The 57,671-nt window shown below is 38.0% G+C and carries 52 protein-coding genes (1 of these 52 cut by a window edge); 4 read left to right on the forward strand and 48 right to left on the reverse strand.

What is annotated here, in order from left to right; all coding sequences use genetic code 11:
* From JNUCC52_RS08055 to JNUCC52_RS08170, 24 genes are all read right to left on the reverse strand, one after another.
* Positions 1-221: the beginning of a CpsD/CapB family tyrosine-protein kinase gene (locus JNUCC52_RS08055; RefSeq protein ID WP_337982204.1), read on the reverse strand. Its footprint begins 442 nt before the window's first position; 221 of the gene's 663 nt are visible here — the first part of the coding sequence; it begins with the start codon at positions 219-221; its stop codon lies beyond the left edge, outside the window.
* A 73-nt stretch (positions 222-294) separates the two neighbouring features.
* On the reverse strand, positions 295-990 hold the full coding sequence (locus JNUCC52_RS08060) for a YveK family protein (RefSeq protein WP_173477688.1): 696 nt from the start codon (positions 988-990) through the stop codon (positions 295-297).
* Positions 991-1,367: 377 nt separating this feature from the next.
* Complete coding sequence (gene rny / locus JNUCC52_RS08065) at positions 1,368-2,927, reverse strand: ribonuclease Y (protein ID WP_173477689.1); 1,560 nt, start codon at positions 2,925-2,927, stop codon at positions 1,368-1,370.
* A 672-nt stretch (positions 2,928-3,599) separates the two neighbouring features.
* Positions 3,600-4,664: a recombinase RecA gene (recA, locus tag JNUCC52_RS08070; protein ID WP_173477690.1), complete on the reverse strand. Its 1,065-nt coding sequence runs from the start codon at positions 4,662-4,664 to the stop codon at positions 3,600-3,602.
* Between the two features lie 277 nt (positions 4,665-4,941).
* On the reverse strand, positions 4,942-6,201 hold the full coding sequence (locus JNUCC52_RS08075; RefSeq protein WP_173477691.1) for a competence/damage-inducible protein A: 1,260 nt from the start codon (positions 6,199-6,201) through the stop codon (positions 4,942-4,944).
* A gap of 17 nt (positions 6,202-6,218) precedes the next feature.
* Positions 6,219-6,797 (reverse strand): CDP-diacylglycerol--glycerol-3-phosphate 3-phosphatidyltransferase, encoded by a 579-nt coding sequence (gene pgsA, locus JNUCC52_RS08080; protein WP_173477692.1) that lies wholly within the window; start codon positions 6,795-6,797, stop codon positions 6,219-6,221.
* 48 nt (positions 6,798-6,845) lie between these two features.
* Positions 6,846-7,757: a helix-turn-helix domain-containing protein gene (locus JNUCC52_RS08085; RefSeq protein ID WP_173477693.1), complete on the reverse strand. Its 912-nt coding sequence runs from the start codon at positions 7,755-7,757 to the stop codon at positions 6,846-6,848.
* Positions 7,758-7,782: 25 nt separating this feature from the next.
* Positions 7,783-8,571, reverse strand: coding sequence for a DUF3388 domain-containing protein (locus tag JNUCC52_RS08090; RefSeq protein WP_173477694.1), 789 nt, complete (start codon positions 8,569-8,571; stop codon positions 7,783-7,785).
* 226 nt (positions 8,572-8,797) lie between these two features.
* Positions 8,798-9,055 carry a DUF3243 domain-containing protein gene (locus JNUCC52_RS08095; protein ID WP_173477695.1) on the reverse strand — a complete coding sequence of 86 codons (258 nt, stop codon included), beginning with the start codon at positions 9,053-9,055 and terminating at the stop codon, positions 8,798-8,800.
* A gap of 45 nt (positions 9,056-9,100) precedes the next feature.
* Positions 9,101-9,829 (reverse strand): elongation factor P 5-aminopentanone reductase, encoded by a 729-nt coding sequence (ymfI, locus tag JNUCC52_RS08100; protein ID WP_337981895.1) that lies wholly within the window; start codon positions 9,827-9,829, stop codon positions 9,101-9,103.
* Entirely contained in the window at positions 9,829-11,127 is a 1,299-nt protein-coding gene (yfmH, locus tag JNUCC52_RS08105; RefSeq protein WP_337981896.1) for an EF-P 5-aminopentanol modification-associated protein YfmH, read from the reverse strand. Before yfmH ends, ymfI begins: the two co-directional genes overlap by 1 nt.
* The gene (yfmF, locus tag JNUCC52_RS08110) at positions 11,124-12,395 is read right to left on the reverse strand and encodes an EF-P 5-aminopentanol modification-associated protein YfmF (protein WP_173477698.1); all 1,272 of its coding nucleotides are present in this window, start codon (positions 12,393-12,395) and stop codon (positions 11,124-11,126) included. The genes yfmH and yfmF overlap by 4 nt, the downstream gene beginning before the upstream one ends.
* 233 nt (positions 12,396-12,628) lie before the next feature.
* Positions 12,629-13,588 carry an ABC transporter permease gene (locus JNUCC52_RS08115; protein WP_173477699.1) on the reverse strand — a complete coding sequence of 320 codons (960 nt, stop codon included), beginning with the start codon at positions 13,586-13,588 and terminating at the stop codon, positions 12,629-12,631.
* A gap of 1 nt (position 13,589) precedes the next feature.
* Complete coding sequence (locus JNUCC52_RS08120) at positions 13,590-14,636, reverse strand: ABC transporter permease (protein WP_173477700.1); 1,047 nt, start codon at positions 14,634-14,636, stop codon at positions 13,590-13,592.
* Positions 14,636-16,183: an ABC transporter ATP-binding protein gene (locus JNUCC52_RS08125; protein ID WP_337981897.1), complete on the reverse strand. Its 1,548-nt coding sequence runs from the start codon at positions 16,181-16,183 to the stop codon at positions 14,636-14,638. Before JNUCC52_RS08125 ends, JNUCC52_RS08120 begins: the two co-directional genes overlap by 1 nt.
* 396 nt (positions 16,184-16,579) lie before the next feature.
* Positions 16,580-17,659, reverse strand: a complete 1,080-nt coding sequence (locus JNUCC52_RS08130; RefSeq protein ID WP_173477702.1) for a BMP family lipoprotein — start codon at positions 17,657-17,659, stop codon at positions 16,580-16,582.
* A gap of 53 nt (positions 17,660-17,712) precedes the next feature.
* Positions 17,713-18,441: a GntR family transcriptional regulator gene (locus JNUCC52_RS08135; protein WP_139860220.1), complete on the reverse strand. Its 729-nt coding sequence runs from the start codon at positions 18,439-18,441 to the stop codon at positions 17,713-17,715.
* Positions 18,442-18,639: 198 nt separating this feature from the next.
* Positions 18,640-20,934 (reverse strand): FtsK/SpoIIIE family DNA translocase, encoded by a 2,295-nt coding sequence (locus JNUCC52_RS08140; protein WP_173477703.1) that lies wholly within the window; start codon positions 20,932-20,934, stop codon positions 18,640-18,642.
* Positions 20,935-21,243: 309 nt separating this feature from the next.
* Positions 21,244-22,911 (reverse strand): ribonuclease J, encoded by a 1,668-nt coding sequence (locus tag JNUCC52_RS08145; protein WP_173477704.1) that lies wholly within the window; start codon positions 22,909-22,911, stop codon positions 21,244-21,246.
* A 292-nt stretch (positions 22,912-23,203) separates the two neighbouring features.
* Positions 23,204-24,103: a 4-hydroxy-tetrahydrodipicolinate synthase gene (gene dapA / locus JNUCC52_RS08150; RefSeq protein ID WP_173477705.1), complete on the reverse strand. Its 900-nt coding sequence runs from the start codon at positions 24,101-24,103 to the stop codon at positions 23,204-23,206.
* A 13-nt stretch (positions 24,104-24,116) separates the two neighbouring features.
* The gene (locus JNUCC52_RS08155; RefSeq protein WP_173477706.1) at positions 24,117-25,154 is read right to left on the reverse strand and encodes an aspartate-semialdehyde dehydrogenase; all 1,038 of its coding nucleotides are present in this window, start codon (positions 25,152-25,154) and stop codon (positions 24,117-24,119) included.
* 82 nt (positions 25,155-25,236) lie between these two features.
* A complete protein-coding gene (locus tag JNUCC52_RS08160) occupies positions 25,237-25,827 on the reverse strand; it encodes a dipicolinate synthase subunit B (RefSeq protein ID WP_173477707.1) in 591 nt (196 codons plus the stop codon).
* Positions 25,821-26,600, reverse strand: coding sequence for a dipicolinate synthase (locus JNUCC52_RS08165; protein WP_173477708.1), 780 nt, complete (start codon positions 26,598-26,600; stop codon positions 25,821-25,823). Before JNUCC52_RS08165 ends, JNUCC52_RS08160 begins: the two co-directional genes overlap by 7 nt.
* Before the next feature lie 9 nt (positions 26,601-26,609).
* Positions 26,610-26,873 carry a YlmC/YmxH family sporulation protein gene (locus JNUCC52_RS08170; protein WP_173477709.1) on the reverse strand — a complete coding sequence of 88 codons (264 nt, stop codon included), beginning with the start codon at positions 26,871-26,873 and terminating at the stop codon, positions 26,610-26,612.
* A 150-nt stretch (positions 26,874-27,023) separates the two neighbouring features.
* Here JNUCC52_RS08170 and JNUCC52_RS08175 point away from each other — a divergent pair, with 150 nt between their 5' ends.
* The 4 genes from JNUCC52_RS08175 to JNUCC52_RS08190 are packed head-to-tail and all read left to right on the forward strand — an operon-like array spanning position 27,024 to position 29,507.
* On the forward strand, positions 27,024-27,401 hold the full coding sequence (locus tag JNUCC52_RS08175; protein WP_173477710.1) for a GntR family transcriptional regulator: 378 nt from the start codon (positions 27,024-27,026) through the stop codon (positions 27,399-27,401).
* The gene (locus tag JNUCC52_RS08180) at positions 27,402-28,250 is read left to right on the forward strand and encodes an ABC transporter ATP-binding protein (RefSeq protein WP_173477711.1); all 849 of its coding nucleotides are present in this window, start codon (positions 27,402-27,404) and stop codon (positions 28,248-28,250) included.
* Entirely contained in the window at positions 28,247-28,873 is a 627-nt protein-coding gene (locus JNUCC52_RS08185) for an ABC-2 transporter permease (protein ID WP_173477712.1), read from the forward strand. Before JNUCC52_RS08180 ends, JNUCC52_RS08185 begins: the two co-directional genes overlap by 4 nt.
* Positions 28,874-28,892: 19 nt before the next feature.
* A complete protein-coding gene (locus JNUCC52_RS08190; protein WP_337981898.1) occupies positions 28,893-29,507 on the forward strand; it encodes an ABC-2 transporter permease in 615 nt (204 codons plus the stop codon).
* A 153-nt stretch (positions 29,508-29,660) separates the two neighbouring features.
* Here the strand turns inward: JNUCC52_RS08190 and JNUCC52_RS08195 are convergent, their stop codons facing one another.
* The 24 genes from JNUCC52_RS08195 to pyrH form a co-directional block, all read right to left on the reverse strand.
* Positions 29,661-30,155, reverse strand: coding sequence for a HugZ family pyridoxamine 5'-phosphate oxidase (locus JNUCC52_RS08195; protein WP_173477714.1), 495 nt, complete (start codon positions 30,153-30,155; stop codon positions 29,661-29,663).
* A gap of 11 nt (positions 30,156-30,166) precedes the next feature.
* Positions 30,167-30,949 carry an ABC transporter ATP-binding protein gene (locus JNUCC52_RS08200; RefSeq protein WP_337981899.1) on the reverse strand — a complete coding sequence of 261 codons (783 nt, stop codon included), beginning with the start codon at positions 30,947-30,949 and terminating at the stop codon, positions 30,167-30,169.
* A complete protein-coding gene (locus JNUCC52_RS08205; RefSeq protein ID WP_173477716.1) occupies positions 30,950-31,942 on the reverse strand; it encodes a FecCD family ABC transporter permease in 993 nt (330 codons plus the stop codon).
* Positions 31,943-31,957: 15 nt separating this feature from the next.
* Positions 31,958-32,947 carry an ABC transporter substrate-binding protein gene (locus JNUCC52_RS08210; protein WP_337981900.1) on the reverse strand — a complete coding sequence of 330 codons (990 nt, stop codon included), beginning with the start codon at positions 32,945-32,947 and terminating at the stop codon, positions 31,958-31,960.
* Between the two features lie 438 nt (positions 32,948-33,385).
* Positions 33,386-34,609, reverse strand: a complete 1,224-nt coding sequence (locus tag JNUCC52_RS08215) for a M16 family metallopeptidase (RefSeq protein ID WP_173477718.1) — start codon at positions 34,607-34,609, stop codon at positions 33,386-33,388.
* A gap of 71 nt (positions 34,610-34,680) precedes the next feature.
* A complete protein-coding gene (gene pnp, locus JNUCC52_RS08220) occupies positions 34,681-36,795 on the reverse strand; it encodes a polyribonucleotide nucleotidyltransferase (RefSeq protein WP_173477719.1) in 2,115 nt (704 codons plus the stop codon).
* A 385-nt stretch (positions 36,796-37,180) separates the two neighbouring features.
* Entirely contained in the window at positions 37,181-37,450 is a 270-nt protein-coding gene (rpsO, locus tag JNUCC52_RS08225; protein WP_008178982.1) for a 30S ribosomal protein S15, read from the reverse strand.
* 163 nt (positions 37,451-37,613) lie between these two features.
* Entirely contained in the window at positions 37,614-38,564 is a 951-nt protein-coding gene (gene ribF / locus JNUCC52_RS08230; RefSeq protein ID WP_173477720.1) for a riboflavin biosynthesis protein RibF, read from the reverse strand.
* A gap of 13 nt (positions 38,565-38,577) precedes the next feature.
* Positions 38,578-39,489 carry a tRNA pseudouridine(55) synthase TruB gene (gene truB / locus JNUCC52_RS08235; protein WP_337981901.1) on the reverse strand — a complete coding sequence of 304 codons (912 nt, stop codon included), beginning with the start codon at positions 39,487-39,489 and terminating at the stop codon, positions 38,578-38,580.
* Between the two features lie 79 nt (positions 39,490-39,568).
* Positions 39,569-39,910: a 30S ribosome-binding factor RbfA gene (gene rbfA / locus JNUCC52_RS08240; RefSeq protein WP_024361990.1), complete on the reverse strand. Its 342-nt coding sequence runs from the start codon at positions 39,908-39,910 to the stop codon at positions 39,569-39,571.
* A gap of 105 nt (positions 39,911-40,015) precedes the next feature.
* Positions 40,016-40,294: a DUF503 domain-containing protein gene (locus JNUCC52_RS08245; RefSeq protein WP_173477722.1), complete on the reverse strand. Its 279-nt coding sequence runs from the start codon at positions 40,292-40,294 to the stop codon at positions 40,016-40,018.
* On the reverse strand, positions 40,294-42,585 hold the full coding sequence (gene infB / locus JNUCC52_RS08250; protein WP_173477723.1) for a translation initiation factor IF-2: 2,292 nt from the start codon (positions 42,583-42,585) through the stop codon (positions 40,294-40,296). The genes JNUCC52_RS08245 and infB overlap by 1 nt, the downstream gene beginning before the upstream one ends.
* Positions 42,586-42,599: 14 nt before the next feature.
* Complete coding sequence (locus JNUCC52_RS08255) at positions 42,600-42,908, reverse strand: YlxQ family RNA-binding protein (protein ID WP_173477724.1); 309 nt, start codon at positions 42,906-42,908, stop codon at positions 42,600-42,602.
* Complete coding sequence (gene rnpM / locus JNUCC52_RS08260) at positions 42,905-43,183, reverse strand: RNase P modulator RnpM (RefSeq protein ID WP_173477725.1); 279 nt, start codon at positions 43,181-43,183, stop codon at positions 42,905-42,907. Before rnpM ends, JNUCC52_RS08255 begins: the two co-directional genes overlap by 4 nt.
* 207 nt (positions 43,184-43,390) lie before the next feature.
* On the reverse strand, positions 43,391-44,524 hold the full coding sequence (gene nusA / locus JNUCC52_RS08265) for a transcription termination factor NusA (RefSeq protein ID WP_173477726.1): 1,134 nt from the start codon (positions 44,522-44,524) through the stop codon (positions 43,391-43,393).
* A gap of 24 nt (positions 44,525-44,548) precedes the next feature.
* Positions 44,549-45,025 (reverse strand): ribosome maturation factor RimP, encoded by a 477-nt coding sequence (gene rimP, locus JNUCC52_RS08270; protein ID WP_173477727.1) that lies wholly within the window; start codon positions 45,023-45,025, stop codon positions 44,549-44,551.
* A 243-nt stretch (positions 45,026-45,268) separates the two neighbouring features.
* Entirely contained in the window at positions 45,269-49,600 is a 4,332-nt protein-coding gene (locus JNUCC52_RS08275) for a PolC-type DNA polymerase III (protein WP_173478116.1), read from the reverse strand.
* 274 nt (positions 49,601-49,874) lie between these two features.
* Positions 49,875-51,581, reverse strand: a complete 1,707-nt coding sequence (locus tag JNUCC52_RS08280) for a proline--tRNA ligase (RefSeq protein WP_337981902.1) — start codon at positions 51,579-51,581, stop codon at positions 49,875-49,877.
* Positions 51,582-51,780: 199 nt separating this feature from the next.
* Complete coding sequence (rseP, locus tag JNUCC52_RS08285; RefSeq protein WP_173477729.1) at positions 51,781-53,043, reverse strand: RIP metalloprotease RseP; 1,263 nt, start codon at positions 53,041-53,043, stop codon at positions 51,781-51,783.
* Positions 53,044-53,094: 51 nt separating this feature from the next.
* Positions 53,095-54,240: a 1-deoxy-D-xylulose-5-phosphate reductoisomerase gene (dxr, locus tag JNUCC52_RS08290; protein ID WP_337981903.1), complete on the reverse strand. Its 1,146-nt coding sequence runs from the start codon at positions 54,238-54,240 to the stop codon at positions 53,095-53,097.
* Between the two features lie 109 nt (positions 54,241-54,349).
* The gene (locus JNUCC52_RS08295) at positions 54,350-55,150 is read right to left on the reverse strand and encodes a phosphatidate cytidylyltransferase (RefSeq protein WP_173477731.1); all 801 of its coding nucleotides are present in this window, start codon (positions 55,148-55,150) and stop codon (positions 54,350-54,352) included.
* Positions 55,147-55,941, reverse strand: a complete 795-nt coding sequence (gene uppS, locus JNUCC52_RS08300; RefSeq protein ID WP_173477732.1) for an undecaprenyl pyrophosphate synthase — start codon at positions 55,939-55,941, stop codon at positions 55,147-55,149. Before uppS ends, JNUCC52_RS08295 begins: the two co-directional genes overlap by 4 nt.
* 358 nt (positions 55,942-56,299) lie before the next feature.
* Positions 56,300-56,857, reverse strand: a complete 558-nt coding sequence (frr, locus tag JNUCC52_RS08305) for a ribosome recycling factor (RefSeq protein WP_173477733.1) — start codon at positions 56,855-56,857, stop codon at positions 56,300-56,302.
* Positions 56,857-57,582 carry a UMP kinase gene (gene pyrH / locus JNUCC52_RS08310; RefSeq protein ID WP_173477734.1) on the reverse strand — a complete coding sequence of 242 codons (726 nt, stop codon included), beginning with the start codon at positions 57,580-57,582 and terminating at the stop codon, positions 56,857-56,859. The genes frr and pyrH overlap by 1 nt, the downstream gene beginning before the upstream one ends.
* Positions 57,583-57,671 lie beyond the last annotated feature (89 nt).

The raw sequence follows: 57,671 nt of genomic DNA on the forward strand, positions 1-57,671 counted from the left end.
AAATCGGCATCGACAATTAAAATTTTTTTCCCTTCTTGTGCAAATACCACGCCTAAATTGGCGACATTTGTAGACTTCCCTTCACCTGGCGTCGCCGAAGTGACTAAAATGGTTTTTATATCTTGGTCTGGCATCGCGAAAGTAATGTTTGTTCGTATTGTACGAAATTGCTCAGAAACAATTGAATTACTATTGCCAATGGTCACAAGCTTTCTACCCATTTTTACTAGTTTTTTTTTATTAGTTCTTTTATGTTGAAACACGGTGACTCCCTCCTTCTGTTACGGGATTTCATTATATGTTTTTATAGTTCGTACTATTAATTTTGCTGATTATGCCTATAATAGGTAATCCGATGATTTCTTCAATATCCTGCTCTGTCTTAACCGTTGTATCTAAGCACTCTAACAATAAAGCAACACCAGCGCTTAGTATGAACCCAATCATTGCAGCCGCTACTATATATAAATTTTTATTTGGAGCTACTGGCTCAGGCTTGTCATCTAATTTCGCGACGGACAAAATATTAATATTGTCAATTGTCATTAACACTTGTATTTCCTCTTGAAATACGCCTGCTACTGTATTGGCAATTTCGACTGCTGTTTCTGGCTTTTTATCGCGGACAGCAATATTGACAACTTGAGAATTACTGGCGTTCGATACAGTAATCTGTTCTTTAAGTTTTTCAGGCGTACTATCTAAATGAAGTTGGCTAATCACTTTAGATAATATAGCAGGGCTTTGAATAATAACATTATACGTATTAATTAAGCGTAAGTTTGTTTCTACTTGCTGTACCCCTAATAGCGCTTGATCGGTATTTTTTTGATTGACTAAAAGCTGTGTCTGCGCCTCATAGGTTGGCTTTATAATAAAGTAACTGAGAAACGCCGTGACTAATGCTAAGAAAAGTGCAAAACTGATAATATAGAGCAGTTGCTTTCGCACTATTTTTAATACATCCTGTAATGTGATAGTTTCTTGCAACGACTTTCACCCCTCGACATAACATAGGCTAGCTAATCTATATTCCCTAGTTACAGTAAAAATTTATTCAAAAAGTTTTATGGCCTATTATATTATCGATATCGCTCTTTTATTCATGGTTGATAAAGAGACATAGTTGTTATTTAAGCTTATAACTTCTGTGCGTAATAGGCGGTTTTCAAAAACAAAAAGCGTATCCATTTTTTAGGGGATTCGCTTCATAAATGAACTATTAATTTTACTTAAATGACTATTAGTATAAGACCACAATTGGAATGACATATTTTTTATGTACATACGTCCCAAGTATAATCTTGCATGACGACAAATATAAAAAGACTCCCCTTGATAAAAATCAAGAGGAGCCTCTTATTTTATTATTTTGCATACTCCACTGCACGTGTTTCGCGGATAACAGTTACTTTAATATGACCTGGATAATCTAGTTCTTCTTCAATACGCTTACGAATATCACGTGCAAGACGATGAGATGCTAAATCGTCAATTTTTTCTGGTTGTACAATAATACGAATTTCACGTCCCGCTTGGATGGCATAAGATTTTTCAACACCATCATAGCTTTCAGAAATCTCTTCTAATTTTTCTAGTCTGCGAATATAGTTTTCCAGTGTTTCACTACGAGCACCTGGACGCGCTGCTGATAATGCGTCTGCTGCAGCTACTAATACTGCAATAACAGATGTCGCTTCTGTATCACCATGGTGAGAAGCAATACTATTAATAACAACAGGATGTTCTTTATATTTCGTAGCTAATTCCACGCCGATTTCAACATGGCTTCCTTCAACTTCATGGTCGATTGCTTTTCCTATATCATGCAATAAGCCTGCACGACGAGCTAATGCTACATCTTCACCAAGCTCAGCAGCTAGTAAGCCTGCCAAATGTGCAACCTCCACAGAATGTTTTAGGACGTTTTGCCCGTAGCTAGTACGGTATTTCATGCGGCCCAAAATCTTCATTAAGTCTGGATGTAGATTGTGAATGCCGATTTCAAATGTCGTTTGTTCCCCTGTTTCACGAATTTGTTCATCCACCTCACGACGAGATTTTTCAACCATTTCTTCGATGCGAGCAGGGTGAATACGACCATCCTGTACTAGCTTTTCAAGTGCAAGTCGAGCCGTTTCTCGACGAATTGGATCAAAACCAGATAAAATTACTGCTTCTGGCGTATCATCGATAATTAAATCAATACCTGTTAACGTTTCGAGTGTACGGATATTACGACCCTCTCTACCAATAATACGACCTTTCATTTCATCATTTGGCAAGTTCACAACAGAGACTGTTGTTTCTGCAACGTGGTCTGCAGCAAAGCGTTGCAGTGCCAATGATAGAATTTCACGTGCCTTTTTATCAGATTCCTCTTTCACACGCATTTCAGATTCCTTCGTCATTACAGCAATATCAGTCGCTAGCTCTTTCTCTACTTCACTTAAGATAATAGTTTTAGCTTCATCTCTTGTTAATGCAGAAATGCGCTCTAGTTCTGTTTTTTGCGCTGCAACGAGCTCGTCCACTTTGCTTTCCATCTGTTCAATATGCTGTTGTCTTTCAGCTAGAGCTTGTTCCTTACGCTCTAAGCCGGCTTCTCTCTTATTCAGAGCATCATCCTTGCGATCAAGATTCTCTTCTCTTTGCAATAAACGGTTCTCTTGTTTTTGAAGTTCTAAACGACGATCACGAATGTCATTTTCTGCTTCAGTGCGAAATTTGTGAGTTTCATCTTTGGCTTCAAGTAGTGCTTCTTTCTTTAATGCCTCCGCTTCTCGTTTTCCTTCTTCAACGATTGTTTCAGCGACATGCTTAGCACCAGTGATTTTTGAGTCATTCACTTTTTTCATGTAGATATAGCTAACAGCGGCACCAACGATGAGTCCAAGCAAAGCGGAGATGATAGTAATTCCATCCATATGAACACCTCCTCTTGCTATTTGGGTAATACAGGTTCAGTCGGCGCATACAAAAATTGTACTGCCTATTTTAAAGTCATAATTCAGAAATTATACATATTTAATTGTATAGCTAGCCTCAAGCTCTGTCAAGGATAGACGGGCATCTGTTCGCCTATCCACAAGAAAAAAAGTAAGTCATATCCATTAGATGTATATATTAACTATTACTTTTGAGCTAGAAAAAATACCTTCTTAGATGAAAATTCTTTTTATCAGGACGAAGGTTATAATACAATTATTACCACAATCACTGTCATCTTAATACAATTATTTTAACTTTCTTTACAAATAAACATATAGTTTATTTCTAAGCTAGTAATCAGTCACTTTTTTACAAAATTCTACATATAAAATTCTATAATGACGTTCACTAACTAATTAATTAAACGCTCACTTCATTCTATTTATCTAGTAATGAAGACAAAAAAATCGTTCTCACTCTAAAAGAGTGAGAACGATTTAGCTTATAGAGAACGTCCATCATTCATTTTTACTGCGTACGGACGCTTTCCGCGTAAGCCACAACCTTCTCTTATCGGTAGTAAATTACGTCTTACGTGCGTGCGTTCCCTGAGAAGTTGCCGCCCTCAGAATCATTCTAACGTTTGTTAGAAGAAAGAACGATGTCTATTATTTTTCATCTTCAAGAAGAAGCATTAACTCTTCATCCATTTCTTCATCATCATGTGCTGCAATTGTATACGATTGTGCTGCAATGCCATAAGAAGAGCGAATTTTATTTGCAATTTCTTCTAAAACTGCAGGGTTTTCTTTTAAATATTGTTTTGCATTTTCTCGACCTTGGCCAAGACGTTCATCACCGTAAGCGTACCAAGAGCCACTTTTTTGAACGATGTCTAATTCAACACCTAAGTCGACAGTTTCGCCTTCTTTTGAGATACCTTCACCGTACATAATATCTACTTCTGCTGTACGGAATGGTGGGGCTACTTTGTTTTTTACAATTTTAATTTTTGTACGGTTACCCATAATGTCATTACCTTGTTTTATCGCTTCTGCACGACGAACTTCTAAACGGACAGAGCTGTAGAATTTCAGCGCACGACCACCAGGTGTTGTTTCTGGATTACCGAACATAACACCAATTTTTTCACGAATTTGGTTAATGAAAATAGCGATTGTTTTTGATTTATTGATAGCACCTGAAAGCTTACGTAATGCTTGAGACATTAAACGAGCTTGTAAACCAACGTGAGAGTCACCCATGTCACCTTCAATTTCAGCTTTTGGTACTAATGCTGCAACAGAGTCAATAACGATAATATCAATAGCACCACTACGTACTAAAGCTTCTGCAATTTCAAGCGCTTGCTCACCAGTATCTGGTTGTGATAATAAAAGCTCATCAATATTAACGCCTAATTTTTGAGCATAAATCGGATCTAATGCATGCTCAGCATCTATAAATGCTGCTTGTCCACCTTTAGCTTGTACTTCCGCAATAGCATGTAGCGCAACTGTTGTTTTACCTGATGATTCTGGACCATATACTTCAATAATACGTCCACGTGGATATCCACCAACACCCAATGCTGCATCAAGCGCTAGCGAACCACTAGAAGAAGTAGCAATTTCTAAATCTGTTTTTTCGCCTAGCTTCATGATAGAGCCTTTACCGAAATTCTTCTCAATTTGTTTTAACGCCTGTTCTAAGGCTGCTTTACGATCACTCATTTATTTTCCTCCTTCGAAAAACTGTTCACTGTTATTGTCTATCTCTACTATACTTGTTTTTTTGAGAACACGCAAGAAAAAAGCGAACATTTATTCGATTTTAATCAAAAATAAAAATTTGGATAAGTTTTTCCTACCCAAATTCCCATTTTCAACTATAAACAATTATGCTAATCATAATTGCGCTACATGTTTTCAATCATACATACTGCTCAGTAATAGTTGCATCTTAGTCCTGAACTACATGCATTTTTTATATCATTCTTGCTGCGGCTAATTAAAAGCGTTTTATATAACCTCGTTCTTCTAATTGCTGCATTAAATAATGGAATGTAAATTTAACTGCACGTAAACGATTTGTATTGCGCATACCTGATAAATGCAGTAAATATGTTATTGGCTCTTCATCACCTATAGCAATCCCAATCCAGACAGTTCCAACTGGCTGATGGTCATGTGCTGTAGGACCAGCCGCTCCTGTTAACCCAATACCAATATTCGTGCCGAATCTTTCCCGCACGGCGCTAGCCATTGCCGCAGCACATTCACTGCTTACAATACCATAAGTATCTAATAGTTGTTGGTCGATACCTAGCTGCTTTACTTTAGCATCTTCTGTATAGGTAACTACGCCTCCGATAAGTGAATTTCCAACACCTGGAATCTCAGCTAGCTCTGATTGAAATAAGCCTGCTGTTAAGCTTTCGGCTGCAGAAATCGTTAAATTATTATCTTGCAACATTTCTACCGTTTTTGAGGCAAGTGAATCATCATTAATGCCATATTGGAAGTCTCCTACAATAGCACGAATCTCCGACACTTTACCAGCAATCAGCTGTTGAGCTTCCTGTTCTGATTGCGCCTTAGCTGTGACACGTAAAGTTACTTCTCCATCAGCAGCCAGTGGAGCAACTGTCGGATTTGTTTGTGAATCTAATATATCCTGCACACGCACTTCTAGCTCGGCTTCTCCAATGCCATAAAAGCGCATTACATGAGACACGATGACTCCGCCATCATTTAACATTGTGCCAAGCTTTGGCTTTGCTTCGAATTGGAACATTGGCTCCAGTTCTTTTGGCGGCCCAGGAAGTAAAATGTAGGTACGTTTATCCTTTGTCAATATCATCCCTGGAGCCATACCATGATGATTAGCTAGCACCTCACTACCTGCTAATACTAGCGCCTGCTTACGATTATTTTCTGTCATTGCGATGCCTCGTTTAGCAAAAAATTGCTCAATGTATGACAATGCAACTTGATCGATAACAAGATCTAGCCCAAGATGACGAGCAATGGTCTCCTTCGTTAAATCATCCTTTGTAGGACCTAAACCACCTGAAAAAATGATAAGATCAGCGCGCGATTCCGCTATAGTAATTGCTTCCTCTAAACGTTTTGAATTATCCCCAACAACCGTATGATAATAGACATTGATGCCTAATTCAGAAAGCTGATTAGAAATAAATTTCGCATTTGTATTTGAAATTTGTCCAAGTAATAACTCTGAGCCAACTGCAAGGATTTCAGCATTCATGATTCACAAGACCTTTCTTATTTAGACTCAAGTAATACACGTCGATTTAGATAGAAATAATCCCATCCAGACCAAAGTGTAAAGAACAATGCAATATATAGCATTATTGTATCAAATGGGATACCGAAAATCACAAAAATTGTATTGTGTAAAAGAGCAGCTGCAATAGCTACAATTTGTGCCCATGTTTTAATCTTACCAAGTTGATTCGCCGCTACGACTTCTCCGCCACCTGCAAGAATTAAACGTAAACCAGTTACCGCAAATTCACGGCTAATAATAACAATAATCACCCAAGCTGGTGCCATACCAAGCTCTACCATTAAAATAAACGCTGCAGAGACAAGTAATTTATCCGCTAAAGGATCTAAAAATTTACCAAATGTCGTTACAAGATTATACTTTCTCGCATAGTAACCATCTACCCAATCCGTCGTTGATGCAATGATAAAAATAAGAGCTCCTACAAAATGATGGACTGGCATTTCTGCACTAAATAAGTTCATTGTTCCCCAGCCGAAATCAAACATCATAACAATTACAAAGAACGGAATAAGTAAGATACGTGAAATGGTAATTTTATTTGGAATGTTCATTTTTCTAACACCTTTCATGATGAAAGAAAGTAGTCATCGATAGGATGACTACTGTTCTTTATTGAAATTGACGACAATATTTTGCGTTACGATTTGCTGTGCGTACGTTAAAAGTTCGTCATTAATATAAACCTTAGCTTGAGTTGAATTGCCTAAACGAATACGCGCATAGTTTTGTGCTGTTGCATCAAACTCAACAACTTCACCTGCGTTATAAACACGCGTATCTGCTAGTAATTCTTGTTGTTGTTGGTCGCGAATACCAATAAAAGTAGGACCTGATACTTCAATGCGAATTTTAAATGTATCAGCACCTGTTAACGTATAAGATGTTGTAGCACCATCTGATTCGATTGTTCCTGCTGAAACCGTTTGCTTAACTTCTTCTTCAGTTTTATCAGTTTTATCTTCATCTGATGTTTCATCTGTTTGATCTTTCGTCGCATCTGCTTGTGCCTTTTTATCTTCTTCGGCTTTATCTTTTTCACTATCAATTGGTTTTGGTTTTTTATCGTACTCCACTACTGGTGTTGTATCATCATATTCATTTGTTCCTGTTTTACTTTTTGATTGTAAAAGAACCCAAATTGCAACAATGATTACGATAATAAATAAACCGACAATGACTTTGGGCATAGCCTCCATCATTTTATTTGAAGGGCTTTTTGAAACTTTTCTTCTAGTTGAAGTTTGAGTCATCGATTGGCTTACTTGGTCGTTCTTTGTGCCTGGTAGTTCGCTTTTATACGTCTCTAAAATTTCCTCTGGATTTAACCCAACAGCTTCAGCATATTGTTTAATAAATGCTCGTACATAAAACGAGCCTGGCATAATGGAATAATTGCCTTCTTCAATACCTACTAAATAACGTTTTTGAATTTTTGTTATTTCTTGTAAATCGTCTAAGCTGTAGCCTTTAGACAGTCTCGCCTCTTTCAGTCGAGTACCTAATTCTGCCACTCATAACACCTACTTTAATATCAAATTAAAAATTAAATCCTCCAAATGAATCGGATTCGGACATCATATGATTTTTTTCCATTATTTCATAAGTAATTTCTTCATCTGGGTGATGACGTAGTTCAATGATATAATCAAAATCCTCAATCTTATATTCAGAATGCTGAACAAACATATCAGGATGCTCTACTACTTTAATAGATGGCATATTCATCATTTCACGTACTAGTTGCAAATGTCGCTCATCCTCGGAACGCCTTGTAACAATACCGTCCAAAATAAAAATATTATTGTCACTGAATTCATCGCCTGCGAGTTTATTACGAATAGTTTGCTTAATCATTGTAGACGATAAGAAAATCCATTTTTTATTGGCACAAACACTTGCCGCAACAATAGATTCTGTTTTACCAACCCGAGGCATCCCACGTATTCCAATGAGCTTATGACCTTCCTTTTTAAAGAGTTCTGCCATAAAGTCCACTAAAATCCCTAGTTCATCTCGTACAAAGCGGAAAGTATTTTTTTCGTCTGCATCTCGTGGAATATAATGACCATGCCTGATAGCTAAACGATCACGGAGTTTTGGTTGTCGAAATTTAGTAACGTGGATATGTTCCATTGTCGAAACAATTGTACGAAAACGTTCAATTGCTTCATCATTGTCTGTATGCACTAACATACCACGTCGATCTTCATCGACACCATTTATTGATATAATATTGACTCGAAGCATCCCTAAAAGTGAAGCAATATCTCCTAATAATCCAGGGCGATTCACCTGAATTTCATATTCAAAGTACCAATCGCTCAAACACACTCGTTCCCTTCCTATTAGTTAACGTAAAAAATCTTTTATAAGTTCCATCATAGCTGATTTTTTATGTAATGGAAAGTTAGAATACATGGAATTATAGCGTTATTTTTAAATTCTTACTAATTTTTTTTGGTAGTATTGGAAATAGACTTACATACGTTCCCTTTTCCGTACTAATATCGATTTTTAATAGAAAAAAGAGGAGATTAGCTCTCCTCTTTTTTTATTGCACATGTTTATTTTGCACAAGTTTTACGACACAATTCGCCAATGCATGTTTTTCATCATCAGAGGCAACGCCCCATAAATCCGACAGCACTCGCTCTTGTTCATTTTTAGGATCGACATTAGTCGCCAAATACTCACCGATTTGGACAGCAGCCTGTTGAATCATTTTCTTCGGCATACCGCTTGATTCAGCTTGCATTACGTTTTGTCCTAAAAAAGATGTCCATTTTTGCCAGTTTTCTAAAATGGTCATATGTTTCCTCCTCCTTTACACATGTAGTATGTGCAAAAAGAAATATTATATGTACCAGCCACCATTTAATCGGATGATTTGTCCTGTCACATAGTCTGCTTTACCTGATAGATAAAACCGAACCATCTCCGCTACATCCTTTGTTTGACCGACAAATCCTAAAGGAATCTCGTCTAAAATATATTGCATTTCTTCTTCACTTAAATGGCTATTCATTGAAGTATTAATAAAACCTGGCGCAATAGCATTCACACGAATGCGAGACAATGCAGCCTCTTTAGCATAGGACTTCACAAAAGCATGCTGTGCGCCTTTTACCGTTGCATATAGTGCTTCACCTGCAGAACCTGCCTCGCCCCAAATAGAGCCGATAAAAAGTACATAGCTCACATCATGGGTACGTAGTTTCGGAGATAATAAAGCCGTTAAATGCATTGGATTTTGCACATGAACTCGCCATAGTGCATCCATATCTTCTACAGTTGTGTCTTCCAGCAAGGAATAATGCGCTTGACCATTAGCAAAAACTATTGCCTGTACGCTAAATATTTGGGCAGCTAACGCTTGCGCCGCTGTTATACTTGTAAAATCACCTTGTACAAGCATAAATTCCTGCGCAGGAAAATGGCCTATAAGGGAATCACATAATGTTTGAGCCATTTGCTCATTGTTTGAATAATGCACATAGAGAGACCAGCCGTCCTCTGCCAAGCTGTGGCAAATAGCACGACCGATCTCACCTGATGCACCTAATATAAGGGCAAACTTTTTCACTAGGCGCCCTTCTCTGTTGGTAAAACTTTAAATACAGTTTGTTGAGACTCACCTTGAATAGACGCAAACGCTTTCGTTAAGTCTTCAATTGTTAGCTCTTCTAAAACAGGTACTACATCAAATAAATTCATTTCATTAAACGAGTAACGCGTAAATTGGTTCGCAATAAATTCAATTGAATTTAATGCACGTAAGAAGAAGCCTATTTTTTTACGCTTAATGCGTTCTAAGTCTTCACTTGCAAATTGTGCGTTTTTTTCGTATTTTTCTAATTCGGCTTTAATCGCTTTCTCCAATACATCTGGTTCTGTAGAATCTGAACCAATTAACGCAAAGCCAAAACCTTTTTCTAAAGTAAAATCAAATGCATACGATTCATCAATCAAGCCTTCATCATATACATGCTCATAAAAATTAGAAGTTCGCCCAAAAATAAGCTCTAAAGCAATTTGAACTGATAGCTCATGTTTTAACATTTCACGACCAGATAAATTCGTTTCTCTCGCCTTCAAACCGATATACACCTTTGGTTTTTGAACATCCATGTGTAATGTACGGTCTTTAATGGCAACATCTGTTGGCTCTTCATCAAAGAAGCGTTGTATAGGTGTTGGCTCTGGAAACTCCTTTTTACCTTGGTTCTCGCGAATGAACGCCATCATCTCTTCTGGATCAACAGCACCAATTGCAAATAACAACATATTAGACGGATGATAAAACGTATTGTAGCACGTGTATAAATGATCAGCCGTAATGCCGTCAATAGATTCGATTGTGCCCGCAATATCAATTTTTACAGGGTGATGATGATACATATTTTCAATCGTACCAAAGTATAGACGCCAATCAGGTTGGTCATCATACATTGTAATTTCCTGACCAATAATCCCTTTTTCCTTATTTACAGTAGCTTCAGTAAAGTAAGGTTCTTGGACAAAATTTAATAACGTTTCGGTGCTTTTATAGATATTATCTGTGGATGAAAATAAATATGCAGTTCGAGTGAAGGAAGTAAATGCATTGGCTGATGCACCGTATTCACTAAATTTTTGGAATACATCTCCGTCTTCCTTTTCAAACATTTTATGCTCTAAAAAGTGTGCAATTCCATCTGGCACAGTAACGCTATCCGTTTCACCAAGTGGGACAAATGTACGGTCGACTGAGCCGTACTTCGTTGTGAACGTGACAAATGTTTTTGAAAATCCTTTTTTCGGCAGAATATAAACATCTAGTCCGTTTTCTAATTTTTCATAGTAAAGTGTTTCATCTAATTGTTTGAATTCAATTGTTTTCATTGTGCAGCTTGCTCCTTTCCTGATAAGAAATAGACCGCTTCTAACTGCACTTGCTTCGCCATTTCGATTACATCTTCTTTTGTGACAGCACGCCATTTAGTTGCCCATGCTTCAACAGAGAACTCCTCAGGCAAATCTTTATATTGGTCAAAAATTTCAATTTGACCACGCGCTGAATCAAGGGATTCTTTTAACTGGTTCGTTAACATCGCCTTTGTTTGTTCTAATTCTAAATCTGTAATTTCCCCTGCTTGCATCACAGCAAGTTGCTCTTTAATTAGATTGAGTGCCTTTTCTTCATTTTTCGCCTCAATACCTGACACAACGAATAATAAGCCGTAATGTGATGCATAGGAGCTAGAAGCATAGTACGCAAGACTTTCTTTTTCTCGAACATTCATAAATAACTTGGCATGCGGATAGCCACCGAAAATACCGTTAAAAATCTGCATTTTCGCAAAATCTGCATCACCAAATCGAACTGGAGTACTAAATCCTATATGCAGCTTACCTTGTTTCATTTCTTGCTGTTCACGAACATAATCATTTTGTGGGTGTTGTTGTGGCGATACAGCTGGGATTTCCTCAGGAATACGGTCCTTAAAAGGCAGCGCCTCTTTTAATTTTGCAACAAGTTCATCCTCATTGATGTCACCTGCAACATAAATATCAATTTTGTCCGTCGTTAGCATTGATTCGTAGGCTGCCAACAGCGAGGACGGTGTGATATGATGAATGTCTTCTACTGTACCGTTTGCTGAAATAGAAGCTGGCTCATTTGGGCGTAATATTTCTTGCAGACGCATTTGTGCATAACGAGATTTGTCGTCAAAAATGGATTCAATACGTTGGATAACCATTTTCTTTTCACGTTCTACGATTGATTCTTTAAATACACCATTTTCTAAATTTGGCTCAAATATTGCCGCATGCATGACACCGAGCACGTCATTTAAGACACTTGTATTAGCCAAATATTGATCATTTACGGTTTCCATATTCATCAATACCGTATGCTCGTTACCGCGCTTCGATGTATCAAAATACAATACTGTCCCGTATAGGTCATCTAAAAAACTACGAAATGCGGCAGTTGTTGTATATTTTGCATTGCTGTGTTGCAATACATTTGTTAACACCGTACGCTCAGACGCACATTTGGCCGTTAATGCTCTTCTCCATTTAATTGAGAAATTTACTGTTTTAAATTGGGTCGTTTGTCGGATATGCAAATTGACACCTTTTGCAAAAGGTATTGTTTTAAACATATGAAACCCTCCTATCTTTCTTAATATAACAATGTACTACAAATACTATACATGTCTATTGTCTATAATTGCAAAAAGAATCCAAAGTATGTATTAGGAAAGTGAAAATAAGCTTGTCAATTGTTATTTGTATAAGGCAAAAGACTGGGCTTGATTGCCCAGTCTTTTGTTTACTCGTTTCATTTCTTTCGACTTTGTCTAGTAATTCGACGAATAAACATGCTGTCTTAGACTTATCGTTTGCCTTTAATATATGGTTGACCACTTGCTTTTGGTGCATTTGCTTTACCAATAAATCCTGCTAACGCAAAAATCGTTAACACGTAAGGTAATATTTGTAAATACACTGCTGGGATTTCTTGCACATATGGAATTTGGTTCCCTGCAATACTTAATGTTTGCGCTAAACCAAAGAACAATGCTGCCCCAAGTGCACCGATTGGATGCCATTTACCAAAGATCATTGCTGCAAGTGACATAAACCCTTGACCAGCAATTGTTGCGTGAGAAAAATCATGTGTAATTGTTTGCGCATAAACCGCACCACCAAGACCACCAAGTGCTCCTGAAATAACTACGGCAATATAACGCATTTTATTTACTTTAACACCCATTGTATCTGCAGCCATTGGATGTTCCCCTACTGCACGTAAGCGTAGTCCAAATGGTGTTTTATAAATAACAAACCAAGCACCTATTGCCACAGCAAAGGCTAAAATCGATGTGCTATAGACATCATGGAATAATAAACGTCCAAAGAACGGAATATCCTCTAAATATGGAATGCCAAATCGACGGATCGGTTGGTCAATCATATCTGTTTGACCTTTATCATAAATCAATTTTACTAAGAATACAGTAACAGCTAAACCAAGTAAGTTGATTGCTACCCCTGATACCGTTTGATCGGCACGGAAAGAGATAGATGCCACCGCATGTAGCAAGGAGAAGATTCCACCTACAATAACAGCTGCCAGCATAGCTACCCATACTGTTGCAGAACCTAATTGTGCTGCAAACTCTAAATTGACAAAAATACCAACAAATGCGCCGACAATCATTAAACCTTCTAGCCCGATGTTAACAACACCTGAACGCTCAGAGAATACACCACCAATAGCAGTGAAAATTAATGGTGTCGCATAAAGGATTGCAGAAGGGATGATGAAATATAACATTTCTAAAAAGCTCATGTTATTGTCCCTCCTTTTTCTTACTTAACTTTTGTAATCCAACCCGAATGACGTAACCTGATGCTACAAAGAAGATAATTAAGGCAATAATGATAGACACAATTTCCTCTGGAATTCCTGCAGCATTCGGCATGTTAAGAGCACCGTATTTTAATGAGCCAAATAAAGAAGCCCCAAATACTACGCCAAGTGGTGTATTGGCACCAAGTAAGGCAACGGCAATACCGTCAAAACCAATCCCTGTAAAGCCAGCTTTAATAGATGCATTTTGGAATGTACCAAGCGCCTCCATCGCACCGCCAAGACCTGCAAACATACCTGAAATTGTCATAGCTAAAATGACATTTTTATTGACACTCATACCAGCATAATCTGCTGCATTTTGGTTAAAGCCTACTGCTTTAAGCTCATAACCACGTGTTGTTTTTTCTAAAATGAACCACATTACAACTACCATAAGAAGTGCAACTAGGATCCCATAGTGAAGACTTGAGTTGTCTGTAAGCTCTCTTAAAAACGGAGAACGTAATGAAGCGGATTCAAGAACACGTTCTGTTTTAAAGCTTCCATCTGACAATTTTTTAATTACAGCGTTTGCAATATAAAGCGCTGTATAGTTTAACATAATTGTCGCAATTACTTCATGAACTTTAAATTTCGCTTTTAAGAAACCTGCAATAAAGGCCCAAAATGCACCCGCCGCCGCCGCTGCTAGCAACGCTAATGGTAAGTGAATAATTTTTGGTAAATCAAAAGCATAGCCTACCCATGCTGCTGCAAGCCAACCTAAAATTAATTGACCTTCAACACCGATATTGAATAACCCTGTACGGAAGGCAAATGCTACCGCAAGACCTGCCAAGATATATGGTGTGATTTGACGGATCGTGTTCCCTATTGAATATGAATCTCCAAAAATACCTGTCCAAAGTGCACTATATCCTAATATAGGATCATAGCCGCTGACTACCATTACGATAGCACCTACAATTAAACCGATAATAATAGAGATGATAGGAACGAGTATATTAATGACACGATTTGACATTAGTCGTTCCCCTCCTTCGCTATATTTGTGCTATTTTTTTTACTTTGTCCCGCCATTAATAGACCAAGCTCTTGCTCTGTTGTTTCTTTTGGATTTAATTCATCCACAATTTGACCATCATAAATAACAGCGATACGGTCGGAAACATTCATTACTTCATCTAATTCAAATGAAATTAATAATACGGCTTTTCCTTTATCACGTTGCTCGATTAGACGAGAGTGAATAAATTCAATTGCCCCTACGTCAAGTCCACGTGTCGGTAGTGCAGCAATTAATAAGTCAGGATCTCGGTCAATTTCACGACCAATAATCGCTTTTTGCTGGTTACCACCTGATAGCGCCCGTGCAGGCGTCATTTCGCCATTACCTGTACGCACATCGTATTCTTTAATAATTTGATTCGCTTTTTCTGAAACTTTCTTATAATCCATAACAATGCCTTTTGCAATTGGCGATTGGTAATATGTTTGAAGTACAATATTATGACCAATTGGGAAGTCTAATACTAAACCATGCTTATGACGGTCTTGTGGGATATGTCCAACACCCTGTTCAGTAATTTTACGTGGTTTCATGTTTGTTACATCTTTGCCGTTAAACTTCACGAGACCGCTTTTCACTTTACGCAAGCCTGTAATAGCCTCGATTAACTCCGATTGACCATTGCCATCGATACCAGCGATACCAACAATTTCACCTTTACGTACATTGAGGTTAAGACCTTTTACTTTATCGATATTACGATAGTCAGTTACGACTAAATTCTCAATTGTCAGTACTTCATCAGTTGGATTCGCATCGATTTTTTCTGTTTTAAACTCAACTTGACGTCCAACCATTAACTCAGCTAAGTGATTAGGGTTTGTCTCTTCTGTAACAACCGTCCCAATGCCTTCACCTTTACGAATAATTGTTACGCGGTCAGAAACATCCATAATTTCTTTAAGCTTATGCGTAATTAATATAATCGATTTACCTTCAGCGATTAGTCGACGCATTATTTGAATTAGCTCTGTAATTTCTTGTGGTGTTAAAGAAGCAGTTGGTTCATCGAAAATTAATATTTCTGCACCACGATATAGTGTTTTTAAAATCTCCACACGTTGCTGCATACCAACTGTAATATCTTCGATTTTAGCATTTGGATCTACATCTAAACCATATTTCTCAGAAAGCGCTTGCACCTTTTTAGCTGCGTCTTTAATATTGACTACGCCCATCTTAGTAGGCTCTGAACCTAAAATAATGTTTTCTGTTACTGTAAAGTTTTCCACCAACATAAAGTGTTGATGCACCATGCCAATCCCTAAATCATTGGCAACATTCGGGTTTGTAATTTTAACAGCTTTCCCACGAACACAAATTTCTCCACCTTCTGGCTGATACAGACCAAAAAGGACGTTCATTAAAGTCGATTTACCCGCACCATTTTCTCCTAATAGCGCATGGATTTCGCCTTTTTTTAGTTGGAGGGTGATATTATTATTTGCTACGAAATCACCAAACTCTTTGCGGATTCCAAGCATTTCAATCACGTATTCCAATATTGTCACTCCCTTATAGGCAATTTTCTCTAAAACATTGTACTCTAGTGTATTTCTACCTGCCTCTATTGCAATACAGCCTAAGGTTTAGCATAGTTCAAAAGCGTTGCAATTTCTTAAAATAAAAAAACACCTGTATTGAACCCCACCTAAAGGTAAGGCATTTTCTAACAGAAATATAAATTAATACAGGAAAGGTCATCGTTAGAAACCTTTCTTCTATTAACTTGGTACCATCATTATCTTAAGCTTACGATAATATAATAATCTTATTTTAAAAATACTATAAAAATAAAATGTATCCAACAGAGTATTACAAATAGTCTAAATATAACGATAGATTGAAAAATCATCATAAGGGCAGTTGTAAAGCCCTTATGATGATTCAGAGATGAATTATTTTTCCACTTTTTCTGGAACTACGATTTCACCGCTAGCAATTTTTTCTTTATATTCGTCAATAACAGCTTGTACGTCTGCTGGAATTGCACCACGAGAGTCAGCAAGTTTAACGCCGTCTTCAGCTAGACCGTAAACAACTGTTGTACCACCTGGGAATTCACCATTTTTCGCTTTGTTAGAAATATCTACTACTGCTTCGTTAACACCTTTTAACATAGAAGTTAAAGTAATGTTTGTTTTATCATCTACTTTACCTTCATCGTATTGGTCAGCGTCTACACCGATTACCCAAACATTGGCATTAGGATCTTTTGCTTTACGTTCTTTAGCTTCAGAGAATACACCGTTACCAGTTGCACCTGCAGCGTGGAAGATAATATCTACGCCTGAAGAGTACATGCTGTTTGCAGCGATTTTACCAAGATCCGCTTTGTCAAATGCACCTGTATAGTTGCGTTGAATTTCGATATCAGGGTTAACAGCTTTAGCACCTTCAACGAAACCAGCTTCAAAACGATTGATTACTGGAATATCTACGCCACCTACGAAACCGATTTTACCTGATTTAGACATTTTAGCAGCAGCTACACCCGCTAAGAATGCGCCTTCTTGCTCTTTGAAAAGAACAGATACAACGTTTTCGTCTTTTACTTCAGCATCGATTAATGCAAAATGATTGTCTGGGTTTTCTGTTGCTACTGCTTCAATTGCATCAGCCATCATGAAACCAATACCGAATACTAAGTTAAAGTCACGACGAATTAAGTTGTTTAAGTTTGTTTCATAGTCAGCGTCAGAAGCTGATTGTAAGTAGTCGAATCCATCACCTTTTTTCAGGTTGTGCTCTTTACCATAAGCTTGAACACCTTCCCAAGCAGATTGGTTAAATGATTTGTCATCAACGCCACCTACGTCAGTAACCATACCTACTGAGAAAGTTTCCTCAGTGTTTTTGTCTCCTGATGCCGCATTGTCTTTTGCAGGTTTTTCTTCGTCTTTCGCACCACATGCACCTAAAATTGCACTTGCAGCTAAAACTGAAGATAATACTAAACCAAATTTACGTTTTTTCATTTTGTTAACCCCCCGAGGTATTGTAATTAGCAGGAAAATAATTTAGAAATGTTCTACACCCGTTTACGTACTACATGGAAGCTGAATTTATCAGCTCGGAAATAATTTTTTGAATACAGCACTACTTGATCATTATCATCATAATGGAGCTGTTTCAATACTAAAAGAGCAGTTTCACGACCACAATTTAATATCGGTGATGCTTGTTCATGATACCCAACTGGATCAATATAAGTTACAGCATAGGCAACATGAATTTTACCCGATTGTTCAAGTGCAGAGAAAAGTGAAACTTCTTTTTTGTCAACAAAGTCAGTAGGCAGGAAGCTGGCTGGTAATTTGTCTATACAATAAACTACTGGCTCACCATCCGCAGTTCTGACACGTTCAATCGTGAGTATTTTATCCTCGCCATCACATTGGAAGCGTTTTAAATCTTCATCAGAAGGGATATTCTCCGTTGCCTTTAAAAAACGAGACCCTGGTTCCATACCTGCTGTTTCGATCATAGAAGAAATACTGGATAAATGCTCGATGCCTGAAGTAAACAACGGCTTAGGATTTACAAAAGTACCAACCCCATGTCGACGCACAATCACATTTTCCTCTTCCAACAGTCGAAGCGCTTCCCTAAGTGTTGCTCGACTTACCCCTAGTGATTTCGATAATTCAAACTCTGAAGGAAGTTTTTCATTTTCTTTAAAAACGCCCGTCTCAATGTCAGACTTTAAACGATCAATTACTTGAAGATAGAGATGACGATGATCTGCTTTTATAGTCACATAAATCACCACCAAAATCAGAGATCAGACATCTGATGTACAACATTCCTACTAATCGTTCATAAATATAACATTTTTGCAGAATGAAATAAACTATTTTAAGCAAAATCAATTATAGAAATCATTTTTTCCTTCTTTTTGTTGCAAACATTTGGACATAAATACTGAAAAAAATGATTATTTTTCCTTTTTCAGGAATTAGTTATCGTACTGATGGATAAGTACTTGGCGAGGCTTACTGCCCTCTGGAGGCCCGACAATACCGCGTTGTTCCATCTGATCGACTATGCGAGCAGCGCGAGAATAGCCAATACGGAAGCGACGCTGTAACATGGACACCGAAGCTGTCTGCATATTGACAACTAATTGGACTGCCTCGTCAAATAATTCATCTGTTTCTTCTAAAATTGTTTCTTCTTCACTCGGAATCATCTCTTCTTGATACTGCGCTTTTTGTTGTTCTATAACAAAATCAACAACTGCTTCAACTTCCTGATCAGATAAAAATGCCCCTTGTACTCGTTTAGGTTTAGAAGCACCCGCAGGTAAAAATAACATATCGCCACGGCCAAGCAAACGTTCTGCCCCACCCATATCTAAAATTGTTCTCGAATCAATCGCTGATGACACAGCAAATGCTATTCGTGAAGGAATGTTTGCCTTAATAACCCCCGTTAAAACATCGACGCTTGGTCTTTGAGTCGCTAAAATTAAATGAATACCTGCTGCACGAGCCATCTGCGCTAAACGTGTAATGGAATCCTCGACGTCATTTGAGGCTACCATCATTAAATCTGCTAACTCATCGACGATCACAACAATATACGGCAACTTCGGATGCTTTTCTTCTGTTTGCTCATTTACTTTTTGGACATGGCCATTATAGCCTTCAATATTTCGAGTACCCGTATGTGAAAATAAATCATAGCGTCGTTCCATTTCCGATACTACTTTTTTAAGTGCTTGTGACGCTTTTCGAGCATCAGTTACAACTGGCGCTAACAAATGTGGAATCCCGTTATAAACATTCAATTCCACCATTTTAGGGTCAATCATCATCAGTTTCACTTCATGTGGCTTTGTTCGCATTAGTATGGATACCACAATGCCATTTATACACACACTTTTCCCACTGCCCGTTGAACCCGCTACAAGTAAGTGCGGCATTTTATTAAGCTCTGCTAACACGGCTTGTCCAGTAATATCACGGCCAAGCGCTACTTGTAACAATGCATCTGGTTTCGCTCCATCCTTTGATTCCAGCACTTCTCGCAATGTCACAATTGCTACCTCACTATTTGGTACTTCAATACCTATTGCTGATTTACCAGGAATAGGTGCCTCCATACGAATATCCTTCGCTGCAAGTGCTAAAGCTAGGTCGTCCTGAAGGTTAACTATTTTACTTACTTTTACGCCGATATCTGGCAATATTTCATATTTCGTAACTGCAGGTCCTAAATGGACTTGCGTCACTTTTGCCTTTACTCCGAAACTTTGCAATGTTTGCTCTAACTTTTTCGCATTTGCCTGAATTACGGAATATTCACCACTCTGGTCATGCTGAGGAGGCATTTGTAAAAGATTAAATGAGGGAAGCTGATAATCTGCATTTTCTACAGCATCTGCACTGCCAATATGGACGTCATCCATGCTTTCTCCCTCTTCCACTTCCACGTGCTCAGCTATTGGCATCGTCTCTTCTCGTTCATGTGATACATTTTGTGTAAAGGCTGAGATGATGGGCTCATGAGAAATTTCTTCTTCTTCATGTACATCATGGGCATGGTCAACAGCCGCAACTTCGTCGGCCGTACTTTCTGCTCTTGAACGGCGACGTTTTGGTTTCTTTGGCGTATTTTTTTTCTTTTCTTTATGTTTTTTTTGCCATTTCCCAAAAAGTACAGGCATTTTTTCAGCTAAATATGGAACGAGTGCCTTGCCCGTCACTAAAATTAAGCCGATAAAGAAAATAACCCAAGCAACTACTTTCGCACCTGTCGCTTCAAATAATACATGGAGGCCACTAAATAGCAAGGCGCCTACCATTCCGCCACCAAGGGCATCACTGCGATGAATCACACCCTCTGAATTAATTAATATTCGCCACGACTCTCTCAAAACCGACTCAGATAATAAGCCACCTGATTTGGATAATTGCTCAAATAAAATCCCATGACTAAAAATAGTTAAGCTCATGACAATTAACAGCATCCCTAAAATTAGTCGATCCTTCATGCTTACTTTTTTCTGCCCAATCATTAGTAGCAATGCAACAAATATCAGCATAAATGGCACTGCAAAATGTAAATTCCCTAAAAGGAACATGGCAATTGTTTGTAAAATACGTCCAATCATGCCATATTCAAAAATCATAATGACCGCAATTGCGATTAAGATGAGCCCTAAAATTTCGTACATGAGTGGATGCATTTCTTTTTTGTCAGATGTTGGTTTTGATTTTGTTGTTTTTCTTCTTTTACTACTTGCCATCTTTTTCACCTTCTTTTGCAATCCATTCTATATATGTAGCGAATAATATCATGTAGAACCCGATTATTTCAAAAAAAGGATTTTCCACCGTTTTTATCGGCTAGAAAATCCTTTCTCCTTCGCTACTTTTCCATACCTTGCTCTAAAAACAACTTTCACCAGTGGGCAAGACCTTTTTCAAAGGTTACTTGCATAGGTAATGTCGTATTTTCATATTAGACATTCAGCAAACCTTTTGAAAATTCAATCGGCAATGCTACGTAAATGTCACGTTATTAGCAACGTGCGTAAAGATAGTCATTTAAAATTTTAATATTCCATAATGATTGGGATAATCATTGGGCGGCGCTTCGTTTTTTGGAATAAATAAGTATTCAATGTATCTCGAATTTCTTGCTTAATGTTTGTCCATTCAAATGTATCTTTTCCAACGTATTTTTCAATGACGTTTTTCGCAATTTCCGATGCTTCCACCATCAGTTGCTCTGATTCACGTACATAGACAAAACCTCGCGATAAGATTTCGGGACCTGATGCGATTTTCTTTTGTGCGCGGTTTAATGTAACAACAACAATGAATATACCATCTTGTGATAGTAATTTACGATCACGTAACACAATGTTTCCAACATCGCCTACACCAATACCGTCAATTAATACATTGCCAGCTTGTACACGACCACTCATGCGCATTTTACCATTTTTATATTCTACAATATCACCTTTATCGGCGATGAAAATTTGTGATTTTTGCATCCCTAATTGTTGAGCTAGCTTAGAGTGTGCAATAAGCATACGATATTCACCTTGAACAGGGATAAAGTACTTTGGCTGCATTAAATTCAGCATTAGCTTTAAATCTTCTTGGCTGCCGTGCCCAGAAACATGGACATTTTTGCTTGATGTTAAAATTTCAGCTCCTGCTTTTGCAATGGAGTTCATTGTGTTAGCCATTTGTACTTCCATGCCTGGAGACGGAGTAAACGTAATGAGTACTGTATCATTTTGTTTAATCTTAATATCTCGGTGATGCTTGCGAACGATTTTTTCAAGCGCATCTAGCGGTTCGCCTCTATTACCTGTTGCGATAATAATAATTTCTTCTTCTTGATATTTTTGTATCTCAGAGATAGGAATAATAGTATCTTCTTCAACCGTTAAATAACCTAACTGTACACCTAAATCAACAGCTTTTTCTAAAGGTTTTCCTACAATCGCCACTTTACGGAATGATTTTTGAGCTTGCGTTAATACTTGTTGAATACGAATGAAGTTCGATGCGTATACAGCTACTAAAATACGACCTGGTGCTGAATGGAAAGTTTTTGATAGTTGTTCCTCAATCACAATTTCAGATGTCGTATAGCCTGGTCGCTCTGCTTCACAAGACTCAGAAAGTAAAATAAATACGCCTTCTTCACCTAACTGCGCCATTTTTGCTAAATCTGGCTTGAACTTACCTGTCGCAGATTGGTCGAATTTAAACTCTCCTGTATGAACAATCGCCCCTTCAGAAGTATGGAACACAACCCCTAATGAATCGGGAATACTATGTGTTGTATGGAAGAATGTTACATACGTAGAATTAAAATTCATACGGCTTCGGTTTGTTACTTCAAAGAACTTCACCTGATGTGGTGCAGGTAGTTCCTTTAAATGTTCTTTTGCTAGTGCAATCGTTAATTTTGATCCGTACACTGGCGCTTTCACTTTTTGTAAAATATAAGCAATCGAGCCAATAGCATCCTCGTGACCATGTGTTAAGAAAATCCCTTTCACACGCTCTTTGTTTTCTTCTAAATACGTAATATCAGGAATTACGATGTCAATGCCCAGCATCTCGTCTTCTGGGAACATTAAACCGCTATCTACTACAAATAGCTCTTCGTCAATTTCTACTACGCACATTGCTTTTCCGATTTCGCCCACGCCACCTAGTGGAATGATGCGAATAAGTTCATTTTTCTTTTTTGTCAATTTGTTTCCTCCTAAAAAATATCCCGAACAGCAACCACTTATTTTCATTATACGGTTTGCAAAGCTTTTGCACAAATTAAAAATGTAGGTTTTACTTAGAAACGTAGTGCCAGTCACTCAAACAATTCTGAATTCTGACAATTTATATATTTAATATCAAGTAAAAATCCACGAAAACTCCTCCGTGCCCACGGAAAGCGAAGTGGATTTTTACGTAGTGAATGGCATCGCAATGTTAAAAAAACTATAGACAAACTCATATTGCTGAGTTTGTCTATAGTATCATCTATCACTATCTAAAACTTTTTGCTTTTTCTTGATAGGTTTCCCATACTAAATCAAAGTTTGCTTTTTCTTCATCTGTCATTTCTACCATTGGTAGACGAACATTTAATGTATCAAAGCCTAATTTAGTCATTGCGTATTTTACTGGTGAAGGATTTGGTTGTGCAAACAATGCACGTACTAATGGTAATAATGCTCTATGAATTTTTGCAGCTTGTTGATGGTTACCTTCTTCAAACAATTTAATCATTAGCTGCATATCATTTCCAACAACATGCGACGCTACTGAAATTACACCAGCGCCACCTATTGCAAGCAAAGGTAATGTTAATCCGTCATCTCCACTATATACAAAGAAATTATCAACAGCTTCAACGTTTTCTATAATATCGCCCATTTGATCTAAATTCCCGCTCGCCTCTTTAATCCAAGAGATATTAGGAATTTTACTTAAATCAACTGACGTCTCATATGCTACGTTTACACCTGTGCGTCCCGGTACATTATAAAGCATTACAGGTAGCCTAGTTTCTTTTGCAATAGTTTCAAAGTGCGCGTAAATCCCTCGTTGATTTGGTTTATTATAATATGGTGCAACTAACATAATACCATCAGCACCATTTTCTTCGGCTTTATGCGTCATCGCAATAGAATAAGCCGTTTCATTATCACCTGTACCTGCAATAACTGGTACACGACCTGCTACTTTCTCTACTGTAAATCTTACAACTTCAATTTTTTCTTCTGTGGTCATAGTTGGGTTTTCGGAGGTTGTGCCACATGCAACAATGCAATCAGTGCCATTATCTATTAAGTAATTAATAATACGTTCTAGTTCTGGATAATTAATCGTACCATCTTCCTTAAACGGCGTTATCATTGCCGTTCCAATTCGACCTAAATTCATCCTTACACCCCTCTTATAGTAAGTTATCCTCAAGCATTGCTTCTGCAATTTGGATAGAGTTCAATGCAGCGCCTTTTAATAAATTATCTGATACGATCCATAGATGGAATCCCTTTTTATTGTCTAAGTCTTGACGGATACGTCCTACAAAGGTAGCATCTTCCCCTTCAGCGTAAATTGGCATTGGGTAAGTTTGTGTTGCGATATCATCCTGTAAAACAATTCCAGGTGCATGACGTAATACTTCGAAAATCCCTTCAACTGTTGTATCTTTTTCTACTTCAATATAAACAGATTCAGAATGTCCTGAAACGACTGGTACACGTACGCAAGTAGCAGCCACTTTTAACTCTGGTGCATGCATAATTTTTTTCGTTTCATTAATCATTTTCATTTCTTCGTATGTAAAGCCATTGTCTGTAAATTTATCGATTTGTGGAATGACATTACGAGCAATTGGGAAATGACGTTTGTCGCCACCACTTGGTAAAATATTTGCTTCTACATCTTTACCTGCATCCCAGTTTGCGCTTTGTGCTTTTAATTCTTCAATTGCAGAAATCCCTGCACCAGAAACTGCTTGGTATGTTGATACTAATACCTTCGTTAAGCCAAATGTCGCACGAATTGGTTCAAGTGCTGCAACCATTTGAATTGTAGAGCAGTTTGGATTGGCGATAATCCCATTATGTTTAGCAAGATCGCCGCGATTCACTTCAGGTACAACTAGCGGTACCTCTGGATCCATACGGAAATGGCTCGTATTGTCAATAACTACTGCCCCGCGTTTTGCCGCTTCAGGCGCTAGTACTGCCGATACAGAACCACCCGCAGAGAATAAAGCGACATTGACGCCTTCAAAAGCTTCTGGTGTCGCTTCTTCAATTGTATATGTCTTACCATTAAATTCGATTGGTTTTCCTGCAGAACGTGCAGAAGCTAAAAATTTAATGTGTCCTATTGGAAATTTTCGTTTAATTAGCTGTTCCATCATTTTTGAACCTACTGCTCCTGTTGCCCCTACAACTGCAACTGTTAACTGCTTAGTCATCTGTCATCTCTCCTTGAATACAAGTTCCATAATGTGTGCTATTGTATCATAAAAATACTGAAAATTGTGTGCAATTAATGATTTATTTGAAATATTGTATCAACAATGGCTGTAATTGTTTTTTATGCGTAATTGCTGCATCAACCGTCTCGACCATTTGAGTAAAATCAGCTATTAAAGAATTCGGTTTTCCATGTGGAGAATCCTGACCGAATGGGATAAAGTAGATATTTTTTGAATTGAGCAATTTCATAATATTGATGCCGTTAAGTCCAAGCGCATCGTTTGTGGAAATGCCTAGAACGACAGGCGAACCATTTCGTAACGTTGCCTTTGCCGCCATCAACACAGGGCTATCTGTCGCTGCATTGGCAAATTTGCTAATACTATTACCTGTCATTGGCGCTATAACCATTGCATCCAATGGATTGGATGGTCCAAATGGTTCTGCTTCTTTTATAGAAGAAATAACTTTTTCTCCTGTCAGTGCCTCAATTTTTTCTATCCATTCTTCTCCTGTACCGAAACGTGTCGCGGCATGTAATACCGAATGGGTAATAATCGGGATAACTGTAGCCCCTGCATTAATAAAGTTTTGAATTTTGGGTACAACATCCTCATACGTGCAATGTGAAGCCGTAATACCTAAACCAATTCGTTTACCCGTCAGCAATTTTCTTCCTCCTCTATTGCCTTGCACAAAATTTCTGCCGCATTATGTGCAAAGTATTTCCCAGGTAATGATGGCAATAGTACATATGTCTGTAACTGGTCAGCATCAATATCTAAGCAGCCTGGCTCTGATGCTAAATCATATAACACGGCAGGCACATAATCTTGAAACGATTCTGTAATCCACTTAGCAGGAATCGTATTGATGAAAATACCATCATGTACCGACCATTTGCGATCATCTAAATCAGACGCTTTATAGCCATAAGCTTTCGCTTCACTCACTTGTACCACTGAACGCGCAACAATATGGACATTAGCACCCATTTTTACTAGTAAAGAAGCGAGCATTTTGGCGATGCGCCCAAAGCCTGCGATAGTAAAGTTTTGTCCGTAAATACATTTCTGCTCGAGTCCGTAAAACGTTGCGATAAATCCCTCCGCTGTCAACCTTGCATTTTGCCAAATAAAGGACTCTTGCTGTAAATAACAATTGGTCTCATTTTTTTCAAGCAATTGTTTCCAATGCATTGTCAATCGCCCAGTATAAAACTTAACTTGTGATATGCCATATAATTGTTCTACTTCTATCTTCAAAGGAAGTATAGGCAGAATAATTTTATTGGGCTGAAACTCTAAAACAAGTTTATTTAACTCCTCATTCCAAACAGAAGTTCTTTTATAGAATACTGTACGTGAAGGACTACGTAGCATCGTTGCTAATTCTTTCAATCTTGAGTCCTCGCCGATCACCAGCCATTTTTCGTTTTCCAAAAGCTCACCTCACTGTAAAAATTCGGACTGTACCGTCGTTGTTTTGTTAAATAAAATACGATCTTCCCCAATTAATATAATTTCATGCCATGGAATCATTTCGCTAACTTTCACTTTCTTCTTTTGGAATGGTAATTTTTCTTTAATAATCTCAAATCCATGTATCTTTCCTGTTTGCACATCTAATAGGCATTCTGTGTGGGCCAGTATGCCAAAATGTACACCACCTTCAACTTGAATTAACTCTTTATCCACCATTTCAGATAATAGCATGCCTCATCTCCCTCCTTGAGCCGTTAACCCAATATATGCCGAGTTTTTGCAAATCGTGCCCGATATTGAAAGTACTTCAATGTTGCAACTTTCGACCGAACTGTGTATAGTGTGTATATACAGTTTTAGAGAAATAAGAGGTGAAGATTTGTGCATATCCATTTAAGTAATGCGAGTGATAAACCAATTTACGAGCAAATTACTATACAGCTAAAAGAGGCAATTTTAGCTAATAAATTACAAGCTGGCGATGCACTCCCCTCTATTCGTGCACTCGCAAAGGATCTTAAAATTAGCGTTATGACAACAAAACGGGCATATGCAGATTTGGAGCGAGATGGCTTCATTGAAACGGTCGCTGGGAAGGGCAGTTTTGTCACTGAACGCAACCAAGACTTTCTTCGTGAGGAATTATTGCGTCAAGTAGAGGAGTATTTGCACAAAGCCGTAAGAACAGCTAAAACTGCAGGGCTTACAAAAGAGGAATTAGCAGACTTACTTTCGTTAATTGTAGAGGAGGACCACTAAATGAATGCCATCGAAATTCACGATGTACACAAAAGCTTTGCAGGTTTCTCATTAAAGGATATTAGTTTTTCAGTACCTCAAGGAACTGTTATGGGCTTTGTTGGAGAGAACGGTGCAGGTAAGTCAACTACCATTAAATGCATACTCAATTTATTAAAAAAAGAATATGGCGAAATTTTTCTTTTCGGCAAAGATATTGTCGAACATGAGCTTGCGATAAAAAACGACATCGGTGTCGTTTTCGACGACTTGCACATACCTGAAACGCTTAATGCGACGCAGCTCGACAAATTCATGAAAAAAGTATTTAAAACATGGGATTCTACCTATTATTTTGAGCGACTGGCTCAATTTAAAGTACCTGAGCGAAAAAAAGTAAAGAAGTTATCCCGTGGAATGAGGATGAAGCTGTCGATTGCATTAGCGTTATCGCATCATCCAAAATTATTAATTTTAGATGAACCGACAAGTGGACTAGATCCAATTATACGTGATGAAATTCTCGACTTATTTTTAGATTTTATGCAGGACGAAACACATAGCATTTTATTTTCATCACATATAACGAGTGATCTGGAAAAGATAGCGGATTATATAACATTCATTCATAATGGAGAAATTTTATTTAGTGAAAGCAAGGATATTTTGCTGTATGACTACGCTATTTTCAAAGGCAATAAAGAGGAAGTAAGCGATTTACCTGAGCAAGCCATTATCCGCAAACGTAATGGCGCTTTCGGGCTAGAGGTACTTGTTCTAAAAAACGAAATAAGTGAAGCATTTACCGTTGAAAGGCCTACTATTGAAGATATCATGCTATTTTACGTGAAAGGTAGTGTTCAATTATGACTGCTCTTCTAGTGAAAGATTTAATGACCATTCAACGGCAATTAAAGACACAAGTCCTTTTTCTTTTACCTATTCTTTTTATATCCTTTGTATTTGGGCAAGGATATTTTATTTTTCCCTTTCTTTTATTTATCCTAATTATTCAAGCAGTCACTGCTCTTACTTATGATGAACTATGTGATTTTGATAAATATGCCAATACATTACCCATTTCAAAGAGCGAAATTGTTCTTAGTAAATACATGCTCGGCCTATTACTGATGTTTATTGGTTTGATTATTGCGTTACCTATAGTTTTGATAATTAATCACTTCACCAACAATTGGGAAACAGTTAATTATTTCCTTACATTTAACCTTATTATTGCGGCAGCATTATGTATGCTTGCTTTATTATTACCAATCTATATAAAATTCGGCTCTATAAAAGGAAGATACGTTCTTATTTTCCTATGCTTTATTCCAGGCTTGATTATCGGTATGTTAGATGAGTACTTTGCGAATATTTTGCTAGTTGTTTCTAAACTACAACATTTGAGCTATCTCGCACCTTTTATCGGACTTTTTATTTTATGGATATCTTCTCTTATTTCAACAGCAATCTATAAACGTAAGGAATTTTAGGAGGGAGGTTGTATGTACTATGGAAGCTTTAGTATGGCATAGATTGTCTATGCAAAAGTGGTATATTTTAATCGTGCTAACTATTAGTGTGACCATTACTTTCGTAAACGTCCGTTTTTTCAGTAACTCTTCTATCGTCATGTTTGCGTTAATTTTTTCTGTGACGATAGTCGAAAGCATGTATACGCAAGATCATAAAGCGAAGTGGGAACTGTTTGTTAATAGTCTTCCTTTAACGAAAAAGATGCAGTTACAAGCGGATTACCTTTATTGTTATGGCTTAATTGCACTACTTTTTATCACATCTGCTCCTATTTATTTTTCACCGTTTTTCGTACATAGCGATAGCTACGAACATTTCGCTATTTATTTCGCAAATATTAGCTGCGCTATTTTGCTTGTTTGTGCGCAATTTTATTCACATCATATAGAGGAAACTAAAGGGATGCGGTCCTTTAGAATGATCATTTATGTATTACTTATTTTTTCTATCAATTTTCCGATCCATTATTATTTATCAATGGTAGCTGCTAATTTGTCAGTCATGTTAATACCAACAGTCATTAGCGCCATCATCAGTATTTTCGTTTTTCGAAAATGCCATGTGCTGTATAGAGCAAAAGAGATCTATTAAATATAACAAGCCCCACCACGAAAAGAAAAGTGGTGGGGCTTACGATGTACATATAAGGTGCAAGCTATTTTGTTTACGGGTTGCCGCTCCGAGTAGACACTTTTCGCGGGCATGGCTTCACTTTAGCTACACCTTGTAGCAAGTCATTAAAAATTATTTTTTATCAATTACTACATGTTTTAATGTATCAGTAGTTACATCAATATCAAACGCTTTACCAAAGCCGACAACGTAACGACCTTCCAATGGCGTTAGCTCAAATAACGAAAAATCAAGTGTACGTAACAGTTGCATCATTTTTGCATTATGCACTTCATCGAATAATGCAAATACTTCTTCATAGCCTTCATTACCTAATAAAGTTGGTGTACATTGCCAACGTGCACGTTCTGTAGCAAATGGGTTCGCTGTCACGGCCTCATCTGCCACACAAATTAAATCAACAAATTGAGACTGCTCCATTAATTTAAAATGCTCAGCGATTCGACTAATGTAAACATAGAATTTCCCGTTTAGTCGCACAAATGGTGTAGTACTGCTGAACGGCTTACCTTCTGCATCTACAAGACTAAGCACACAACTTTTTTTACCTTGTAAAAACGTTTCATAATCTTGTTTAATTTGGTCCATGTTCATTTCTTTTTGCATCCTATTTCCTCCTATGCCTTCACAGTACTTTTTAATTGAATTCGTGGAGCAGAATCCCATGATACATATTGTATTTCCGCTTCCATCCGATAAATTTGCTGAATCATTTGTTCTGTCATCACATCTTCAGGTGTACCAATTTGTGCTCGGTATCCGTCCTTTACAACGACAATTTGGTCGCTATAACTAGATGCTTGATTTAGATCATGGAGCACCATGACAACCGTCATCCCCATTTCACGATTAAGCTCTCGTACTAATTCCAGTACTTCATGTTGATGGGCAATATCTAAATAGGTCGTAGGCTCATCCAATAATAAAATTTGTGGTCGCTGTGTCAATGCCATCGCAATCCATGCGCGTTGCGATTCTCCACCAGATAACGCTGCTATAGGTTGATCTCGATAATGCATTAATTGCGTTTTCTCTAATGCCCAATCAATGATTGCTTCATCTTCAGCATTTAAACGTTCAAACCATTTTTTATGTGGGTAACGACCATATGCGACTAAATTACGAACTGAAATATCTGCTGGTGCTTGATTTCGCTGACTAAGTATGCACATTTTCTGTGCAATTTCCTTAGACGAAAGTCGACGTATGTTTTCGCCATCGAAGGTAATTGTCCCACCACTATAAGGCTGCAACCGTGCAATGGCCTTTAGTATTGTAGACTTTCCAGAGCCATTCGGACCGATAATGGATAGGACCTCTCCTTTTTTGACATCAAATGAAAAATTATGGACAACTTCTTTTTGCTCATAACGGACAGATAGCTCTTCAATTTTTAACAATTAAAACGCCTTCTTTCGCATTAAATATAAGAAATATGGTCCACCAATAACAGCCATAATTATCCCCGCTGGAATATCTAGTGGGGCAAATAATGTCCGACCACCTGTATCTGCAATAAGTAATACAATTGCTCCCATCGCCATACTCATTGGTAGCATGTACTTATAGTCTGAGCCTACAAGCATGCGTGCCATATGTGGAACGATTAAGCCGACAAAACCAATCATGCCGATTGCCGCTACTGAAATAGCAGCTAAAAATACAGCTAAAATTGATAACATAATGCGAATACGTGTTACATTTTCACCGAGGTTCACAGCAACTTGGTCCCCTAGGCGGATAATATTCGCCTTTCGGATAGCAAAGATTGATATAATCCAACCGATAATCGCGTAAGGATAAATCATATGGAGCGAAGCATTTCCCTTCGCGGCAAGACTACCATTTAACCATTGCACAGCAGATGGAAGACGATCGCTATACATAATGGAAAGGAAACCAATGATTCCGCCACCTAGCGCATTAACAGCCACACCTGACAAAATAATGGTAATTGGAGAAATACCTGAACGACGCCAAGCTAATGCATAGACAATTGTTGCTGCAAGTAAGCCTCCTACAAATGCTGCTATCGGAATATAGTTTGTGAATTCTGGATTTGCTAACATAATTAGTAACACAAAGGCAGCAGCACCACTTGTTACACCTGTCAATCCTGGGTCAGCTAGTGGATTTCCCATTACCGCCTGCAATAGCGCCCCTGAAATTGCAATATTTGCGCCAATAATCAATGCTAGTAACACACGCGGCAGTCGAATATCCCAGATTATCGTTGTATACACACCTTCATTTGTTCGGCCATTTAATATCGTCGATAGTATTTCTGGAATTGTAATATGGACACTTCCAAGTCCAATGGCAACAATTGCTGCTATTAATGTCAGCACAAAGGTAGCAATTACGATTATGCGACTTCTCGTTGTACTAATCATAGTTAAACCTCATTCTTACTTGTAGAAATAATCTGCAATTGTTGTAAGTGCTGTTTCTACATTGGCAATAGATGTTACACCAAATGTACTATAATCAAGCATATAGATTTTGTCATTTTTATAAGCTGACAATTGCGTCCATGCACTATTTTTTTCAATTTCTTGCTTAAATTTATCTTCATTTGCTCCGTGATCACCTGATGCTAATACAAAAATCATATCTGGATCAGCTACTACAATGTCTTCTAAGTTCATTGGTGAATATGTTGATTCTGCTTTTAACACTGATTGTGCAATATTATCAGCACCTAAACGCTCAACTAAACTACCTAAATAAGATTTTTCGTTCATTACCATGAATGAATCCGATGTACCAATGACTAACATTACAGATGGAAGTTCCTTGCCTTTCCCCTGTTCTTCTAGTTCATTTTCTTTCGCTACAATACTTTGTAGCACTTCATTCATTTTTTCTTCTTTCCCAAAGTATGTACCTAGTACTTTGAAACTTAATTTTAAATCGTCATATGACTCTGTCGGTAAATATGCTGATGGAATATTCATACCTGTAAGTGCTTGATCTAATGAGCTTTGAAGAGCTGATGCCCCAATAATTAACTCTGTTTGTAAACTTGAAATTACTTCTAAATCAGGTGCCATCGGTGAGCCAATCTTCGTAATTGCTTCAAAATCTTTAGGAAGTGGATTTGTCGATGTTGGAACTCCCACTGGTGTAATACCTAATAGGTTAAGCATTTCTGTTAATGGGACAGATGTTGTGACGATCTTTTCAGGCACCTCTGTCGGGAAACTTGCTAACGCTTTTTGAAATGCTTCCTCATCTACGCCGTCGTCAAATGCCTTTGATGATGCATCCTCTTTTACATCTGCTGTTACATCTTGTTGTTTATCTGTTTCTTTTTCTACACTTTTTTCTTCTTGCTTCGCACATCCTGCTAATGCACATACAATTACTAAAAGACTAATCCATATCCACTTTTTCATTTTTCTATCTCCCTACTAATTGATAATGATATTCAATATCGTTTATAATATCAGACTTCATTGATAATATCAACGCCTAATTGATAATATAATTTCCAATTGGAAATTATACCTAGCTTTTTGGACACCCTCCATAATTGTTTGAGTGCCAGGCACTTTGTCGCTAAATAGGTTTATTTTCATCTCAATAATTAGTTGATTCTGTGCCCGTGCAAAGCGACCACACGTAGCTGAAATCAACTGAAATAGTTTAATGCTATACGTTTTAGCCACTCTTTATGAAAGGCGAGATAGGTTATTTTCACTTCAACATTTAACACGCAAGTCAGATTATCTAATCAATTTGAGGACGCCAAACTAAAACGAGGCATCCAACGATTGAACGTTAGATGCCTCGTAATAAAATATGAATTTTTTGTGACCGCTCTTTAGACTCTTTTAAGCTTCAGGTCCGATTATAGCAATTGCCGGCTCTGCTTTTAAAATTTTGGCAATGAGTCGATCTATTGAATCCATCGTAACAGCATCAATTGACGCCAATACTTCATCTACTGTACGATGGCGTCGATGAACTAATTCACTTGTCCCATTCCGATTCATACGCGCACCCGTTCCTTCAAGACCAAGCACAAAGCTTCCTTTTAGCTGTTCCTTAGCATTATCTAACTCTTCCTCAGTCACGCCTCCCGCTACAATATCTAGCAATGTAGCATCAATTGTATGCTGCAATTGCGCTAGTTGTTGGCGACTTGCACTGCCATAAATCGTAAATGCCCCAACGTCTGCATAGCATGATTGATAGGAGAAAATTGTATAAGCTAAGCCACGCTCTTCACGTACTTCTTGGAACAGACGGGAGCTCATGTTACCACCTATAATATTATTTAAGGCAATAAAACTATACATATCTGGATCTTTGACCCCAATTGCAGGATAGGAAATCGCTAAATGAGCCTGTTCCGTATCACGCGTTTTCATAATTTCTCCTGGTTGGAACTGTGGATTTGTCAAGACAGGTACCACAGCATGCGGTGAAGCCTCATATTGTCCAAATAAGTTTTCAATTGTCGTTAATAGTGACGGTGAAATATTGCCAGCCACGGAAATGACAATCGACTCTGGCCCATAATGTTTAGCCATATACTGTCGAATCACATCTGCAGTAAATGTTTTTAATGTAGCAGCAGTCCCTAAAATTGGACGGCCTAGTGCATCATTTGGATACATTACTTCCCAAAGCTTTTCATGCACATCATCATCAGGAGCATCTTCACTCATGAATATTTCCTCTAGTACTACTTGACGCTCTTTCTCCAATTCTTCTTCCGTAAAAGTCGAATGAAAGAACATATCAGCAAGAATTGTTATGGCAAGCTCCGCATGATGATCTAAAACTTTTGCATAATAGCATGTATTTTCCTTTGAAGTAAAGGCATTTAGCTCCCCACCAATACGATCAAATTCTTCTGCTATTTGGCGAGCAGTTCGCGTTTTTGTCCCTTTAAAAAGCATATGTTCGATAAAGTGTGTAATCCCATTCTCTTCTGGAAGTTCATAGCGAGAACCCGCATTGACAAATATGCCCAGCGCAACAGATCTTACATGATCAATTTGCTCGGACACAATACGCACACCGTTTTGACATGTATGTACTTGTACCAAATAATTTCCTCCTTTTTAACCGTTTTATTTGAAAAAGGCTGCGCATCATACGCAGCCTTTAATTTATAAAATTATTTACCTTGTTCTGCGCGTTCTTTTTCCTCTTGAATAACTACTTTACGAGATAAGTTTACACGACCTTGCTTGTCGATTTCAATTACTTTCACAAGTAATTGATCGCCTAGCTTTAATACATCTTCTACTTGCTTAGTACGCTCTTCTTGAATTTCAGAAATGTGTAATAAGCCATCTTTACCTGGGAAGATTTCACAGAAAGCACCGAATTTCTCGATACGTTTAACAGTTGATAAGTAGTATTCACCTACTTTTGCTTCACGTACGATATCTTCAATAATTTGTTTTGCACGTGCGTTCATTTCTTCGTCTGCTGAAGAAATATAAATTGTACCATCTTGCTCTGTATCAATTTTTACGCCTGTTTCTTCAATAATTTTGTTAATTTGCTTACCACCTGGTCCAATGACATCGCGGATTTTATCTGGATTAATACGCACAATTACGATTTTCGGTGCATAAGCAGATAGTTTCTCACGTGGTTGTGCAAGTGTTGCAAGCATAGATTCTAAAATATGCATACGTCCAATTTTTGCTTGAGTTAATGCTTCTTCTAAAATATTGCGAGATAAACCGTCAATTTTAATATCCATTTGAAGTGCTGTAACACCTTTAGCTGTACCAGCTACTTTAAAGTCCATATCACCAAGATGATCTTCCATACCTTGGATATCCGTTAAAATTGAGTAATGCTCACCTTTTTTAATAAGTCCCATTGCAATACCAGCAACAGGTGCTTTTAACGGAACACCAGCATCCATCATAGCTAAAGTAGAAGCACAGATTGAAGCTTGTGAAGTTGAGCCGTTTGATTCAAGTACTTCTGATACACAACGAATTGTATATGGGAATACAGATTCATCAGGAATTACTGCTTCGAGTGCACGCTCACCTAAAGCACCGTGACCGATTTCACGACGACCTGGACCACGAATTGGACCAGTTTCCCCTACAGAGAATTGAGGGAAATTGTAGTGATGCATAAAGCGTTTAGATTCTTCTACACCTAAACCGTCGATAATTTGTACATCGCCAAGTGCACCTAAAGTACAAATTGACAGTGCTTGAGTTTGTCCACGTGTAAATAATGCCGAACCATGCGTACGTTGTAATAGACCTGTTTCTGAAGAAAGTGGGCGAATTTCATCGAGTTTACGACCATCTGGACGGATTTTATCTTCTGTAATTTGGCGACGAACTTCGTCTTTCACCATTTTATCTAAAATTGTATGCACTTGTTTCATTGTTGTGTCATCAGCTTCTTGTTCTTCATAAGAAGCGATAATACGGTCTTTCACTGCTTTGATAGCTTCATCACGTGCATGTTTTTCAGCAGTTTGAATCGCATCATGCATTTCCGTTTCACACGCTGCTTTAATATCAGCTTGAATCGCTTCATCAATTTCAAACAATGTTACAGGTATTTTTTCTTTCCCTACTTCAGCAATAATTTGCTCTTGGAAAGCAATAATTTTTTTAATTTCTTCATGACCGAACATAATAGCTTCTAACATTACTTCTTCTGGTACTTCTAAAGCGCCTGCTTCAACCATGTTAATAGCATCTTTGTTTCCAGCGACAGATAAATGAACTGTTGAAATTTTAGACTGCTCAACTGTTGGGTTCACGATGAATTCACCGTCAATATATCCAACTTGTACACCAGCAATTGGGCCACCGAATGGAATATCAGAAATTGCTAATGCTAATGATGAACCGACCATAGCTGCCATTTCAGACGTGCAATCAGGATCATTAGACATAACCATTGAAATTACTTGTACTTCATTACGGAAACCATCTGGGAACATTGGGCGAATTGGACGGTCAATTAAGCGGCTTGCTAAAATCGCTTTTTCCGATGGACGTCCTTCACGTTTAATAAAGCCGCCAGGAATTTTACCCGCTGCATATAAACGTTCTTCGTAGTTTACTGTTAATGGGAAGAAATCTAGTGGTTTTGGTGATTTTGACATTGTTGCTGTTGCAAGTACAGAAGTATCACCATAGCGTACTAATGCTGCTCCATTTGCTTGTTTTGCTAACTGTCCTACTTCAATTACAAGTGGACGGCCAGCCCATTCGTAGGAATAGACTTTCTTTTCGTTCATTCAATGAACCCCTCTCTATTATAAAAACACTTACTCGTCTGTATGTACTAATAGTAAGTGTACCAAAAATGCTTGTTCTATGCTAAATATTTCATGAAATAATCATACATTTAAATTCAGTTATTGCCAATTTATTTAGGATTTATTTCTTAATTTGGTTTTAATGGCGTTTTAGCTTGCTTTTGTGCTTATATTTGTATTATATTTGGCTAATTTTTTCTATTCATGATAATAGTTGCCAACATCTACACGATGTTTCGTTTCATTTGCACTTCGTCATGCGCTTTCCATTTGGAAGTACCAAACTAAATGAATACTTTAAATAGCTTAAAAGTTTTATAAACATAAAGAAAAAGCGGGAATAATCCCGCTTTTCGATTGTCAATTAGCGACGTAAGCCTAAACGATTGATTAGTTCACGGTAACGTTGAACGTCAGTTTCACGTAGATATTTAAGTAAGTGACGACGACGACCTACCATTTTAAGAAGACCACGCTCAGAGTGGAAATCTTTTTTGTGTGTACGTAAGTGAGTGTTTAAAGCGTTGATTTCAGCTGTTAAAACTGCAACTTGTACTTCTGGAGAACCAGTGTCACTTTCGTGAGTACGGTACTCAGCGATAATTTCGTTTTTACGTTCTTTTGTAATAGCCATTTGTATTGACCTCCTAAATAATTGTTTAATCCCCATTAGCACAGTAAACGTTGGAGTCTTCGGTATACCGAGCTAAGGTTAAGCACTTTATGCACTTATGAATGTTACCATAAAATAAAGGGGCAAGCAAGTAATAACGTAGTCCTGCCAAACATGGCAACGTCTATTCTATTACGTTAAAAAAGTGAATAGCCTCTTGCTTGTCTTTTTCTATTTGTGTTTTTAACGCTTCGATGCCATCAAATTTACGCTCACTTCGAATACGTTTATACCAAGCAACATGTACTTCTTCGCCATAAATATTTTTATCGAAGTTTAAAATATGAACTTCAATAGACAGTTGCTTGTCATTAGGATCTTTAAATGTTGGTTTATAGCCTACATTACATACACCATCATACCAATTATTTTGTACAAGTAATCGAACAGCATACACACCACTTGCTGGAATATAAGTACCTTCTAATGCTTGCACATTAGCGGTAGGGAAGCCTATTGTACGTCCACGTTTATCACCATGCACGACTATTCCTTTGATGTCAAAAGGTCGCCCTAGAAGCATTCTTGCTGCCTCCATATCCCCTTCTTGCAATAACTTACGAATACGCGTGGAGCTAATTTTCTCAGTCGCATCGGTTTTCTTATCGACAACTGTTACACCATACTCCCCATTACTTAATGCGCGCATATCTTCCATTGTGCCTTTTCCAAATGCACCAAATGAAAAATCAAAGCCAGCTGTAACGTGTTGAATGTTTAATCCTCGAATAAATGTATCAATAAAAGCAGCAGGTGACAGCTTTGCAAAGTCCGATGTGAAATGTACAACAAATACAGTATCTACACCTTGTTCTTCAAACAACTGCAATTTCTGCTGTAATAATGTAATATAAAATACTTTTTCATTTCGTCCGCCTAGCACTAAAGATGGATGCGGATCAAATGTCATAACGGCAGTTGAGATTTGTCGCTTTTCCGCCTCTTGCTTGGCCGCATCAATAACCGCCTGATGTCCAATATGTACACCATCAAAAAAGCCAATAGCCAATGAGTAAGGCGGTATGCTTTCTCGTTGCTGTAATTGGTGTGGGTATTTTAAATGAATAACCTCCATACAAAAAATCCTCCTACTCTATCGTCGGAAACATTTTATGTGGTTTCATGTACCCTTCCTTAGTCGGATGGGCTTGATAAACCGCAAATGCTTTCCCTTTGATTCCAAACACAATTTTATCATGCACCTTTAATAATGCATCTGCTGGAAGCACTTGTCCATTGAAAATTTCTTTTTCATTAGCGGAAGTTATTTCAATATATGGATAGTCAGATAAGGCATATTCTACAGGTAGAATACATGTATTAATTTGTTCAGTTTCCATTAATTCGGCAACTTGTGCTAGTGTAAAGCAATTGTCTTGCGTAAAAGTACCTGACGCTGTTCGAACAAGTGCTTGCATATGTGCAGGATAACCAAGTGCTTCACCAATTTGCACAGCAAGTGTACGAATATATGTCCCTTTGCTACATGAAATCCTTACAGGGAACGTAATGTCCTGCCCTTCGTATACTTCCTGATCGTCTAGTAACTCTAAAGCATAAATTGTTACCTGTCTTGTTGGTCTTTCAACAGTCTCACCTTTACGTGCATATTCATATAAACGTTTACCATTTACTTTGACAGCTGAAAACATCGGTGGTGTTTGATTAATGATACCAGTTAAAGACGCTAATACATCGAGTATTTCTGCACGTGTAAACGACTTAATTGTGTTATCTTCTGCAACTGTTTCTCCTTCGGCATCTTCAGTTGTCGTTGTTCGCCCAATTGAAATTACTGCCTCATAAGTCTTCCCTGCATCTGTTAAATATTCTGCGATGCGGGTTGCCTGTCCGATACAAATTGGAAGAACACCTTCCACTCCTGGATCTAATGTGCCCGTATGGCCAACTTTTTTTGTACGCAATATTTTTCGTAATTTAAATACGCAATCATGACTTGTCATGCCACGTTCTTTCCAAAGCGGTAAAATACCGTTCATAAAAATCCCCCTTAAACAAAATTGCATAAAAAAAGTCTGCCTGCATGAAAATGCATGTGGCAGACTTTTACTGATTTGCTTATTCTTTGTGTAAACCACGTAACAATGAATCAATACGGTTACCGTATTCAATCGATGAATCGAATTCAAAGATTAACTCTGGTGTTCGACGTAAACGGATACGAGAACCAATTTCTGAACGGATAAAGCCAGCAGCTTTTACTAAAGCTTTTAACGTTTCCTCACGTTCGCGTTCATTGCCTAAAGATGTAATATAAATCGTCGCTTGTTGTAAATCACCAGTTACATCTACACCAGTAACAGTAACGAAGCCAACACGCGGATCTTTAATTTTACGGCCAATAATATCACCAAGCTCTTTTTTCATTTGCTCAGCAACACGGTTTGAGCGTAGAGACATAATTAGTCACCTCAATTTCGATGTTCAAATATTTGCGCTAAAGGTGCTGTTAGCGTTTGTTGATACGCTCCACAGACATCCTGCATTCGCAAATATTTTTACTGCTTATAAATAGTCTCGCCACACATTAAGCTGTTCCCATGAAGGATTTGACTCTAAATAATGTAATGCATGATTGATTTCACGCTCCGCTGCTTCTTTCGAGGAAGAAACAGCAACTAGCGCTAATTTCGTACGTTGCCATACATTTTGGTGGTCAATTTCTGCAATGGAAACATTAAACTTTTGTTTTGTGCGAGTAATCATACGCTGTAAAACAGCGCGCTTTTCCTTTAACGAATGGGCAGTTTGAATAATGAATTCTACCTCAACGTATACAATCATTATGCACGTTTAACTTCTTCCATAATGTAGGCTTCAATAATGTCGCCTTCTTTAATGTCATTGAAGTTTGTAATTGTAATACCACATTCGTATCCTCTTGCAACTTCTTTTACTTCGTCTTTGAAACGTTTTAATGTATCTAATTCGCCTTCAAAAATCACGACGTTATCACGGATGACACGAACGCCTGAGTCACGTGTTACTTTACCTTCTGTAACATAAGAACCAGCAATTGTACCCACTTTTGATACTTTAATTGTTTGACGAACTTCCGCTTGACCAATAATTTTTTCTTCAAATTCTGGGTCTAGCATACCTTTCATCGCTTGCTCGATTTCTTCGATTACTTTATAAATAACACGGTGTAGACGAATATCTACGCCTTCTTCTTCCGCTGCACGTTTAGCGTTAATATCAGGTCGTACGTTGAAACCGATAACGATTGCATTCGATGCTGCTGCAAGAGAAATATCTGATTCTGTAATTGCGCCAGCGCCTGTATGAATAATTTTCACATTTACGCCTTCAACATCAATCTTCATAAGTGAAGCAGCCATCGCTTCTACAGTACCTTGAACGTCAGCTTTAACGATTAAGTTTAACTCTTTCATTTCGCCTTGGCTCATTTGTTCGAATAAGTTATCAAGCGTTACACGTTGTTTTTCAGAACGTTGTGCTTGAATAGCTGTCATTGCACGTGTTTCCCCAACTTGACGAGCTGTTTTTTCATCTTCGAATACAACGAAGCGGTCACCAGCTTGTGGCACATCGTTTAATCCTGTAATTTCAACTGGCGTTGATGGGCCAGCTTCTTTCACGCGACGACCTTTATCGTTGACCATTGCACGTACGCGACCATAAGCGTGACCAACTACGATAGGGTCTCCAACTTTTAACGTACCATCTTGCACTAATAGTGTTGCAACAGAACCACGACCTTTATCAAGTTGTGCTTCGATTACAGTACCAAGTGCTAAACGATCTGGATTTGCTTTTAACTCTCCAACTTCAGCAACAAGTAATACCATTTCTAACAATGTGTCAATACCTTCACCTTTTAATGCTGAAATAGGGACGAAAATTGTATCGCCACCCCAAGCCTCAGGTACAAGTGCATGCTCAGTTAATTCTTGCATTACACGATCAGGGTTTGCTGATGGTTTATCCATTTTGTTAACAGCAACAATAATTGGCACTTCTGCTGCTTTAGCATGGTTAATTGCTTCAACTGTTTGAGGCATTACACCATCATCAGCCGCTACTACTAAAATTGTTAAGTCTGTTACTTTCGCACCGCGCGCACGCATTGTTGTGAAGGCAGCATGCCCAGGTGTATCAAGGAAAGTAATCTTTTTGTCGCCTTCAGTTACTTGGTATGCACCGATATGTTGTGTAATACCACCTGCTTCTCCAGCAGTTACTTTTGTATGACGGATTGAGTCAAGTAACGTTGTTTTACCATGGTCAACGTGACCCATAATAGTTACTACAGGAGGACGTTCTGATAATTCAGCTTCATTTGCTTCCTCTGTTTGTTCGAAGTGCGTTTCTAAATCCGTAATATCTACACGAATTTCTTCTTCAACTTCTACACCGTAGTCTGCGCAAATTAACTCGATTGCATCCTTATCTAATTCTTGGTTAATTGTAGCCATTACACCAAGCATAAATAATTTTTTAATGATTTCAGATGGCTCACGGTATAATTTTTTTGCTAATTCAGCTACAGAAAGTGATTCTACAAATGTAATTTTTTCTGGTAATTCTTTTTGTTTCATTGGAATTGATGGTTGATGCGTTTTTGGATGACGGCGTTTACCGCCGTGAATTCCTGGTTTTGGACGTTGGTTGTATCCACCGCCGCCTCTACGATTATTATTATTATTGTTATTATTATTATTTTGTGTCATATTTCGATTTTGATTACCTTTTGTATTCTTAGATTTTTCGTTAGACGAATTTGAGTTTTGTTGCGTTTGTTGATTGTAATTATTCGCTTTCGGCTTAGAAGTAGCAGACTGCTGCTTTTGTCCATCTTGCTTTTTCACCGATTGCTGTGGTTTTTGTTGTCCATTCGCTTGAGATCGTTGTGTTACATTTTGAGTAGGTTGTTTTGCGTCTCTTTTATCTGTTGGTGCTTTAAATGATTGGTTTAACTTCACCACTGTATCGTTCTCCAACATAGACATATGATTTGTTACACTCACATTTAATTTACTTAGCGCTTCAATAACCTCTTTACTCGATTTATTCACTTGTTTGGCATATTCATGAACTCTGATTTTGGTCATCTGCTCACCCCCGATTATTTTTCGTTGAGTAGACTAGACAATTTACTTGCAAAACCTTTATCGGTAATAGCTAAAGCCACTCGGGCCTCCTTACCTGTAGCATGTCCTAGATCATAACGATCGCCAATTACATGATACTCAACGTTGTAATAAGTGCATTTATCTTGAATTTTTTTATTAGAGTTTTTAGAAGCATCGTTTGCGAGTAATACTAGCTTAGCATTACCATTGCGAACTTCCTTTACTACTAACTCTTCACCTGAAATAACTTTACGGGCTCTAGCCGCTATACCAAGCAAATTAAACACTGCTTGATTGGTCATAAAATAGCCTCCCGACGAATGAGCATTAAAAGCTCTTCGTAAATCTCTTCAGGAATTTTTGCTTCAAGCTGATGCCCTAATACATTTTTCTTACGCGCGATGTCAACAGCCTGCTCAGACTTGGAAACATAGGCGCCACGACCAGGTTTTTTCCCTGAAACATCAACGCTTACCTCGCCCTCTTTCGAGCGAACAACACGAATCATTGCTTTTTTTGGTAGCATTTCTCCAGTAGCTACGCATTTTCGAAGTGGTACTTTTTTACTAATCGCCATAAGAATCACCTTTCCTCTCTGAAGCTTCGTAAGAGGTGGACTAGCCATAACCAATACAGCAAGGTGGCATTTTGTGATTTGCCCATTGTGGAGTACAATCACGCATCTCAAAATCCTGAACCTTTGCCTCAGCTTCTGGCTTTATTCAGTCGGCCTGGGAACGCCCACTGAATAAAGCCAGGTGACCAGTCACACGGGCTTTCTTACTTATTCTTCGTCGTCTTGATATAAGTCAACTGCAGCTTCTTCGTAGTCGCTATCTTCAGCAGGTACGAATGTGCTTGTTGCAGATGGATAAATACCTAACTCACGTGCATCTGTTTCACTTTTAATATCAATTTTCCAGCCAGTTAATTTTGCAGCTAAACGAGCATTTTGACCACGTTTACCTATTGCTAACGATAATTGGTAATCTGGCACTACAACAGTTGTTGATTTTTCTTCTTCATTTACTTGCACATCTAATACTTTTGAAGGGCTTAGTGCATTTGCTACAAATACAACAGGATCTTCTGACCATTCAACGATATCGATTTTCTCGCCGTTAAGTTCATTGACAATTGTTTGTACACGCGCACCTTTGGCACCAACACATGAGCCTACAGGATCCACTTCTTCGTTATGTGCATGGACGGAAATTTTAGAGCGATCCCCTGCTTCACGAGCAATAGATTTGATTTCGACAATGCCCTCATAAATCTCAGGCACTTCCATTTCAAATAGACGACGTAATAAGCCTGGGTGTGTACGTGAAACGATTACTTGTGGTCCACGCGTCGTACGTTCAACTTTTGTAATATAAACTTTAATACGATCATGTGGGTTGTACGTTTCACCTTGAATTTGTTCGTTTTGAGGTAATGCAGCTTCTACTTTACCAAGACCTACGTAAATGTTACGTGCATCTAAACGTTCTACAACGCCTGTTACGATATCATCTTCTCGATCTACGTATTGCTCATAAATTAAACCGCGTTCTGCTTCACGAACACGTTGTGTAACAACTTGCTTCGCTGTTTGTGCAGCAATACGTCCAAAATTACGAGGTGTTACTTCTTGTTCAACAATATCTTCTAATTGATAAGCAGGGTTGATAGCCTTTGCATCTTCTATTGCAATTTGTAAACGGTCATCGTCAACTTCTTCAACAACATCTTTACGTGAAAACACACGAATTGAGCCTTTGTCTAAATTTAAGTCTACACGAACATTCTGAGCTTGGTTAAAGTTACGCTTGTAAGCTGTTACTAATGCAGCCTCAATTGCTTCAATTAACACATCTCTTGAAATTCCTTTTTGTTCTTCCAGCGCCGTTAGCGCATCTAACAAATCACTACTCATTTTATTTTCACTCCTAAATATGCATTATGCTGAAAAATCGATGGCAAGTCGTGCCAAAGCGATTTTTTCTTGTTCAATGGTTACTGTAATTTTTCGGGTTTTAACGGGTACTTCCATCACTAATGTATGTTCATCATAAGATGTTAAGTAGCCTTGGAATTCCTTCATGTCCTTAATAGGCTCATAAGTCTTCACATAAATATACTTGCCAACGGCTTTTTTAAAATCAGTATCTTTTTTTAATGGACGTTCTGCACCTGGTGAAGATACCTCTAAATAATAATTTTGTGTAATAGGATCTTTTTCATCCAACAGTAAACATAGTCGTTCACTAACTTGAGCACATTGGCCAATGTCAATTCCACCCTCGGGTGTATCTACATAAACACGTAAAAACCAGTTACGTCCTTCTTTCACAAACTCAACATCCACCAACTCAAGATTTAACTCTTCGACAATCGGCGTAGCAAGTTCTTCAATTAAAGATGGTACTTTGCTCATTGTTTCCTCCTGCGTTTTTCAATTTCAGGCGTAATAAAACAGAAATTCCACCAGTAGGGTTGGTGAAATTTGACGGTCTTACCTGCTGTTAGTCTAAAAAATTTGCTTTGCTTCGGTATAACAACAGAAAAGAGCGGGAATGCCCCACTCTTTTGCTGGAAAACTATCAACAAATTATTACCATAAGAATAGCACAATTCACGCTACAATGCAAATGAGCTTAATTTACGTTTCGAGCGCTTCCTAGAAAAGCGATAACTGATTCGCATCAGGCATGCCTTCCAGACAACCTAATTGATCCATATACTCAATTAATGTTTTCGACACACGACCTCGTTGTTGTAAATCTTCTTTCGATAAAAACTCGCCATTCTCACGTGCAGCTACAATTGTTTTGGCAACGTTCGTTCCAAGTCCTGGAATCGCATCAAAAGGTGGGATTAAGGAATTGCCATCAATAATAAACTCACTAGCTTGCGAACGATATAAATCAACCTTTTGGAAGTTCATGCCTCGCTCACACATTTCTAGTGCAAGCTCCATTACCGTCAGTAAGTTTTTCTCTTTTGTAGAAGCATCTAGGCCTTTGATGTTAATTTCATCTATTTTTGCACGAATCATTTGTGAACCTTGTGTCATCGAAATTAAATCAAAATCATCTGCTCTTACTGTGAAGTAGGCAGCATAATATAAGATTGGAAAATGCACTTTAAACCAAGCAATACGTACTGCCATTAAAACGTAGGCAGCGGCATGGGCTTTAGGGAACATATATTTTATCTTTTTACAAGATTCGATATACCATCCAGGTACTTTATTTGCTAGCATTTCTGCTTCAAATTCTTCTGATAAGCCTTTCCCTTTACGAACTGACTCCATAATTTTAAAGGCTAAAGACGGTTCAAGTCCTTGGTATATTAGATATACCATAATGTCATCACGACAGCCGATTACTTCTTTTAATACGCATGTTCCATTTTGGATAAGCTCCTGCGCATTACCTAGCCATACATCCGTACCGTGCGAAAGTCCTGAAATTTGGACAAGCTCTGAGAATGTAGATGGCTTTGTATCTTCTAGCATTTGACGGACAAATCGTGTACCGAATTCTGGAATACCTAATGTACCTGTCTTACACCCAATTTGTTTTTCTGTCACCCCTAGAGATTCAGGCGAGCTAAAAATTTTCATAACGAACGGATCATCTGTTGGGATTGTTTTTGGGTCAATTCCAGATAAATCTTGTAACATCCGAATTACGGTCGGGTCATCGTGCCCAAGAATATCGAGCTTTAAAATATTGTCATGAATAGAGTGGAAATCAAAGTGCGTTGTTTTCCATTCTGAATCCTGTGCGTCTGCTGGGAACTGTACTGGCGAGAAATCATAAATATCCATATAATCTGGTACTACAATAATCCCACCTGGATGTTGCCCTGTTGTCCGTTTAACGCCTGTACAGCCCTGTACTAAACGGTCTACTTCAGCACCACGGAAATGCAGATTGTTGTCGCTCGCATAACCTTTCACATAGCCGTATGCTGTTTTTTCCGCAACAGTACCTATCGTTCCTGCACGGAATACATAATCTTCACCAAACAAAACCTTCGTATAGTTGTGGGCTTGCGGTTGGTATTCGCCTGAGAAGTTCAAATCGATATCAGGAACTTTATCCCCTTTAAAACCAAGGAACGTTTCAAACGGAATATCTTGCCCATCTTTTTTATATGGTGTGCCACATTCAGTACAATCTTTGTTTGGCAAGTCATAGCCCGAGCTAACCGAACCGTCATTGAAAAACTCGGAATGCTTACAATTTGGACAAATATAATGTGGTGGTAATGGGTTTACCTCTGTAATTTCCATAAAGGTTGCTACTAATGAAGAACCTACCGAACCACGCGAACCTACTAAGTAACCGTCAGCAAGAGATTTTTTTACGAGCTTTGCGGAAATTAAGTAAATAACACCAAATCCATGGCCTAAAATCGACTTTAATTCTTTTTCAATACGTGCTTTTACGATTTCAGGTAATTCCTCACCATATATACGATGTGCCATTTCATACGTTAAATTTGTTACTTCATCATCGGAGCCTTCAATTTTTGGCGTATATAAATCGTCCTTAATCGGCTTGACATCGCCAATCATATCAGCGACTTTTTGCGTATTTGTCACAACTATTTCTTTCGCAAGATCAGGACCTAAAAAGTCAAAGTCCTTCAGCATCTCATCAGTCGTTCTAAAGTGTACTTCAGGAAGCTTGGATTTATTTAATATATTGGCGCCCCCTTGAGAACCAATTAATATTTGTCTAAACATGCCATCGTTTGGATCTAAATAATGAACATTGCCAGTAGCGACTACAGGCTTATTCATTTTTTTCCCCAATTTAACAAGCTTGCGTATTATATCTTCAATTGTCCACTCATCACGAACGACATTACGTTCAATTAAAGGTGCATAAACAGCCTTTGGTTGCACTTCGATATAATCGTAAAATCTTGCAACTTTTTCCGCTTCCTCTGGGGATTTATTCATCATTGTCTCAAACACTTCACCGTTACTACAGCCTGAACCAATTAATAGCCCCTCTCTATACTGTTCCAGTGTAGAGCGTGTTACCCGAGGGACACGGTAGAACGTTTTTGTGTGAGAATGGGATACGATTTTAAATAAATTTTTCAAACCGTCATTATTGACTGCTAAAATCGTACAATGCATCGGACGCGCCTTTTTATATGCATCGCCACCACCAACATGCTTATTGAAATCATCGTGATATTTTATGCCTAGTTCATCGGCTTCTTTTAACAGATGCAGCAATAAATAGCCTGTCGCTTCCGTATCATAGATCGCACGGTGATGCTGCGTTAATTCAATACCGAATTTTTTACAAAGTGTATTTAAACGGTGATTTTTCATTGTTGGATGGAGCAAACGGGCAAGTTCTAGTGTATCAATTACTGGGTGAATTGTGTCTTCAAGTCCGTATTTTTTATAACCAGTATATAAGAAGCCCATATCGAAAGATGCATTGTGTGCCACAACGATAGCGTCCTCAATAAAAGCATGGAACTCATGGATAACTTGTTCCACTTCAGGTGCATTGCGTACCATATCATCTGTAATGCCCGTCAGTTCGATAGTCGTTGCTGACAGTGCATGATGTGGATTGGCAAAACTTTCGTATTTATCAATGACATGGCCACCTTTAATTTTTACTGCTGCGAGCTCAATAATTGTATCGTAGGCAGTAGAAAGACCTGTCGTTTCGACGTCAAAGACCACATAAGTTGCTTCGTCTAATGCACGATGCTCAGAAGCATATGCAATAGGTACACCGTCATCCACTAAATTTGCTTCCAAACCGTAAATAACTTTAATGCCATGTTTTTTCCCCGCTCCATATGCATCAGGGAAAGATTGCACTACAGCATGGTCTGTTATCGCAATCGCTGGATGGCCCCATTTAGCAGCCTGTGCCACTAATCTATCTACTGGCGTCACTGCGTCCATTTGGCTCATCGGTGTATGCAAATGTAACTCTACTCGTTTTTCACCTTCTGGCGCTTTATCTTGTCGTGTTTCTTTTTTTATTTCATTAATATCATTTGCCATCACAATTAAATCACGAATAAAGGTATCGGTTTGCACCGAGCCACGCACTTTTACCCACATACCTTTTTTCAAATGTTGCATCAGTTCTGCATCGTCATTATCACGCGAGAACATTTTGACAACGATTGAATCGGTATAGTCGGTAATTTTAATTTGAAGAAGTGAGCGGCCACTTTTTAACTCTCTGATTTCTGTATCAAAAACAAAGCCTTCAATAATGACGCGTCGTTCTTCTTCCACAATGCGCTTAATTTCCATAATTTCATCGTCTTTAATTTGCATACCAAGCTGGAATGGACGATCGCCAAGCGCTGCCAATGCTGGATTGTCCTTTTTCTCCTGCTCACGTTTTTGGAAGTCTTGCATCGCTTGCTGTGCCATTGCTGCTTCCTCTAAACGTTTTTGCTCGATAAAGGCTTGCTGCGCCTCACGCATCTCATCCGTTTCCTCTTGGAGCATAAAATCGAACGCTATTTGCGGAAAACCAAATTGACTGTAACTCATTGCAAGCTTTTCTGCATATTTTGTTTTCAGCATCATTAGCTCCATGTCCTGCTTGCAGGATACCATAATTTTTTGCCCATTCCACATTGGGATTTGCGAAACAAGGCAGTTTTTTAACGGTGGTGCCATATCGTCGATTTGCTCAATTACTGTTAGCCAATACGTTTGGATAAGTTCTTCCGTAACATTTTTTTCAACTGTTTCAAAGGTTGTTTCAATTTGCGCAATAGCAGCGAATTTTTCTGCTAGATGTGTACGAAATAGTTGATATAACGGAAATGGAAGTATGCCACGTAATTTAATATTAAAATGCCAGAGTCTGTTCTTTTTATGCACCGTTAGACGTGATAACTCGCCTTCTTCAAAAAAAGACATATATACATCATCTGTTAACTCTAGTTGTTGCAAGAGCATTCGTAATCTCTGTCTTGCTTCTTGTTGCTGTTCCAATCGGTCGACACCTACTTTCATTTAAAGAGAAGGAGGCAGCCCTAATAGCCTCTTGTTCTATTTTTATCTAGCGAATACTATTCAAATTTGAAGCAAAAAAATTCGCTCCCTTTCCACGGGCAAATCCGCAAATCTCACATTGTTTTGTTCAGTGAGATTTGCTTGGCTTCCCGTAGGAGTGTCGCGAATTCGTTTGCTTAATCCTCATTCTTCATTAAAAGATGCTATTCGTATAAGCATCTATATCTTTTGAGTTTAACCTTCCCAAAGGATATTAATTTTTACGGAAAAATTCATTTAAGCGATCAATGACCTCTTCTTTTTTCCATTCAAAAGTTTCGCCTGTTTGACGGAATTTTACTTCGACAACGCCTTCAGTTGCCTTTTTACCAACTGTTACACGAACTGGTAAGCCAATTAAATCTGCATCAGCAAACTTCACGCCTGCACGTTCAGCACGATCATCTAAAAGTACATCATAACGATATGATTTTAGTAAGCCATATAACTCATTTGCTAATGAAACTTGTGTTTCATCTTTCGTATTAACAGGCACTACATGAATATCATATGGCGCTAATTGTGTAGGCCAAGTGAAACCATTCTCATCTTGGAAATGTTCCGCTACAGCAGCTAAAATACGTGATACGCCAATACCATAGCATCCCATAATAAACGGCTGTGCCTTACCTTGCTCATCTAAAAATGTTCCATTCATTTTTTCAGAATATGTTGTACCTAATTTGAAAATATGACCAACTTCGATACCTTCTGCAAATTTAATGATACCTTGTCCATCAGGAGATGGGTCTCCTTCTTGAATAAAGCGAATATCTAAGTATTCATTAATGGCAAAATCTCGCTCTGGGTTAACATTAACTAGGTGGAAGCCGTCCTCATTTGCACCAGCTACACCGTTACGAATTGATTTAATGGCATGATCCGCAACAACTTTTACGTCTACTGGTAATTTTACAGGTCCGATAGAACCTACGCCACAGCCTAGTAACTGACGAATCGCCGCTTCATCAGCAAGCTCTACAGAACCAGCATTTAGCGCATTTTTTAATTTAATATCATTTATTTCATGATCACCACGAGCAAGGACAACAACTAATTCATCATCTATATTAAATACTAATGACTTAATAACATTTGATGGTGCTACTTGTAAAAATGCAGATACTTCTTCGATTGTTTTTTGATCTGGCGTTGCTACTTTTTCAAGGTCTTTTACTTCTTCGTTAGTTGGTTGATACTCTACAGTCACTTCTGCCATCTCGATATTTGCTGCATAATCTGAAGTATCAGAGTAAGCAATTGTATCTTCTCCAATTTCAGAAAGCACCATAAATTCATGGGTACCTTTACCACCGATTGAGCCAGCATCCGCAATTACTGCACGATAGTTTAAGCCTAAGCGTGAGAAAATATTAGAGTATGCACGATACATATCTTCATATGTTTCATCTAAGCTCTCACGTGAAGCGTGGAAAGAATATGCATCCTTCATAATAAACTCTCTTCCTCGCAATAAGCCGAAACGAGGACGTTTTTCATCACGGAATTTTGTTTGAATTTGATAGAGTGTTAATGGCAACTTTTTATATGATTTTATTTCATCACGCACTAAAGTAGTTATTACTTCTTCATGTGTTGGTCCTAAGGCAAAGTCACGATTATGACGATCTTTTAATCGCATAAGTTCTGGACCGTATTTTTCCCAACGGCCTGATTCTTGCCACAGTTCAGCAGATTGCAATGCAGGCATTAATAATTCGATTGAGTTAATGGCTTCCATCTCTTCACGAATAATATTTTCGATTTTTGTTAACACACGTTTTGCAAGCGGTAAATACGAATATACCCCACTTGTATTTTGACGAATAAACCCTGCACGTAATAATTGCTTATGTGATTTTACATCTGCATCCGCAGGTACTTCACGTAGCGTTGGGATAAATGTTTTACTTTGCTTCATTCAGTGTTCCACCTTTTTAATAAATAAATTTATACTCTAATTAGCATAAACAAATTTAGCTTTGAACGCAATGTTTCAAAAAAATTGCGTTCAAAGCTATTTTACAATTTAATTTCACTTTAGCAAAACCTTGTCTCAAGTTTATTTTGTATAAGCTTAAGACATTGGAAATACGAAAGCAAACTGTCGTTTAATTTTGCTAGAAGAAGAATCGTTGAATATCGTTCCATGTTACAACGACCATTAATATCATCAGCAATACGATGCCGACGAAGTGAACCATTCCCTCTTTTTGACGATCAATTGGTTTACCCCTTACAGCTTCAAAGCCAAAGAACAAGAGCCGTCCGCCATCTAACGCTGGAAGCGGTAAAAGGTTCATAATACCAAGGTTAATGCTTAACATAGCTGCGAAATTCATTAATGCGAAAATGCCCCACGCTGCAACTTCCTCAGTCGTTTTATAAATACCTACTGGTCCTGATAATGCATCAATTGTAAATTGCCCCGTAATAAGCATACCTAATAATTCAAAAATCCGAACTGTCATATTATACGTTTCTTGTGCTCCGTAAACGACAGCCTTTATAGGATTAAATACACGAGGACTTTCATACTTAACACCAATTTGCCCGACAGTCTCGCCGTTCTGCTTAACGCCTTTCACTGTCATGTTAAGATTTTCTACTTGTCCACCGCGCTCAACAGTTACATTAATATTTTGGTCAGGGCGCTTTTGTACAATGGCAGCTAAGTCTTGCCATTTTTCAACAGCTTGTCCATCGATAGATGTAACCTTATCCCCCGCAAGCATCCCTGCCTGTGCTGCTGGATCGTTTGCAACTACTTCTGTAATAATAGGCTCATATGTTGGGACACCATTTAACAAGCCAATTAGTATATAGATGAAAAAGGCTAGTATGAAGTTAAATAATGGTCCAGCAAAAATTGTCATTGCACGTTGACCAACTGTTTTTGCGTTAAACTGACGATCATATGGCGCAATTACTGTTTCTCTACCATTCTCTACAACTACACAATCTCTTGCCACACTATAACGAACTAAATTTTCCTCTTCATCATAGCCTTCAATAAATAACTCTCGTTCTAAGTCAGCACGTTCCACTTCTAAAAATAATAAATCTGGCAATTGTTTATTATTTTGATTAAAAATGATTTTATTCACGATATTATCTTCATTGACAATTATCCCTACACGGTAACCTGGCTGTAATTCAACACCATCCATGTCCTCTCCTGCCATGCGGACATATCCACCGATTGGCAATAAACGGACTGTATAAATTGTTTCACCATGCGTCTTACCATAGATTTTCGGACCCATACCAATTGCGAATTCACGAACCATAATTCCTGCACGCTTCGCAAAAAGGAAGTGACCAAGTTCATGGAAAAACACGAGCAAGCCAAATATTAAAATAAATGCAACGGCTGTTTGCATAATACCCCACCTCTTTTAAAACGAATAGTTAACGATAGCTTTCTGTCTTAATTATTTTACCATGTCTAACACTATTTTTCTTGTTTCTCTGTCCACATGTAAAATTGTTTGTAAATCTGGCACTAAAATATTATTGTGTCCCTGCATAATACGTTCAATTGTTTCATCAATTTCAAGGAAAGTTATTTTCCCTTGTAAAAATGCTTCGACTGCTGCTTCGTTTGCCGCATTCATCGCAGTTAAAATCGTACCTCCTGTACGCCCTGCTTCAAAGGCTAATCGCAAAGCTGGGTAGCGTTCAAAATCCATTTCTTTAAAATGAAGCTGACCAATTTGCGCTAAATTAAGTCGTTGACCATTATTAAGCGGTATACGGTCTGGATAACTTAAAGCGTACTGGATAGGGACACGCATATCTGGTGTACCAAGCTGAGCAATAACACTAGTATCATGATACTCAACTAGAGAGTGAATAATACTTTCTCTGTGTAAAAGTACATCAATTTTATCATAAGGCATATTAAACAAGACATGTGCTTCTATGACTTCAAGCCCTTTATTCATCATCGTAGCGGAATCTATTGTTATTTTCGCGCCCATCGACCAGTTTGGATGATTGAGTGCATCCGCAACCGTCACATGTTTTAACTCTTCACGCGTTTTGTCGCGGAAACTACCACCAGAAGCTGTAATAATTAAACGCTCAATATTTTTTGGATTTTCACCATTCATTGATTGGAAGATAGCAGAATGCTCACTATCAACGGGTAATATTGGAGCATTGTATTTTTTCGCTTCTGCCATCACTAAGTGTCCTGCCGTTACAAGCGTTTCCTTATTGGCAATGGCAATAGTTTTGCTCATGCGAATTGCAGCTAGTGTGGATTCAAGACCAACGCTACCGAGCACTGCATTGACAAGTATCGTCGAATCAGGATGTGTAGCAACCTCTACAAGCCCCTTTGCACCGAATGTGAAATGTACATGTGGGTAGTCTTTTGCTAGCAAACGTGCATCTTCCTCCAGCTGAACAGATACAAGTTCAGGCTGTAAGGTTTCAATCATTTCACGTGTTTTTTCTATGTTTTTTCCTGAAGAAAACGCTACAAGTTGAAATGCATCACGTTGTTCTTTTAAAATATCATAGGTTTGCCAACCGATAGATCCAGTTGCACCCAATAAACTAATTTTTTTCACGACAAAACGTCCCCTTTTTCTATCTAAGCGAATTAATGTCCTTATTCGCATATTCATCAATCACATTGAAATCATTTTTCATGAAATAAACTCAACTCAATTTGCTTATTTAGCTACCGAAGAGATGTAAAAAATGGAGTAAAGGCACTACGAATAGCAAACTGTCAAAGCGATCTAAAATCCCGCCGTGCCCTGGTAAAATATTGCCCGAATCTTTCACGTCAAAGTGTCGCTTTATAGCTGACTCCACTAAATCACCCATTTGTCCAATGATGGAAGCAAAAATCGTAATAAATATTAGTGAAACATATCCATTGGCAAATGGATAAATTGCTTGCATCGCAATCGCAAAAATAACTGCAATCACAATCCCACCAATAAAGCCTTCAATCGTTTTCTTCGGTGAAATTTCTGGCCATAGCTTATTTTTACCTAATTTTCTACCTACAAAATATGCGCCAGAATCTGTTGTCCATACAACAAGTAAACAATATACAACAAATTCAAGACCGTAGCTTCTCGTTTCAATTAAATAATGGAAGCCTAATCCTACATAAAACGCGCCAAGTAAAATAAAGCCAACTTCGTCAAATGTAATTTTATTTTTTACTAGGACAACATAAATCAGTAAAAGCATTACAAGTCCATAAATAACCATTAATACAGATGAGTAGCCAATTGCATGTACTACCTCATTTGCCCAGTTATTTGGTATTACGAGCATAATAAGGGTTAGTAAGCCAACCAACCCTGGTACAGAAAAAATCGAAATACTTTTCATCTTTAGTATTTCATAAAAGCCTACAACAGCCATTGCAAGCACAAGTAGTGTAAATGGCACTTTTCCATAAATGACAAATGGAATAAACAGTGCCGCTGCAATGATTGCTGTAATTATTCGCTGTTTCAAGATGTTTCTTCTCCCTTCAACCCACCGTAACGGCGATTACGTTTTTGATAGTTTTCCACCGCTTCCAGAAAGTTTTCCTCGCTAAAATCTGGCCACAATGTATCTGTAAACCAAAACTCTGTATAGGCGAGTTGCCATAACATAAAGTTACTTAATCGTACTTCACCACTTGTACGAATTAGTAAGTCAGGCTCTGGTAGATGAGCTGTCATTAAATGAGATGTCATACATTCCTCATTTATGTCTTGTATTGTTAATTGACCGTCTTGAATTTTTTGAAGCATCGCTTTCATGGCGCTCACCATTTCTGAGCGACTGCCATAATTCAAAGCAAAATTTAAAATTAACCCTGTATTATGCTTCGTCTCCTCCATAGCCTCATACAATGCTTTTTGTGTATGTGCTGGTAAGAGCGACGGATCCCCAATCATTTCAACACGCACATTGCGCTCCATCATTTCCGGTAAAAAAGAACCCAAAAATTCAACAGGTAAACGCATCAGAAAATCGACTTCTGGTTTTGGTCGTTTCCAATTTTCAGTAGAGAACGCATACACTGTTAATACTTTTATTCCAAGATCAGATGCAAATCTAGTTACCTTCCGTACCGTCTTCATACCTTCATGGTGCCCAGCAACACGTGGCATGGCGCGTTTTTTAGCCCAACGTCCATTTCCGTCCATAATAATCGCTACATGGGCAGGAATCGGCTCGCTTTTCGAAAGGGCAACACGTTCCTCCAATGATAGTATATCCATATTTACTTGTTTACCTAATAGCTTCTTAAACATGCTAACTCCCCCACTACAACTAATCGGACGTATACTAACCTATCATAACAAACAAAAGTGCCTTTTGTCTTTTTTTTCCCTCTAATTGACTATGTATGAACTACCTTATTTTAGAACAACATATATCTCAAAGAAAATCATGTCTTTCTACATTCAACAGCTGCTAGTAAGTCTGAAAAAACGGTAACTAGTTTACTAGTGTTACTTCAGTAAACCTTACAGCTCATACATTTCAAGTGAGAATTGTAGCATCGATAAGAATGAATACTTTTATAATAAAAGAGAAAAGACGTCCTGTAATATATAGGACGCCTTCATCTCATCAAAAAGTTCCATCTTAGAAATGTAAAGCGCCTGCTTACACTTCTAGAATTTCTTTTTCTTTTTCTTTCGCTACTTGATCTACTTTCACGATGAACTCATCTGTTAATTTTTGAATATCATCACCATATCCACGTAAATCGTCTTCTGTGATTTCGCCAGCTTTTTCAAGTTTTTTAAGATCATCATTTGCATCGCGACGAACATTACGTACTGCGATTTTTGCATCTTCTGCTTCTTTTTTCACTTGTTTTACAAGATCTTTACGACGTTCTTCTGTTAATGCAGGAATCATTAAACGAATAACAGAACCATCGTTAGTCGGTGTAATACCAATATCTGATTTCATAATTGCTTTTTCGATTTCACCTAAAATTGTTTTATCGTAAGGTGTAATCACTAGCAAACGAGCTTCTGGTACAGCAACACCCGCAAGTTGGTTAATCGGTGTTGGTGCTCCATAATAATCTACAGAAATACGATCTAGTAGAGATGCGTTTGCACGACCAGCTCGGATTGATGCTAATTCACGGGAAAAAGCAGCAATTGATTTATTCATTTTTTCTTTTGCTTGATCTAATACTTGTTTAGTCATTATGCATTCCTCCTAACAACTGTTCCAATTTTCTCGCCTTGTACGGCACGTTTAATATTACCTTGCTCCGTAATTGAGAAGACAATTAACGGAATATCGTTATCCATACATAATGTAGAAGCGGTAGAGTCCATTACTTGTAACCCTTGCTGAATAACGTCTAAGTATGTGAGTGTATCATATTTGATGGCAGTAGTATCGACTTTAGGATCTGCAGAATAGACACCATCTACATTATTTTTCGCCATTAAAATAGCATCTGCGTCAATTTCAGCTGCTCTTAATGCAGCTGTTGTATCTGTAGAGAAGAACGGGTTACCTGTACCTGCAGCAAAAATAACAACACGTTTTTTCTCTAAATGACGAACTGCTTTACGACGAATATATGGCTCTGCTACTTGTGTCATCACAATAGAAGATTGCACGCGTGTTTCGATACCTAATTTTTCAAGAGCATCTTGTAATGCTAATGAGTTCATTACCGTTGCTAGCATTCCCATATAGTCAGCTGCCGCACGGTCCATGCCCATTTCACTACCTATTTTTCCACGCCATATATTACCGCCACCTACAACAACAGCAACTTCTACATCAAGATCTACTACTTCTTTTACTTCTTCTGCAACAGACTTGATAATTTTTGGTGATAAACCGAAGCCAGCCTCTCCTGCTAACGCTTCACCACTTAGTTTAATAACTACTCGTTTATATTGTGGCACACTCATTGTAAACCTCCGTCAGACATTTATTTAAAACATTTCTTTTCCTTTTCCATTATAGTATATCTAACAATAATTGCTAGCTGTGAATAATG

It is taken from the genome of Lysinibacillus sp. JNUCC-52, from assembly GCF_015999545.1.
GTDB lineage: Bacteria > Bacillota > Bacilli > Bacillales_A > Planococcaceae > Lysinibacillus.

What these genes read in the sequence shown, in the direction of transcription:
- rimP (WP_173477727.1), bottom strand. Translation starts at nt 45,025, where the DNA reads ATGAGCAAAGTACCATCTTTAATTGAAGAACTTGCTACGCCGATTGTC.
- JNUCC52_RS08245 (WP_173477722.1), bottom strand. Translation starts at nt 40,294, where the DNA reads ATGATTGTATACGTTGAGGTAGAATTCATTATTCAAACTGCCCATTCG.
- pgsA (WP_173477692.1), bottom strand. Translation starts at nt 6,797, where the DNA reads ATGAACATTCCAAATAAAATTACCATTTCACGTATCTTACTTATTCCG.
- dapA (WP_173477705.1), bottom strand. Translation starts at nt 24,103, where the DNA reads ATGAATTTAGGTCGAATTGGAACGGCAATGATAACGCCGTTTAAGGAA.
- nusA (WP_173477726.1), bottom strand. Translation starts at nt 44,524, where the DNA reads ATGAGTAGTGATTTGTTAGATGCGCTAACGGCGCTGGAAGAACAAAAA.
- yfmH (WP_337981896.1), bottom strand. Translation starts at nt 11,127, where the DNA reads ATGAAAACAATTGAATTCAAACAATTAGATGAAACACTTTACTATGAA.
- recA (WP_173477690.1), bottom strand. Translation starts at nt 4,664, where the DNA reads ATGAGTGATCGTAAAGCAGCCTTAGAACAGGCGTTAAAACAAATTGAG.
- rnpM (WP_173477725.1), bottom strand. Translation starts at nt 43,183, where the DNA reads ATGGCGATTAGTAAAAAAGTACCACTTCGAAAATGCGTAGCTACTGGA.
- JNUCC52_RS08255 (WP_173477724.1), bottom strand. Translation starts at nt 42,908, where the DNA reads ATGACCAATCAAGCAGTGTTTAATTTGCTTGGTATAGCGGCTAGAGCC.
- JNUCC52_RS08155 (WP_173477706.1), bottom strand. Translation starts at nt 25,154, where the DNA reads ATGACTAAGCAGTTAACAGTTGCAGTTGTAGGGGCAACAGGAGCAGTA.
- JNUCC52_RS08190 (WP_337981898.1), top strand. Translation starts at nt 28,893, where the DNA reads ATGGAAGCTTTAGTATGGCATAGATTGTCTATGCAAAAGTGGTATATT.
- infB (WP_173477723.1), bottom strand. Translation starts at nt 42,585, where the DNA reads ATGACCAAAATCAGAGTTCATGAATATGCCAAACAAGTGAATAAATCG.
- rseP (WP_173477729.1), bottom strand. Translation starts at nt 53,043, where the DNA reads ATGCAAACAGCCGTTGCATTTATTTTAATATTTGGCTTGCTCGTGTTT.
- pyrH (WP_173477734.1), bottom strand. Translation starts at nt 57,582, where the DNA reads ATGAGTGTGCCACAATATAAACGAGTAGTTATTAAACTAAGTGGTGAA.
- JNUCC52_RS08140 (WP_173477703.1), bottom strand. Translation starts at nt 20,934, where the DNA reads ATGGCAAGTAGTAAAAGAAGAAAAACAACAAAATCAAAACCAACATCT.
- JNUCC52_RS08195 (WP_173477714.1), bottom strand. Translation starts at nt 30,155, where the DNA reads ATGCAAAAAGAAATGAACATGGACCAAATTAAACAAGATTATGAAACG.
- JNUCC52_RS08075 (WP_173477691.1), bottom strand. Translation starts at nt 6,201, where the DNA reads ATGAATGCTGAAATCCTTGCAGTTGGCTCAGAGTTATTACTTGGACAA.
- ribF (WP_173477720.1), bottom strand. Translation starts at nt 38,564, where the DNA reads ATGGAGGTTATTCATTTAAAATACCCACACCAATTACAGCAACGAGAA.
- JNUCC52_RS08130 (WP_173477702.1), bottom strand. Translation starts at nt 17,659, where the DNA reads ATGAAAAAACGTAAATTTGGTTTAGTATTATCTTCAGTTTTAGCTGCA.
- frr (WP_173477733.1), bottom strand. Translation starts at nt 56,857, where the DNA reads ATGACTAAACAAGTATTAGATCAAGCAAAAGAAAAAATGAATAAATCA.
- JNUCC52_RS08210 (WP_337981900.1), bottom strand. Translation starts at nt 32,947, where the DNA reads ATGAAAAAGTGGATATGGATTAGTCTTTTAGTAATTGTATGTGCATTA.
- JNUCC52_RS08280 (WP_337981902.1), bottom strand. Translation starts at nt 51,581, where the DNA reads ATGAAGCAAAGTAAAACATTTATCCCAACGCTACGTGAAGTACCTGCG.
- rpsO (WP_008178982.1), bottom strand. Translation starts at nt 37,450, where the DNA reads ATGGCTATTACAAAAGAACGTAAAAACGAAATTATCGCTGAGTACCGT.
- uppS (WP_173477732.1), bottom strand. Translation starts at nt 55,941, where the DNA reads ATGTTTAAGAAGCTATTAGGTAAACAAGTAAATATGGATATACTATCA.
- JNUCC52_RS08180 (WP_173477711.1), top strand. Translation starts at nt 27,402, where the DNA reads ATGAATGCCATCGAAATTCACGATGTACACAAAAGCTTTGCAGGTTTC.
- truB (WP_337981901.1), bottom strand. Translation starts at nt 39,489, where the DNA reads ATGAACGGTATTTTACCGCTTTGGAAAGAACGTGGCATGACAAGTCAT.
- JNUCC52_RS08170 (WP_173477709.1), bottom strand. Translation starts at nt 26,873, where the DNA reads ATGCTATTATCTGAAATGGTGGATAAAGAGTTAATTCAAGTTGAAGGT.
- JNUCC52_RS08115 (WP_173477699.1), bottom strand. Translation starts at nt 13,588, where the DNA reads ATGAGCTTTTTAGAAATGTTATATTTCATCATCCCTTCTGCAATCCTT.
- JNUCC52_RS08120 (WP_173477700.1), bottom strand. Translation starts at nt 14,636, where the DNA reads ATGTCAAATCGTGTCATTAATATACTCGTTCCTATCATCTCTATTATT.
- JNUCC52_RS08095 (WP_173477695.1), bottom strand. Translation starts at nt 9,055, where the DNA reads ATGACCATTTTAGAAAACTGGCAAAAATGGACATCTTTTTTAGGACAA.
- rny (WP_173477689.1), bottom strand. Translation starts at nt 2,927, where the DNA reads ATGGATGGAATTACTATCATCTCCGCTTTGCTTGGACTCATCGTTGGT.
- yfmF (WP_173477698.1), bottom strand. Translation starts at nt 12,395, where the DNA reads ATGTTTAAAACAATACCTTTTGCAAAAGGTGTCAATTTGCATATCCGA.
- pnp (WP_173477719.1), bottom strand. Translation starts at nt 36,795, where the DNA reads ATGAACGAAAAGAAAGTCTATTCCTACGAATGGGCTGGCCGTCCACTT.
- JNUCC52_RS08185 (WP_173477712.1), top strand. Translation starts at nt 28,247, where the DNA reads ATGACTGCTCTTCTAGTGAAAGATTTAATGACCATTCAACGGCAATTA.
- JNUCC52_RS08205 (WP_173477716.1), bottom strand. Translation starts at nt 31,942, where the DNA reads ATGATTAGTACAACGAGAAGTCGCATAATCGTAATTGCTACCTTTGTG.
- rbfA (WP_024361990.1), bottom strand. Translation starts at nt 39,910, where the DNA reads ATGTCTCTACGCTCAAACCGTGTTGCTGAGCAAATGAAAAAAGAGCTT.